At 34.0% G+C, this 44,079-nt stretch carries 34 protein-coding genes and 4 pseudogenes (1 of these 38 only partly in view); 28 read left to right on the forward strand and 10 right to left on the reverse strand.

Annotated features, from left to right (window positions below; all coding sequences use genetic code 11):
• Both MHH71_RS26790 and MHH71_RS26795 read left to right on the forward strand, forming a co-directional pair.
• On the forward strand, nt 1-537 hold the 3' portion of the coding sequence (locus MHH71_RS26790) for a GNAT family N-acetyltransferase (RefSeq protein ID WP_033799009.1). It extends 24 nt beyond the left edge of the window; 537 of the gene's 561 nt are visible here — the last part of the coding sequence; its start codon lies beyond the left edge, outside the window; its stop codon occupies nt 535-537.
• Between the two features lie 238 nt (nt 538-775).
• Nucleotides 776-1,003 (forward strand): hypothetical protein, encoded by a 228-nt coding sequence (locus MHH71_RS26795; protein WP_003198872.1) that lies wholly within the window; start codon nt 776-778, stop codon nt 1,001-1,003.
• 34 nt (nt 1,004-1,037) lie between these two features.
• Here MHH71_RS26795 and MHH71_RS26800 read toward each other — a convergent pair whose 3' ends face one another.
• Nucleotides 1,038-2,363, reverse strand: coding sequence for an ArsB/NhaD family transporter (locus tag MHH71_RS26800; protein WP_018781578.1), 1,326 nt, complete (start codon nt 2,361-2,363; stop codon nt 1,038-1,040).
• Between the two features lie 248 nt (nt 2,364-2,611).
• Between MHH71_RS26800 and MHH71_RS26805 the strand changes: the two genes are divergently transcribed.
• The 3 genes from MHH71_RS26805 to MHH71_RS26815 all read left to right on the forward strand — a co-directional run bounded on the left by MHH71_RS26805 (nt 2,612) and on the right by MHH71_RS26815 (nt 4,033).
• Complete coding sequence (locus tag MHH71_RS26805) at nt 2,612-2,962, forward strand: YojF family protein (protein ID WP_000407035.1); 351 nt, start codon at nt 2,612-2,614, stop codon at nt 2,960-2,962.
• A gap of 15 nt (nt 2,963-2,977) precedes the next feature.
• The gene (bshB2, locus tag MHH71_RS26810; RefSeq protein ID WP_003198867.1) at nt 2,978-3,640 is read left to right on the forward strand and encodes a bacillithiol biosynthesis deacetylase BshB2; all 663 of its coding nucleotides are present in this window, start codon (nt 2,978-2,980) and stop codon (nt 3,638-3,640) included.
• 135 nt (nt 3,641-3,775) lie between these two features.
• Nucleotides 3,776-4,033: a YuzF family protein gene (locus tag MHH71_RS26815; protein WP_006095483.1), complete on the forward strand. Its 258-nt coding sequence runs from the start codon at nt 3,776-3,778 to the stop codon at nt 4,031-4,033.
• Between the two features lie 477 nt (nt 4,034-4,510).
• Here the strand turns inward: MHH71_RS26815 and ltrA are convergent, their stop codons facing one another.
• The gene (ltrA, locus tag MHH71_RS26820) at nt 4,511-6,160 is read right to left on the reverse strand and encodes a group II intron reverse transcriptase/maturase (RefSeq protein ID WP_006096946.1); all 1,650 of its coding nucleotides are present in this window, start codon (nt 6,158-6,160) and stop codon (nt 4,511-4,513) included.
• A gap of 1,753 nt (nt 6,161-7,913) precedes the next feature.
• On the opposite strand from ltrA, the gene MHH71_RS26825 reads away from it, so the two are divergent.
• Nucleotides 7,914-9,305, forward strand: coding sequence for a M60 family metallopeptidase (locus tag MHH71_RS26825; protein WP_033799840.1), 1,392 nt, complete (start codon nt 7,914-7,916; stop codon nt 9,303-9,305).
• Nucleotides 9,306-9,603: 298 nt separating this feature from the next.
• Here MHH71_RS26825 and MHH71_RS26830 read toward each other — a convergent pair whose 3' ends face one another.
• Entirely contained in the window at nt 9,604-9,972 is a 369-nt protein-coding gene (locus MHH71_RS26830; RefSeq protein WP_098125710.1) for a DUF3888 domain-containing protein, read from the reverse strand.
• A gap of 451 nt (nt 9,973-10,423) precedes the next feature.
• Here MHH71_RS26830 and MHH71_RS26835 point away from each other — a divergent pair, with 451 nt between their 5' ends.
• From MHH71_RS26835 to MHH71_RS26855, 5 genes are all read left to right on the forward strand, one after another.
• Nucleotides 10,424-11,284, forward strand: a complete 861-nt coding sequence (locus MHH71_RS26835; protein WP_006097365.1) for an N-acetylmuramoyl-L-alanine amidase family protein — start codon at nt 10,424-10,426, stop codon at nt 11,282-11,284.
• Nucleotides 11,285-11,537: 253 nt separating this feature from the next.
• A complete protein-coding gene (locus MHH71_RS26840) occupies nt 11,538-12,245 on the forward strand; it encodes an IS6 family transposase (protein WP_078212090.1) in 708 nt (235 codons plus the stop codon).
• 877 nt (nt 12,246-13,122) lie between these two features.
• The gene (locus MHH71_RS26845; RefSeq protein WP_033799582.1) at nt 13,123-14,310 is read left to right on the forward strand and encodes a nucleoside triphosphate hydrolase; all 1,188 of its coding nucleotides are present in this window, start codon (nt 13,123-13,125) and stop codon (nt 14,308-14,310) included.
• Between the two features lie 639 nt (nt 14,311-14,949).
• A complete protein-coding gene (locus MHH71_RS26850) occupies nt 14,950-15,537 on the forward strand; it encodes a GNAT family N-acetyltransferase (RefSeq protein WP_018781857.1) in 588 nt (195 codons plus the stop codon).
• Nucleotides 15,538-16,152: 615 nt separating this feature from the next.
• Complete coding sequence (locus MHH71_RS26855) at nt 16,153-16,635, forward strand: NUDIX hydrolase (RefSeq protein WP_006097691.1); 483 nt, start codon at nt 16,153-16,155, stop codon at nt 16,633-16,635.
• 369 nt (nt 16,636-17,004) lie between these two features.
• Here the strand turns inward: MHH71_RS26855 and MHH71_RS26860 are convergent, their stop codons facing one another.
• On the reverse strand, nt 17,005-17,856 hold the full coding sequence (locus tag MHH71_RS26860) for a helix-turn-helix transcriptional regulator (RefSeq protein ID WP_006097690.1): 852 nt from the start codon (nt 17,854-17,856) through the stop codon (nt 17,005-17,007).
• A 122-nt stretch (nt 17,857-17,978) separates the two neighbouring features.
• Between MHH71_RS26860 and fabF the strand changes: the two genes are divergently transcribed.
• The 6 genes and pseudogenes from fabF (at nt 17,979) to bla (ending at nt 29,096) form a co-directional block, all read left to right on the forward strand.
• Nucleotides 17,979-19,214: a beta-ketoacyl-ACP synthase II gene (gene fabF, locus MHH71_RS26865; protein ID WP_006097689.1), complete on the forward strand. Its 1,236-nt coding sequence runs from the start codon at nt 17,979-17,981 to the stop codon at nt 19,212-19,214.
• A gap of 130 nt (nt 19,215-19,344) precedes the next feature.
• Nucleotides 19,345-19,665: a GNAT family N-acetyltransferase gene (locus MHH71_RS30710; RefSeq protein WP_078212092.1), complete on the forward strand. Its 321-nt coding sequence runs from the start codon at nt 19,345-19,347 to the stop codon at nt 19,663-19,665.
• Nucleotides 19,666-20,256: 591 nt separating this feature from the next.
• A complete protein-coding gene (locus MHH71_RS26870; RefSeq protein ID WP_087944653.1) occupies nt 20,257-22,719 on the forward strand; it encodes a LamG-like jellyroll fold domain-containing protein in 2,463 nt (820 codons plus the stop codon).
• 189 nt (nt 22,720-22,908) lie between these two features.
• A complete protein-coding gene (locus MHH71_RS26875; protein WP_078212088.1) occupies nt 22,909-25,239 on the forward strand; it encodes a glycoside hydrolase in 2,331 nt (776 codons plus the stop codon).
• Nucleotides 25,240-25,921: 682 nt separating this feature from the next.
• Nucleotides 25,922-27,289, forward strand: a pseudogene (locus MHH71_RS26880) (N-acetylmuramoyl-L-alanine amidase); the annotation flags it as partial.
• A gap of 874 nt (nt 27,290-28,163) precedes the next feature.
• Complete coding sequence (gene bla, locus MHH71_RS26890; RefSeq protein WP_006096820.1) at nt 28,164-29,096, forward strand: class A beta-lactamase; 933 nt, start codon at nt 28,164-28,166, stop codon at nt 29,094-29,096.
• A 163-nt stretch (nt 29,097-29,259) separates the two neighbouring features.
• On the opposite strand, the pseudogene MHH71_RS26895 reads toward bla, so the two are convergent.
• Nucleotides 29,260-29,370: pseudogene (locus tag MHH71_RS26895) on the reverse strand (helix-turn-helix domain-containing protein); the annotation flags it as partial.
• A 403-nt stretch (nt 29,371-29,773) separates the two neighbouring features.
• Between MHH71_RS26895 and MHH71_RS26900 the strand changes: the two are divergent.
• Nucleotides 29,774-30,544 carry an ABC transporter ATP-binding protein gene (locus MHH71_RS26900; protein ID WP_033799297.1) on the forward strand — a complete coding sequence of 257 codons (771 nt, stop codon included), beginning with the start codon at nt 29,774-29,776 and terminating at the stop codon, nt 30,542-30,544.
• A complete protein-coding gene (locus MHH71_RS26905; protein ID WP_033799296.1) occupies nt 30,531-32,486 on the forward strand; it encodes an ABC transporter permease in 1,956 nt (651 codons plus the stop codon). Before MHH71_RS26900 ends, MHH71_RS26905 begins: the two co-directional genes overlap by 14 nt.
• Nucleotides 32,487-32,769: 283 nt before the next feature.
• Here MHH71_RS26905 and MHH71_RS26910 read toward each other — a convergent pair whose 3' ends face one another.
• Complete coding sequence (locus tag MHH71_RS26910; protein WP_006096817.1) at nt 32,770-33,192, reverse strand: DUF1801 domain-containing protein; 423 nt, start codon at nt 33,190-33,192, stop codon at nt 32,770-32,772.
• Between the two features lie 96 nt (nt 33,193-33,288).
• Between MHH71_RS26910 and MHH71_RS26915 the strand changes: the two are divergent.
• Nucleotides 33,289-33,861: pseudogene (locus MHH71_RS26915) on the forward strand (recombinase family protein).
• Between the two features lie 42 nt (nt 33,862-33,903).
• Here the strand turns inward: MHH71_RS26915 and MHH71_RS26920 are convergent.
• Both MHH71_RS26920 and MHH71_RS26925 read right to left on the reverse strand, forming a co-directional pair.
• Nucleotides 33,904-34,368, reverse strand: coding sequence for an SRPBCC family protein (locus MHH71_RS26920; protein WP_006096815.1), 465 nt, complete (start codon nt 34,366-34,368; stop codon nt 33,904-33,906).
• A gap of 14 nt (nt 34,369-34,382) precedes the next feature.
• Nucleotides 34,383-35,261, reverse strand: a complete 879-nt coding sequence (locus tag MHH71_RS26925) for an AraC family transcriptional regulator (protein WP_033799295.1) — start codon at nt 35,259-35,261, stop codon at nt 34,383-34,385.
• A gap of 459 nt (nt 35,262-35,720) precedes the next feature.
• Between MHH71_RS26925 and MHH71_RS26930 the strand changes: the two are divergent.
• The 6 genes and pseudogenes from MHH71_RS26930 to MHH71_RS26955 all read left to right on the forward strand — a co-directional run.
• Nucleotides 35,721-35,888, forward strand: a pseudogene (locus tag MHH71_RS26930) (Tn3 family transposase); the annotation flags it as partial.
• A 582-nt stretch (nt 35,889-36,470) separates the two neighbouring features.
• Nucleotides 36,471-37,238, forward strand: a complete 768-nt coding sequence (locus tag MHH71_RS26935; RefSeq protein WP_033799293.1) for an ABC transporter ATP-binding protein — start codon at nt 36,471-36,473, stop codon at nt 37,236-37,238.
• The gene (locus MHH71_RS26940) at nt 37,228-39,210 is read left to right on the forward strand and encodes an ABC transporter permease (RefSeq protein WP_033799292.1); all 1,983 of its coding nucleotides are present in this window, start codon (nt 37,228-37,230) and stop codon (nt 39,208-39,210) included. The genes MHH71_RS26935 and MHH71_RS26940 overlap by 11 nt, the downstream gene beginning before the upstream one ends.
• A 61-nt stretch (nt 39,211-39,271) precedes the next feature.
• Nucleotides 39,272-39,643, forward strand: a complete 372-nt coding sequence (locus MHH71_RS26945; protein WP_006096810.1) for a YxeA family protein — start codon at nt 39,272-39,274, stop codon at nt 39,641-39,643.
• Between the two features lie 195 nt (nt 39,644-39,838).
• Nucleotides 39,839-40,510: a response regulator transcription factor gene (locus MHH71_RS26950; protein ID WP_006096809.1), complete on the forward strand. Its 672-nt coding sequence runs from the start codon at nt 39,839-39,841 to the stop codon at nt 40,508-40,510.
• A complete protein-coding gene (locus MHH71_RS26955; protein WP_033799290.1) occupies nt 40,507-41,529 on the forward strand; it encodes a sensor histidine kinase in 1,023 nt (340 codons plus the stop codon). The genes MHH71_RS26950 and MHH71_RS26955 overlap by 4 nt, the downstream gene beginning before the upstream one ends.
• Nucleotides 41,530-41,932: 403 nt before the next feature.
• Here MHH71_RS26955 and MHH71_RS26960 read toward each other — a convergent pair whose 3' ends face one another.
• Complete coding sequence (locus MHH71_RS26960) at nt 41,933-42,097, reverse strand: DUF2197 domain-containing protein (protein ID WP_078211803.1); 165 nt, start codon at nt 42,095-42,097, stop codon at nt 41,933-41,935.
• A gap of 28 nt (nt 42,098-42,125) precedes the next feature.
• Complete coding sequence (locus MHH71_RS26965; RefSeq protein ID WP_078211802.1) at nt 42,126-42,755, reverse strand: TetR/AcrR family transcriptional regulator; 630 nt, start codon at nt 42,753-42,755, stop codon at nt 42,126-42,128.
• A 168-nt stretch (nt 42,756-42,923) separates the two neighbouring features.
• Here MHH71_RS26965 and MHH71_RS26970 point away from each other — a divergent pair, with 168 nt between their 5' ends.
• Both MHH71_RS26970 and MHH71_RS26975 read left to right on the forward strand, forming a co-directional pair.
• Entirely contained in the window at nt 42,924-43,424 is a 501-nt protein-coding gene (locus MHH71_RS26970) for a nucleoside deaminase (protein ID WP_371391988.1), read from the forward strand.
• Nucleotides 43,421-43,879 (forward strand): NUDIX hydrolase, encoded by a 459-nt coding sequence (locus tag MHH71_RS26975; protein ID WP_033799289.1) that lies wholly within the window; start codon nt 43,421-43,423, stop codon nt 43,877-43,879. Before MHH71_RS26970 ends, MHH71_RS26975 begins: the two co-directional genes overlap by 4 nt.
• The last annotated feature ends 200 nt before the right edge of the window (nt 43,880-44,079 follow it).

The following is a 44,079-nucleotide window of genomic DNA, read 5'->3' on the forward strand; positions in this document are numbered from 1 at the left end:
TTTCTAGGTGAAAATATTAAGTTATCAGCAATCAGAGCTGAAGATATTGAACAAATGGCTATTTGGCAAGAGGATAGTGAGTATTTAAGAAATGTAGATACGGATATAGCGATTCTACAATCTTTACATGAAATAAAGGAAAATGAGCTATTAATAGGGAAAAAGTCAAATAGTGTTTCTTTTATGCTAAGAACGATTCAAGATGATAGTTTAATTGGCTTTGTGGCACTTCATAGCATAGAGTGGAATAATAGAGCTGGCTTGCTAGCAATTGGTATAGGTGATAAAAATTATAGAGGTAAGGGATATGGTACGGAAGGATTACGCCTTATTCTGAAATATGCTTTTTACGAATTAAACTTACATCGTGTAGGTCTCGATGTTATTTCATATAATAAATCGGCAATTGAAGTATATAAAAAGGTTGGATTTAAGGTGGAGGGAAGTATGAGAGAAGCTGTTCAGCGAGATGGGAAGAGCTTTGATCGCATCATAATGGGTATATTGCGAAATGAATGGATAGCCATGCTAGAATAATTTATCCCGCTATTTGCGGGATAGTAATTAGTGGGGGAAGAAAGAAACCTTACTGATTAAAGTTTCAATTTTTTCATAGCATATGGTGTTGTAACATATAAAATTAACCAATTGATGTTTATTATGAATGAAAATATTGCTATAAATACATTCAATAACATGCATGTGTTTTGCAGGATAAAGAATAATTCGTGTCGAAATTTTACAGTATATGGATTGGAATAAGGAGTCGTGTCAGATGAATTTAGAAAAACCAAAACCAGTAAATGAAGAGATAGCCGAATTAAAAGAACTTGTAAAAGAATTACATGGTAGTGTACATCAGCTACAAAGTGAAGTTCAGCAGCTTAGGCATGAAAAGCCGGTTGTTGAAGTAAGAAAAGGGGTTCAATTATCACCAACAATCGTTGGACAAATTGGTGGTATGATTTTAGGTGCATTGGCAATCATTGGGATATTTTGGTGATAAAAAGGTTTGCAGCAAATTGCTGCAAACCTTTTTACATTAAATAACGTAAATATATATAAGCATGTGATAATAATAATGCAATGATTGTTAAGGGTAAGCCAATTTTTAAGAAATCAAGGTAAGAAAATCCGTGTCCTTCGCGGTTAGCAATACCGGCAACAACTACGTTTGCAGAAGCACCAATTAATGTTCCATTTCCTCCTAAGCAAGCACCAAGTGATAATGCCCACCATAGTACTTCAATTTGAGGAGAATCAACAGAAAGTCCAAGTCCTGATGCTAAATCTTGAATCAGTGGAATCATCGTTGCGACAAATGGAATATTATCAATAGTAGCTGATGCTGCCCCTGATACCCATAAGATAAGAATCGCTGCAAAACCGATATCACCATTTGTTATATCAATCACTTCTTTTGCCAGAGATGAAATAAGTCCGATATCAATTAAACCACCAACAAGAATAAATAATCCAGCGAAGAAGAAAATTGTTACCCATTCTACATGAGCAAATACATCTTCTAATTCATGTTGTTTCACACCAATTAGCATGAGGAGCGTTGCACCGGTCATCGCGATAACTGCCGCATCTACATGAATAATTGAATGAAGAACAAACCCGAGAATTGTCAAACCTAAAATGGAAAGCGATTTTAGGAGTAAGCTTCGGTCACGAATATAGTCTTTTTCATTTAGTGCCATAAGCTTGGCAATTTGTTCAGATGTTGTTTTTAATTTGTTACGATACATAAGATAAATAATGCCTAATGTAACAATAGAAATGATAAGTACAATTGGCGTTAAATTAAGTAAAAAGGCATTGAAATCTAGGTGTTTATTAGCAGATCCAATCATTATGTTTGGAGGATCACCAATTAATGTCGCAGTACCACCAATATTTGAAAATAATACTTCAGAAATCAAATAAGGAACAGGTTGTACCTTTAAAATGCGTGTGATAGATAGTGTAACAGGAACGATTAATAAAACGGTTGTTACGTTATCTAAAAATGCAGAGCCGACTGCGGTTAATAGGGATAAAAATAATAAAATTCGAATGGGCTTTCCGCCCGCTGCTTTTGCTGCTTTAATGGCTACATATTCAAATACACCAGATTGACTCGTAATATGTACGAGAATCATCATTCCAATTAAAAGGGTAATGGTCTCCCATTGGATATGCGATGTAAAGGCAGTATGTAAGTCTACAATGCCAAAAATAATCATTATGGCAGCACCGAACAGTGCAATTACAGCACGGTTCAATTTCTCAGAAATAATAAATCCGTATGTTACTAAAAATACGGCGATTGCAAAATAATATTGCCAATTTGCTACTTCATGTGCTGAATGTTCCAACATGTCACCTTCTTTAAAATATGTATTAAATTGTCGAAATATATCCCTCCGCATAAACTCTATTGTAGCAAATTCAAAAAAGAAAGAAAACTATTTATGGATAGTGAGGGAATAGTAAAATTTCATATCTCGTATTAAAAATTAAAAAATAAAATACAAATTATTATGCAAAGTAAGTAATGTCCTCTATTATAGAGATAGCAATTTACATTGTTTTTGCGTAAAATGGTTTAAAGAGGTGAAATCCGATGGAAATAGTAAAAGATAGTGCTGTTATTCAACATGAAATCGAACGTTTTGTAAATAAAGATGTATATATTCATTTAGAAACGACAAATGGAGCATACGCTTCACATTTTAATGAAAAAATGATGACAGTCGGAGCGTTCATTCGAAATGCGATTATTCGTTTTGAACGAGGGAAAATAACAGGAACAAATCCATACCGAGTTGGTCTCAAAATGGACCATGGCTGGGTATATGCTGAAGGTATTACGCATTGGGAAGTAGACGAGCAAGATCGTCTGTTACTAGCGGGACATGATAATAAAGGGCGCTTAGCTGTAGCACTTGAGTTAAGCTTAACACCATTTAAATAAAAAGGAGGGGAAAGTATGGAAAGACATGTGCTTGTTGTATTTCCGCATCCAGATGATGAATCATTTGCAGCAGGAGGAACAATTAGTTTATTAAGAAAGCAAGGAGTACCTGTAACATATGCGTGCGGGACGCTTGGACAAATGGGACGCAATATGGGTAAGAACGTTTTTGCCAATCGCGAAACGATTCCAAATATCCGTGAAAAGGAATTAAAAGATGCGTGCGAAGCAATGGGCATTGAAGATTTAAGAATGCTTGGTTTCCACGATAAAACATTAGAATTTGAAGATGTAGATTTTGTAGCAGATAAAATTGAAACAGTCATTCGCGATGTACAGCCATCACGAATTATTACATTCTATCCAGAGCACGGTGTTCATCCAGATCATGATGCATTCGGCCGTGCTACCGTTCGTGCAGTCTCACGTATGCCAAAAGAAACACGTCCGGTCATTCATGCAGTTGCGATTACAAAAAATCGTGAGGAAGTATTAGGTGAACCAGATGTTGTCAACAACATTAGTGAAGCCTTCGAACAAAAATTAGCAGCTTTACGTGCGCATCGTTCACAAACAGAAGCGATGTTAGAAGAAACGGAAGTAAAGCTGCAAAACAAAGATGCTGCAACATTAAAATGGTTACAAATTGAACAATTTTGGACTTATAAATGGGAATAGGCTAGAGAATTTTCTGCTAGTCTTCCATACATACAAAAGCGATGTCACATTGTGGTATCGCTTTTTCTGTTAGATAGGTACTTCTTGAATGCAGGCCACATACACTACAGCAAATCTTGAAAAGAGGAGGGCCATATGTACTATTCATACGAAGATGTGTTCGGTTATTTTCGAGATGGTTATGAGATAAGTGGTGATGTGGTTGCACTTGTTGATCCATATGTTATACAAACATTGCAATCTATCGTTGGGAAAAGAATTGTAGTGGAAACAATTCGGGGAAGTGTAAATGGAACTTTGAGAAGTGTGAAGCCAGATCATCTTGTATTAGAAGAAAAAGAAGTGCCGGTATTTGTACGAATTCAGCAGATTGTGTGGTTTACGCCAGAGTAATTAATGAATTTAAATAGTCAAAAACACCTTTCTAAGTTTAGAAGGGTGTTTTTGGCGCATATTCATAAAAAGAACGTGACCCTTTCTCATTAACATAAGAGAATAGTAACGTGCTTTTAACTTCAAAAATAGTCTAAATCCTTAAGTTGATGGATGTGGGGCGGTACCCCATCGCCATCAAGTTAAGAAAAGCAAATACCCCAAAACGAAGAAAATGAGTTGAATTCTCATAAATAACTGTAAAATAATAAAATTTTCGTTTTGGGGGCACTTCAAAATATTAGCTTGATTGGCATGGGGTACCGCCAGCGTTTTGGAAAAACCCCACGCTAAGCAAAAAATACAATAAGCCGTCCATATGGACAGCTCATTTAGTCGGATAAGCGAGGGGCATCACTGCCCCTAACTCTCCTAAGAACCGTACGTGACAGCTTTCCCGTCATACGGCTCAAGCCTTCTTTTTATCCAAACAACTTCTTACTTGATGCAAGGTACATGTACTAGCTTTGTAACCTTATTTGAGTGTATTGGTAAATCACGTATAATAACCTTTTCTCCATTTTGTAGTGGTTGTCTGCATAATGCACAACGATACCCTTGTTTTTTCGCCAGTTTAATTCTATCTAAGGTATTTGTTCCATCAAAGACCTTACGGTCTCGCTTTTCCCAGTATTCTTTAAGAGTAGGGTCATCGGGACTGTTCTTATATAAGACCATCACATGCCGTTTAATTTTAAACCAAGGCATTTGTAAGAGCTGGATATTTGTTAGAGGACAGGTCGGAGTCCAAGATTCCTTGCCTCCGTGATGAGGCTTTTTGAAGTAAGTCTTCTTTATCCATTTCCATGATTTCTTAGGGTGCAATCGGATAAGATGTTTACATATTTTCTCGAAAATATAATGACCGATTTTATCATATGTCTTTTGAGATACGACATGTCTCCAATATTGTCCATACCCTCTAATAATTGGGTTTAACACTTTAATGAGTTCCCCAATAGGCTGTCCTCTCATGATGCGGAACGTATTCCTTATCTTTTCCTTTGCCTTCTTAACGCTATCTTTGCTGGGTTTAATCAGTAATTTATTCCCTTTCCACGTTTTGTACTGACGTACGGAAAAACCTAGGAAATCAAATCCCTCTTCAATGTGAGTCACCTTTGTTTTTTCAATACTCAGCTCAAGTCCTCTTTTATTCAAGTACGGTTGTATCTTTTCATATATGGATTGAGCCTGTTGTTTCGTTTCTGTTAAGACAACGAAATCATCCGCGTATCGAACAATCGCTATTTTGCATTTAGGATGAATTGCGTAGCTTTCATTGGATTTATATGTCTTTCGATATATAACGCCAAGTTCCTCCTCCATTCCGTGTAATGCAATGTTAGCTAGAAGCGGGGATATAATTCCTCCTTGCGGAGTTCCTTCCTTTGTTTCAGAGAAAGAATGTTGATCTATATATCCAGCCTCCAACCATCGCTGAATCAGTGTTTTTCCTGGAAAACTGTAAGTTTGTTTTCGTATCCAATGATGACTTAGATGGTCAAAGCATCCTTTAAAATCGCCTTCAAATATCCACTTTTTCTTACTGTTTGTGTTAATCTTATTAAAGATATTACTAATGGCATCGTGTGTACTCCGCTTCGGTCGGAACCCGTATGAGGCGGGGTCAAATCGTGCTTCCCATTGCGGTTCTAGCGCCGTTTTCACCATATTTTGATAGACTCTGTCTTTGATAGTTGGAATACCGAGAGGTCTCAGTTTTCCGTTTTTTTTAGCGATATAGGTTCGTTTCGCTGGCTTGGGAAGATGTTGAAATATACTGAGCCTCTTTAGCTGTCGGTATAATTCGTTTCTTTTTCCAGAATGAAGTGCTGTATAACCGTCTACTCCAGAGGTACGCTTTCCGTTATTCTGTTGTGTTACTTTTCTAATGGACAACAGTAAGTTAGCTTCACTCCGTAGGAGTAATCGTTGAAGTTTCCTGACTCTTCTAAGTTTCTTTTGTTGTTCGGCACGATAAATTCTTTGTCGTAGCTTCATCACATACTTTTGGACTGTATGCCAATCTACTGAATTCCAATTTGTATATGAAGCGTGCGCCGACGCTCGTTCTGAGGTGTTCATAACTGCACGCTCCTTTTCATCAAAAGTTAACCACAAATGTATTTATGTGTTGAAGACCTATGGGAAGTGGGCCCTCTTTCAAGTCTGTCATAATGTGTTCAAAAGGACGACAGTATCCGTTCAGTTATACATTTTTGCTTTCCTGTTACCTTTCGGTATAACGGCATTTGCTTTCTCCCATATCCCATACCCTCTGTTACATCGTTTGACCTTTCGATCTCTCTACTGTTTATACAGATAACATAGGGCTTACCAAGTTCCACATTCCACAGATGCGATAGGGTTAGGCAGGTTCTTTACTCCGAGCAAGATGCGGGACGCAGCACAGTAGTATTATGACCCTACTTTTCCTCTTGCCAATACCCAAGCAAAGCCATGCATTATCTTGAGCTAACGTTTACGAAGCTTACAAACCTTCACTCTCGTTTACCATACCTATCTTCTCCTAGCAGTGTTCCGGACCATGCATTTGTCCTCTGTTTCCGCATTTCCTCATGCAACCTACATTCCCGTTACCAGAAATACAGTTTCGGATGGAGACCTTCTTTGCGTCTAGAGGGGTAGCGTAAGCTACACTGTGGGAATGCAACTTCTTGTCGCACCATAATTCTCGTTATTGGTAGTTAGGTTTCTTTAGTTGAATGGGAATGTTTTGATCCAGTAGAAGAATGCAAAACCTCCAGCTACAAATAAAGCAGCTAAAATGAATGTTATTAGAGGTATTTTATTTTTCATACTTTTTCCTCCAATGATTTAATCTTAAGCTAATTTAGTTAATATAACATGCGTTAGCGGAAGTGAAATATTCACTTAACTTTTTTAATTATATATTCGTTTTAAATGACTATATCCCCTTTTGAAAGAAAGGATTTGTTATGTCTTTCTGTCTGTATACCGTATGCGTGTTCAGTTAACATAACGTCCTATTATCGGCAGCAAGAAAAAAGGCGAAATCTTATTCTCATAAGGGATTCGCCTTTTTCTTTTTCTATAATTCTATGCATATTTTTATACATTCCTATCCTGGCGCGGTTTTAGGGTTCTCCTTTGTTACTAAATGAGCCGAAAAACTGTATAAAATCTTGCATGCTCTTAGCGTGGCTTTTTTCCAAAATGCTGACGATATCCCTTTATGTAATTATACATATTAACGAAAAATACACTAAATGAATATTAAATATAGTAAAATATAAATTCTGACACGTTCTATAAATCAGATTCTTTTGAAAGGCGTAACATAGCAACCATTATAGGGGATGTGGCGTTACTCCGATACTGATCTCAAATCTCTTGTATTTTGTGAACTAACAATCTGGTGTATATAGGCCTCACCATATCAAAAAAAGAAAATTGTACGTTATCAAGACCTAAATTGTAAAAAGTCATAAAGAATAAAGGGCGATACATATTAGTTATGTATAAATGGAAGTAATAGCCATATAAATCCATTTTAATTCTTCGACATACCTACTATGCAGAATACAACATGATCTGCCTTGCTTTCTCATTTGGATATGGTGGGAAAAGTCATGACCGTTTCTATACGCGGCCAGATGCTCCCCTTCAAAATTATATATAGGTATAATTTTGAAGTGTATGAAATAAGAGAGGGGGGATAAGTAAATTTAAAAAAGTAGCCATAGTAAGAGGGGTTTTTATTGTATTAACATAATAAGATGATATAAAGGGCTAGTGAGGAAATCGGCGTTTCGTATGAACGTTAGAACGAATTTAAATGAAAGGAATGATTGATATGAACAAAAGAAAGAATCGTAAATTACAAAAACCAATGAAAGTATTTATGGCATCTGCTGTTTTGACAACGACATTATTTACATCTATGACTGTAAATGGTTTGAACATTCATGCTGAAACTACGCAAACCCAGGTGCAATATGAAGAGAGGACGTTTGAACTTCCAAGTACAGGACATTATATGGGTGAAGCAGCAAGAGAAAGAAGAAGTGAGCAACGAAACTATACGCCAACAGGAATCTATGTAAAACCGAATGAACAAGTCACAATTGAAGTATCGGGACTATCAGGATTAGACAAGCTTGGAGCAACTATTGGGACAAATGAATATGATAAAGAGGGGGGAAAAGCATTTCGTCTTTCCCCGGGTTCTAACACCATCTCCTCTCCAAACGGTGGTTTATTAGGGTTTGATAACTGTGAAGGGAAAGGAACCGTTAAGGTCAAAGTAACACAAGGTGGAAGTCCCGTTCCATTTTTTGAATTAGGAAAGCATACGAAAGTAGACTGGATTGCCATGATGGACAAATATCCAAATGCACCTGCTGTACAATTGAAATCTAAACGAGCAGTACTTACTGTTACTCGCGATAGTGCGAAGAAATATATTACGGATCAAGATCCTGTGCCCCTATTAAAAAAATATGATGAAATGATTCTAGCACAAGATAAAATATCGGGACTATCTGAAACAAGTTCTAATCCGTTACATCGTTCAACTCGCCGTCTTTGGGCTTTTGTAGAAAATCCTAACAACCCACCGGGCATGTACATGTATGCAGGTGGAGATGGAGTCGTATTTACTACTGCTTATGATGCAATTAAAAGTGCTTTAAATGCAAATGAATTTGGATGGGGACAAATGCATGAAGCAGGGCATACAAAGCAACAATACCCTTGGACGTGGGATGGAGTAGTTGAAGTCAATGTTAATATATACTCTTTAGCTGCACAAAAACAATTATTCCCAGGTCAACCAACACGTTTAGAAAAAGAAGGGGATTATGACAGAGCCTTTCAATACTTAAAACAAACAGATAAAGAATATGAAAATATTAATGACCCGTTTGTGAAAGTTGTTATGTTTTGGCAACTTCATTTAGCATATGGGGAAGATTTCTATCCAAATCTTCACAAACTATATCGAGAGTTGCCAAAAGACAAACTTCCAGAAACGAATGAAGATAAAATACAAGCCTTTATTTACAATACATCGAAAGTAGCGAAACAAAATTTACTGCCATTTTTCGATCAATGGGGACTGAAAGCATCACAAGAAACAAGAAAAAAAGTAGAAGCTTTGAATTATCCAACATTAACTGCCCCTATATGGGAAGCGACGGATGCGAAACCTGTTAAACCAACCGCTGCGTATGGTCCGGGAAAATAATGAAAGCAAGTGTGTGATCTAGCTAGTAGGGGGCACTATATCATTCTGGGAAAATTGTACGCTAAGGACTACAAAGCCTTATCATTACAGCTTTCTTTAAAGGCGATTGAGTGTTAAGAAAGATAAAAAGCTAAGTTTAATTGAACATTGATTTGTTTACACACTTTATGAACATGTTTATAGCTATAAAATGTTGATATTATTGTGTTTTAGCCTCTGTTTATAAACATAAGATTTTCTGAACAAATATCTTTTAACGTACATAAAAAAACAGTGAGTTTATACTTCACTGTTTTTTCTATTCTTGCTGTTGTTTCACTTCTTTAACTTTTACCCCACTGGGATCAATATTAAAAGTAATTGTTACTTTGTAACTCGGAGGATTATGAGCATTTACATAAGTATGATATTCAACTGTGACAAGAAAATTAAAAGTTCCTTTTGGATATCGCTCAACTTTTATAACTTTTGTCTCTGTTAAACTATATTGATGATATGTTCCAAGTTGCTTTCTAATAACTTGACTTGCATATGGAGCCAATAAAGTATTATAAGAATCATAAAAATCCTTATTACACACATTGGTTGCTTTCCCTTTCAATGGAGATATAAAGAAAAATGTTATTATAATTCCACAAAATATTATGGATAATTTATGTTTTAGCATAAAGTCCTCTCCAACCTATGTAATAGGATAAGAGTTAGGATATGCTGAAAAATAGTAATTATTCATTTTAATTTAACGTACAGGAAACTGCTCAAATGTGTCTGAAATGTGTCTAAACGTACAAAATTCCCGAAATGATATGGTGGGGCCATGCCCATCAACTTAAGAATTCAGAATTACCCTAAAACGAAAAAATAAGCTTTTTTGTTACAAGTTAGCACAGAATTTCGTTCTGGGGGTACTATAAAATTTTAGCTTGATGGCTATGTAGTGCTCATCTTAATGTAACAAAAAGGTAATAACAATTACCTATAAATTACTTTTGTTACATTGAATTGAAAAAAATTACATTTTTGTTACGAAAACTATTGATTGTATTTAAAAGTCATAATATAATTATTTTTGTGGAAATAAAAACTAAAATTATACATTATTTTGGGGGGCGTGGAAAATGAAGAAAGTTATTTTACCAATCTTAATGTCTACTATGTTTATAGTTCCTGCAGTTTCTCATGCAGAAAAAAATGGTATTACGAAAGATCATACATATGCAAGTGAGCAAGTTAAAGCAAAAAGTGGATGGATTCAGGATAAAGGAAAATGGTATTTCTTTAATGAAGATGGGTCTATGGCTAAAGGGTGGAAAAATATAACTGGAACATGGTATTATTTTGAAAATGATGGGGCAATGGTTTCATTTTCCCTAAAGAAAATTAATGGAAAAACGTATTACTTTGATGATAACGGCGCCATGATTACAGGATGGAAACGTTTTGAAGGAATGGATAAAACAAACTGGCACTACTTTAATGAAGATGGCTCCATGGCTACTGATTGGAATTACATCAATGGAAATTGGTATTATTTTTCTCAATACGGGTATATGGCTAAAGGCTGGAAAACTATCGACGGAAATTGGTATTACTTTAACGAAGATGGCTACATGGTTAAAGGCTGGAAATCTATCAACATGATTTTGTATTACTTTAACGAAGATGGCTCTATGGCAACAGACTGGGTAAAAGTGAATGGTATATGGTACTACATGAATACAAATGGGGAGATGCAAAAAGGTTGGATACAACAAAATGGAAATTGGTACTATTTCCATTCTAATGGCTCTATGGCAACAGACTGGGTAAAAGTGAATGGTACATGGTACTACATGAATGCAAATGGGGAGATGCAAAAAGGTTGGGTACAAGTATTCGGAAAATGGTACTACTTACAATCTAATGGTGCAATGGTAGTAGGAAAACATTTCATTGATGGAAAATGGTATTCATTCAATGATGATGGCGTTATGATGTAACAAAAGGTCTTTTAGACTGAATAAATGAACACCAGATATCTATTTTAAGATATTTCTATAACAAAAAAGACACCTGTGGGGGTGTCTTTTTTGTGTGTTATCTCTTCTTATTAATCTAGAAAAAATAACGTCTTTAAGAATAATGGGTAGTAAATATTCTGGTTCTGGTGCAAAAATTCTAAAACTTTTGCAAGTAATCTTCTAAACTTGGACATACTGATAGTATTACTCTAGAAAAAGGTGTGTGATCGGTATGAAAAAGGAAAATTTGTTCAAATGGAAGCATTATCAACCTGATATGATTTTATTAACTGTGAGATGGTACCTACGGTACAACCTCAGTTTTCGTGATTTGGTAGGAATGATGGAGGAACGAGGTTTGTCTATTGCTCACACCACCATTATGCGTTGGGTGCATCAATATGGACCTGAATTAGACGAAAGAGTACGACGTCATCTTAAGACGACAAATGATTCCTGGAGAGTCGATGAAACGTATGTGAAAGTAAAAGGTCAATGGATGTATTTATATCGCGCAGTAGATTCTGAAGGAAACACCATTGATTTTTATCTAAGTGAATCAAGAGATAAACAAGCAGCCAAGCGCTTTTTCAAGAAAGCCTTGGCTACTTCTCATATTTGTAAACCTCGTGTTATAACAGTAGACAAGAACCCAGCCTATCCCGTAGCGATTCAAGAGTTAAAAGAAGAGAAACATATGCCTGAAGGCATACAAATAAGGCAAGTTAAATATCTCGATAATATAGTGGAACAGGATCACCGTTTCATTAAGAAACGTGTACGTTCTATGTTAGGATCCAAGTCGTATGAAACAGCCACTTCTATATTGAGCGGCGTTGAAGCCATGCATATGATGAAAAAAGGACAACTTAACCTACAGGTGAAGTCTGCACAAAATGAAGTTGGGTTCATACATAAGTTATTTGGATTTGCATCATAATCTGTCATTGAATAGGCCATGTAGATTCTATATCTCTATCAAATGGTTTTTGCACCAGAACCAATATTGCTACACATTTATCAACCTGTTTATGCTTCTGTCAAACCTTGAAACGGAACCGTTTTTTCTATATGAAACGAGTTTCTTCCTATTTATAATGGTACTTTTCATAATGCTTGAAAATGATAACTTATATAAGGTTTCTGATAGGGACAGGAGTCATGGCCACTACCTCTTTTTTACTCTTTATAGGAGCAGTGAATGAAGTCCTTTCTGATCCTTTGCTATGTGTATGATTTATCAAGTGATTTTTACACATTGTTTAGTATTTGTATATAGTCACTTTTAATATAAGGGATATAAGGGGAGTCTGTAAATGATTTGTAGAAAATTGTAGAAAAACTTTTAAAATTAAAAATGTAAATGTTTCCAAATGTAAATTCTATCTTGTTTTTTTTATTTTCATTCTTTAATTTATTTAGTAGGAGTGAACAGATGCTCCAATTTTTTAATGGAACAGGCTAAAGGAAATAGAAGATAAAATGGAGTGTAATGTGTGAACATCCGTACACTTTTTCGCTAATTTCCCCCTAAATCTTAAGGAAAGTGAATAAGCGGTTGTTTCATATTACGTGGTTACCACACCAATACAAGTGATACAAAACTCCTTTTCGTTTTTCAAAAGAAATATTTGTGAGTTCTATGTAAATGCCCTTTATATATATCACTAGATTGATAGAGCCTCATCCAAATTATCTTCCTTTCCCCTGTTTTGTTTTGCACCCTGAAATTTTTTATCGCTACTATTCGTAACAATAAAAAATTTCAGGGTGGAATGACAAGTCACAATTTTATGGATGCAGGAGGCTACATACATATGGGTATGATGCGAAAAATTTTGATGCAAGCGATGATGCTTGTAATCATGGTTATGATGAGCGTGGTGTTTAGTAAAGAAGTAGGTGCGGAAACAAAACATATTGATTGGATTGAAAGTGTTCATGTGACGCCAAACGAGGTGCTCTTTGGTAAAGAAATCAACGTTCAAATTCGTGTTGAGGTAAATGAAGAAATCGTAAAACCAAAAAAAGGTGAAGTACTTCAGGTAGAATATAGTCTTCCTTATTTAAATGAAGAGGAAGAAGAACAATACCAAATTATATACTTAAACTATAATGAACAAACCAAAAGATATGAGGCTATTTATAAAAGTGAATTCAATTATGAACAAATCGGTACGTGGGCAATTCATAAGATTTCTCCTTGGTATAAATCATTAGTGGCATATAATTCTAATGTATATGAAGAAATCGAGCTTGCAGATTATGAGAGTTTGGAAGATTTAAGTGATGGTGACATTACATTACAAGCTCCTCCAGTTGGTTGGAATTATATAGAGTTGAATGGGACAAGCCATTGGTATTATGTTGATGCTGAAACATTAGAACTTGCTACTGGTTGGCTGTACGAAGGCGGCAAATGGTATTACTTAGATGAATATACAGGGCAAATGCAAACTGGCTGGATGCTAGTCGATGAAAAGTGGTACTACCTTCAAGATAACGGTGAGATGTTGACCGGTTGGAAACTGATAAATGAGAAATGGTATTACTTAAAAGACAATGGAGAGATGGCATTAGGATGGACAAGGGTAGATGGAAAACGTTATTACTTTAAAGACAACGGTGAAATGGCAATAGGTTGGATAGATGATGGAATAGGTTGGAATTACCTAGAAAATAACGGAGAAGCAAAAACAGGCTGGTTATATGAAAATGGAAAGTGGTATTATCTAGATCAAAATGGATTGATGGCTACTGGCTGGCTAAAAGAAGGAAACAGTTGGTATTATCTAAATCAAAATGGATCGATGGGTACTGGCTGGCTAAAGAAAGGGAAAAGTTGGTATTATCTAAATCAAAATGGATCGATGGCTACTGGCTGGCTAAAAGAAGGAAACAGTTGGTATTATCTAAATCAAAATGGGTCTATGGCTACTGGCAAATTGTTTATTGATAAAAAATGGTATGAATTTGCAGATAATGGAGTCATGATTGCTAGTTAATAAGCCTTACCATGTTGAAAATAAATTTTAAGTTCAGAGATAAATTAGATATATTTTAACCGGTTTCTTGCATGTTGTGGAACCGGTTATTTGTTTTATTGGTTCTGTTGCAAAGTTTCTTAACAGGGGTACCGCCACATGCCCATCAACTTAAGAATTCAGAATTACCCCAAAACGAAAAAATGAGCTTTTTTGCTACAAGTTAGCACAAAATTTCGTTCTGGGGGTATTTACTTTTCTTAGCTTGATTGCGATGGGGTAGCACCAACAAAACGCGAATTTCGTACGCTAAGCGATTTTTCGCATAGAAAAAGCCGATTCTCTGTACATTAAGGGATAATTGTGGATTTAAAATAAAGTCGCGACGTTTATAAAAACGTTGCGATGCTCTACCCCTTTAGATGGTTATCTAAAGGGGTGTTTTTATAGTGAAAAGGAAAAGAACATCTGAATTGAAAGATAGATTAAGGAACTGTGGAGTGGTAATAAGTTATTCCGTTAAACGTCCATATTATGGAATATGTGATTGTATAAATAATTAAATTTTGAGATAATTGTTATTAAGGAAAAGGGAGTTAAATGGAATAAGGTTGCTCAATAAAAGAAGTAATGAAAATATGACTTACAAGGGGAAGAGTTATGAAGCATAAAACATCAGAAAGATTATTTAGAATAGATTGCGGAGATATCTATCTCCAAGAGTTTTCCATTAAAGATGCAGATAGTATATACAGAATTTCAAATCAACCCGAAATATTTAAGTTCTTGCCAGACTGGAAATCAACAAAAGAACAAAGGGTAGATTGGGTTACCAATTATGAAATACCAGCAAATAAAGCATTTCTTGATGCCGCTGTAAATACATCAAACATAGATGGTCATTTTTTAAAACTAGGGGTATTTGTTAAGGAAACGGATGAATTTATTGGTTGGTGCTGTACAGGTATTAAAGATGAGCTACCTTCACCGAATAGAGAAATTATGTATGCCATTTCAAGTGAATATCAAAAGAAAGGATACGCTACTACAGCGTCTACAGGATTGATTAACTATTTGTTTACAAATACAAATTTAGATGTCATTAACGCAGTAGCTTTAATTAACAACGTTTCATCAAATAAAGTTATTGAAAAATGTGGATTTACTTATCTGAGTCAACAGACAATAGAAAGCGAATTATACAATCACTATATATTGAATAAATCAGAGTGGATGAAAAATCATTAATAGAAAATGTTGTTGTTCCAGAAAAGAGCGCTATTATTGAACAACATAGGGGTCACCATACATGCCCATCAACTTAAGAGCGAAAACAAAATAAACTTTCGTTCATATAAGCTAAAAAACTCTTAAAATATTTTGTGTCCTTAAAAATGAGGGTTCTGGTGCAAAAACTCTAAAACTTTTGCAAGTAATCTCTTAAACTTGGACATACTGATAGCATTACTCTAGAAAAAGGTGTGTGATTGATATGGAAAAGGAAAATTTGTTCAGAACAAGTCTGTCCAAATTCAAAAACAATTTATTCATAAATTATTTGGTTTATCTTCATAAGCTAGAAATATAGAGGAAATTGTTACTCTATGTTTCTAACTAACATTTTCGCACCAGAACCAAATTAACTAAAAAAGAACTTGTAAAAAAATTAATTCATGCAGAACAGTATATTGTTGAAAATAACAAAAATTGGGTAACTAATCATTTCGAAAAATTTAAGTAGGTTACATTCTTTTCTCAGTATCATTTCTAAGATTCTTCAACTAATGGGACAGGTTAGTCGAAGAAGGATTGTAGAATTTTTCCGAGATATTGAATTGAACCACTGAATTTAGGAGCGCATTTATGGAGGTTTGGGATGTTTACGATAAAAATAGAAATAAAACAAATAAAACTCATGTACGTGGTACTCCGTTAGCAGTTGGTAATTATCATATAGTTGTCCATGTCTGGATAAGAAATAAAAAAGGTGAAATTCTTCTAACGAAAAGACATCCTGATAAACCTCATCCTAATCTATGGGAATGTCCAGGTGGCTCTATATTAGTAGGTGAAAATAGCCTTGATGGTGCTGTACGAGAGGTGAAAGAAGAAATCGGGATTAACTTGTCTCGGTCTAATGGAAAACTGATAGAGAGCGAACGCAGGGATGTTTACAATGATTTTTATGATGTATGGCTTTTTAACCAAAGCTTTGAAATTACAGAAACCATACTTCAAAAAGATGAAGTAAGCGATATTAAATGGGTAACAAAATCAGAGCTTGAAAGTATGTATAATTCTAATTGCATAGTACCAACTCTTAGTTATTTTAAATTAATCTTTTAGCAAGTCTTTCTTTAACAAATGTAGCCTTGGAATAAAGTTTGATTAAATTAACTTAATAAACCTTGATAAAAGAACAAATAGAAAAAGCGTGTTTTGAAAAAATTGATTAAAACACGCTTTTTTTATATTCAATTGAATCATCCTTTTATAAAAAAGTTTGATAATTTTTGTGATTCTTGCTCAATTAAAGCGCCCTATAATGGAATACCGAAAATAGAAATCCGAATGCAAATTAGCTTATTTTCCTTCAACTAACGCCATCCACCCATAGAACAAAAGGGCAACAGTAAAGTTAACTCTTTTCCCATAAGGAATAATGACTTTGTTCAGTAATCAGTATCATTTCGCTAATGTAATGAACTTACTTTATTAATTTTCAACGGAAACCCTCTTCATTAATCGCTTTAATTTATTCTCTGTATCTGTTTCCTCTACTGGCGTATAGATACTGCACCGTAAATCCATATCACCTTGAACTTGAAGAGAAGTTAAATTAAACAACATTTTGCCTGCTTTAGCATGTCTGAATTCAATTATCATGTCTGGAGCCTTACTCACTTGACTTTCTTGCCATAAATCCTGGAATTCTGAATGTGAATGACTCATTTCTTTAATAAACTGGCTGTACCATTCATCGTCTAAATAGCGTCCATAATAGGTACGGAAAATAGCAAGAAAACCTTTCACAAAATGTTCCCAATTGACGGCCAATGCTTTTAATTCTTTTCGAGTGAACACTAAACGAATCAAATTTCTTTGATCATTCGGTATTTGTTCAAAATCTAAAAAAACATAAGCAGCTGCAGGATTCCAGCCCACAATATGGCAATGTCGATCCGTAATGATAGTCGGACAATATGTTAATTCAGCTAGTATTCGTATTAAAGAAGGGCTAAGCTTTGAGTGATCCTTTTTTGGACTTGTAATTTCTGAATTTGTTTCTAATGCCAGGTCATATAAGTAGTCTGTTTCATCATTATTTAATTGCAAAGCATTAGAAATACAATCAAGTACGATTGTAGAAACCTTTATATCTCTTCCTTGCTCTAGCCATGTATACCAAGTGGTGCTTACACCTGCTAACTGTGCAACCTCCTCTCTTCGTAACCCAGGTGTTCTTCTCCGGGTTCCGGCAGGCAAACCAATAGACTCTGGACTAATTTGGGCGCGCTTAGCTTTTAAGAATGCCGACAGAGCTTCAAGCCTAGTTTTATTATTCATTTTTAAAATTCCTTATCATATCAATTTAACCTAGTAGTAGTTATACTAGGATAAATCCCCCCTTGTAATAGGATAAAATGACTGTAAAATACAAGTATATTATTGATTGGAGGGAATGCAAAGTGGAAAGAGTTGTGATTACTGGTATGGGAGTAGTTTCTCCTATAGGAAACGACATCGAAACATTTTGGAACAATCTAATTAAAGGGGAATCTGGTATAGTCAATATCGATACTTTCGATGTTACCAATCATAAAACAAAAATTGCGGGTATCGTCCTAGGTTTTGATGCAGATGAAGTTTTAGGAAAGAAAGAAGCAAGACGTTTAGATCGTTTTTCTCAATTTGCTTTGGCTGCAGCTGAACAAGCTTGGTCAGATTCTAAGTTAGACCTCAATCGTATAGATGTAGAAAGGTTAGGCGTATACGTAGGTTCAGGTATCGGAGGGATTGAAACCTTGATTGAAAATGTTGATGCGCTTAGGCAGAAGGGGCCAAGAAGAGTCAGCCCAACTCTAGTACCTGCCATAATGTCTAATGCTGCTGCGGCACAAATTAGTATCAAGTGGAATGCGATGGGACCTTCTATGTCACCTGTTTCTGCTTGTGCAATTGGAAATACGGCTATCGGAGAAGCCTTTAGACTAATTCGTTCTGGAGAAGCTGACGTTATATTTGCGGGTGGAACAGAGTCAGCTATTACAGACTTATCAATAGCAAGCTTTGGTAACGCTACAGCATTATCAACAAGAAACGATAATCCCACTAAAGCTAGTCGCCCATTTGATGAAAATCGAGATGGATTTGTCATGTCAGAAGGAGCTGGAATTCTAATCTTAGAATCTTTATCTCATGCTTTACGTAGAGAGGCAAAGATTTATGCAGAAGTCATTGGATATGGTGCAAGTTCAGATGCACACCATATCGTAGCTACACATCCGGAAGGTAAAGGCGCCTATCTTGCAATGAGATCAGCTTTAAAAAATGCTAATATATCGCCTGAAGAAATTGATGTTATTAGTGCCCATGCAACAAGTACAAAAGTGGGGGATATCTCTGAAACGATGGCTATTAAGCAGCTGTTTGGAAAACAAGCTTATCAGATTCCAGTAACAGCTAATAAATCTATGCTTGGACATATGTTAGGGGCAGCTGGTGGAGTTGAAGCAATTGCTTTAGCAATGAGCTTAAAGGAAGGGATAGTTCCTCCAACAATTAACTTAGAAAATCCTGATCCATTATGTGATCTGGATTATGTACCATCTGTTGCTCGCCAAGTGAAAATAAATATGGGACTATCTAACTCATTTGGTTTCGGAGGTCATAATGCAGCTATTGTTTTAAAGAAATACGAGTGAATAAACTTTCTCTCGTCAATCTGACCGTTTCCTCTAGAAACGGTTAGATTTATTCAATTAAATGGCCCGATTGCGGAACAAAAAAGTCCTGCATATCATACAGGATTTTTAATCAAACTTTACTGAGAAAATAGAAAACAAGGAATTATATGTATTAAAAAATAAAACTGAGTTAGTTGGAGTTTTTGTACTTGATGAATGGCAACCTATAGAATGGTCAAATATCCAATGGTCTTATAATGAAGGAGCTTATTTTGTTATACATTCATTTTGTATACATCCAGATCAACAAAGCAATGGCTATGGAAAAGCAGTTCTAGATTTTTGTGAAGGGTTAGCAATTCAGCGGAAATATACGGGTATCCGCTTAGATGTTTTTTCAAAAAACGATGTTTCTCAAAAGTTCTACGAAAAAAAATGGATATGTAAAAAAAGGAGAAGTTATTTTTAAGTCAAAACCTGTTAACAATCAAGTCTATTTCTGTTTTGAAAAAATAGTTACACATAATTTTCCGCTAAAAATAGGAGAGATTTAACAATTTGTTAAATAATTAAATTCGTTAATACAAAGAAAAATATAGTGTTTCAAGTACTCTTATCCAAACTCATGTCAGAAAGCAACATTCCAATCCTAATAATTGTGTTATCCAAGTTGGAGCCCTGCCAATTTTCATCCGTCGAATAAATCAAGTAGTTCACTTTGAATTGAAATGTTCAAAAACGTTATTTTTTCTAATCTAGCTTGTTTAGAAAGAATAATGTTTTTTACACTTTGGGGTATTAAAATACCTTAAGTTGATGGGCATGCGGTTGAACCCCCTTATAGCATAAAATACGATTTCACTAGGAATCTACTATTATTCGCGTTCTTCTTCATATATTTGCACCAGAACCAGGAAACCGACTTATTTTCGGGGTTTTTTACTTTGTTTTACAAATTTTTAACATTTTTTACCTTTAATTTATACTAGTTTAATAACGGTTCGCTAAAATATTCTTGTATTTTACAATATATGCGAGGAGGATTTTTGTGATCAAAAGGATGTTGTGTAAAGTGAAAGGTCTTATTGGTTTTTTAGTAGTTTTCTTTTTAGTATTTACATCTTTTTCTTGGACTAGTTTTGCGGAAACAAAAGAAGAAAAAACAGAGAAAGAATCGTCAGAGAAGAAGCTTGTTTTTCCGGTGTTAAGTGATGTACACATTAAAAATAGTGGAACGGATGATACGTTTCGTTTTCAAAGAGCGCTGCAGCAATTAAACGCAGTAGCTCCAAGACAAGATGCTTTTGTAGTTGTTGGTGATTTTACAGACAGTGGCTCGACGCAGCAGTATGATCGTTTCTTCCAAACTTATAAGCAATATGGAAATCAAAATGCAACTGCTATGTATGCTTTAGGTAACCATGATTATTGGAACGGATTATTGGCACATGATGCACAGAAACGTTTTCTTAAAAAAACAGGAATGGAATCTATCTATTATCACAAAGCTGTAAAAGGCTATCATTTTCTTGTGATGAGCCCAGAAAATGGAGTGACACATGGGTATTATTCAGATACACAAATTAATTGGTTGAAGCAGGAATTAGTAAAAGCGAAGCAAGCTGATCCAAATAAGCCAATCTTTGTCTTTTTACATCAGCAAATTAAAGGAACAGTGTACGGGAGTCATGAATGGGGGACAAATGATAGTGCCAAAATTAATGAAGTCTTAAAAGAGTATCCACAAGCTGTAACGTTTTCTGGTCATTCTCATTATCCACTTGATGATCCAAGGTCAATTCACCAAAAAGACTTTACGTCTGTTGGTACATCATCAGTTAGTTATATGGAAGTGGAAAGCGGAAAAGTACAAGGAAATATTCCTCCGGGAGCTGAAACATTAAGCCAAGGTTTATTGGTAGAAGTAGACGATCAAAAAGTGACGATTCATCGCCGTGATTTTCATACGAACTCTTGGACAGGTGAGCCGTGGGTAGTTGAACTTCCAGCAAAGAAAGAATCTTTTAAGTATACGGAAGATCGTGATAAGGAAAAGCCGGCATTTTTACAAGATGCAAAGCTGAAACTTTCGAATATAACAGAGACATCTGTGACAGCGACATTTCCGCAAGCTGTAGATAATTTACTCGTTCACTCATACCGTTTGCAAGCAAAAGAGAAAGCAACAGGAAAGGTGAAAAACCAGCTATTAGCCTTCTCCGAGTTCTACCGGGATCCGGTGCCTAAAGAGCTGACATTTACATTAGGTGGACTAGAGATTAATACGGAATATAACATAGAAGTAACAGCATTAGATTCATTTGGAAATGAAAGTAGTGCTCCTTTGCGTGAAGAATTTGAAACGAATACAGAAGTAATTGATCCGAATGCGAAAGTACCGAAAGCAGATGTATTCGATGTGAACTTTTTAGATGGTACTTTTAAAGATTATTCATCGTTTGGTGCAAATGGAAGTGTAAAAGGAAATGTAACAATTGAGTATGAGAAACAGTTAAAGAAACACGTAATGAAATTAAGTGGACGGAATAATACGTATGGATATATTCCATTTTCAAATGAGCAAAAAGAAAAGGTAAAGGATTCCTTTACACTGGAAGCAGTGTTTTCTATGAATCAAATTCGCAATCAAGCAATTATGGAAAATACCGAAAGCGGTGGAATTGGATTTGAATCAACAGGTTCTGGTTATGTAGAATTATGGGCACATATTGGTGGCAGTTATAAACGTATTGGTGTACAGCTAGAAGCTAATAACACATACCATCTAACAGGAACATATAATGGAAGTGAGCTTGCAGTATATGTAGATGGAAAAAAAGTAAATAGTCAGCGAGTAACGGGGAAAGTGTATCATCCAAACGTACCATTTGCGATTGGAGCAGATCCAACAAGCTCTGGTAATGGTAGTGTTCCATTAAATGGAAAAGTCGTGCTTGCAAGACTATATAGCAAGGCACTAACGCCTTCTGAAGTGAAAGCGGCTTATAATGAGTTTGATAATCGGATAAAAATAGAAGAGATCGATAACTTATATGAAGAAATGAATAAGGTAAAAGAAACATTGGCAGGTACTTACGAATTTGGAGAGAAGCCTGGTCAATATTCACAAAAAGCGTTTGCCGCATTACAAAAAGCGTATAACGGTGCAAAAGAAACGTTTGAAAGAATGATGGTAACAAAAGAAGAAATCGTTACAATGTATCAATCGTTACAAACGGCACATCAAACCTTTTTACATTCTAAAGTGGCAGAAGAAAAGCCACAAACGGCGAAAGAAAAACTTCAAGTAAAGATTAATAGAGCAAAAGATTTCTTAACAAAGATACAAGTAGGAACAGAGGTAGGGCAATACAAGAATGAACCAGTGAAAGCATTAGAGCAAAAAATACAAGTAGCTGAAGCAGCTGTACGTGATCAAAATATGACGGACCAACGTGCAGATAGTATGCAACGCACATTAGAGGATGCCACTGGGCTTGTTGAGAATAGTATAAACAAATAGGGCGGGGAAGAGGCTTGTCATGGACAAGTCTCTTTTGCGTGAGGATCATTCGAGACTTGAGGGGGCACGGCAAGAATTCGTTCTTTTTTGATCCACTCATCATTAAGCTAAATAATAATAAAATACATTGTCACATTCATGTCACAATGTATTTGTATGATAGAAATACAAAAAAGGAGGTTTATAAGTATGAATAAAAAAATGAACAAGCTAGTCATTCCAATTTTGATGAGTTCAATATGTCTTACATTACCATCCCTGAGTTATGCGCAACAAAAGGATATTACAACAAAGGGACAAAACGTAGTTTCTCAATACAAAAATTTTACTTTTGATGTGAATCCTGAAACCGGTGAAATTTTTGTGGAAAAAGATGGTGTGAGAGAAAATGCTTCCTTACCACTACCGAAGAAAAAAATAACAAATCTAATAAAAAAACATGATTGTATATCTTGGAATTATCCAGATGACCAAATAGATGTGAAGATTGAAAAGAAAGAATCCTATTTAAGTATTAAGTTAAAATCTACTAAGTCTGAAGGAGCTAATGAATTTACATGGCCTAAAGTAAGTGCGGACAGCTATACGTTACCATTATGGGAAGGAAAAAATATACCTAGCAATGACCCAAACTGGAAAGAATATTTAAAAGATCAAGACATGTCATTCATAGAACGTTTTTCTATGAGATTCTTTGCATTGAATAAATCTAAATATTCCATTATGTATATAGCTGACAATATGTATAATGATAATATTCATTTCACTGCTGATTCCGATATACAGTTTAGTTTTACACATCAATATCCTTCTATTAATAAGAATAAAGAATATGGATTCAGATTGTATCTAACTGATAAAAACCCTGTCTCGATGGCAAATATTTATAAAAATTATATAAAAGAACAGGGAGAATTTAAGACACTAGAAGAAAAAGCAAAAACAAATCCGAACATTAAAAAATTATATGGTGCTCCTCATATTTATTTTTGGGACCACAGTGGGATTTCAGTAGAAAATATCAAGTGGGATAAATTCACACAAAAAATGGATGAGACATTTACAAATTGGATTGCACAGTTGTTACAAGAAAATACGGAAGATGGCTCAAAAGATTTTGAAACTGTTATGCAAGATATAAAGAATCAAAAAGCTATTGATAAAAGCCAGCAAAAAGTAATAGTTAATGCGATAAATCAGGTATTAAAATTAGAACAACTTTATAATAAAGATATTTTTAACAATCCAGATACTGTAATAAATGAATTGTTGAAAAAAGGAATCCAAAACTTAAGTGAACAAGAACTGTATACACTGAACAAAGGATTAATTAAGAGTAAGTTAACAGATGCAGTGGATGAAGTAAGTAAATGGGAACAGAAAGAAACAACAGATGTTTTAGTTGATATGAAGAAATCGAATGTTAAAAAAGCATGGATAGGTTTACCTAATTGGGCTAATGGATTAATGAATCCCAAAATGGTAGAAGAAGCAAATAGAATGGGGTATTTAATCGGTCCTTATGATTCATATCACTCGATTCATGAAGTTGGAAATAGAGATTGGAATACTGCTTCTTTTAAAGATAAAACTTTATATGAAAATGCCACAATATCGAATGAAAAAGGAGTAAAAATAGGAGGATTCTTAGGAAAAGGAAGAAAGTTAAATCCAACTTTATCTTTACCTAGTGTGCAAGAACGTGTAGGTGATATTTTACAAAATAATATACCGTTTAATTCTTGGTTTGTCGATTGTGATGCTACAGGCGAAATTTACGATGATTATTCTCCAAATCACATTACTACTCAGGAACAAGATGTAAAAGCAAGACTGCAAAGAATGAAATATATTAGCGAAGAAAAACATATGGTAGTCGGATCAGAAGGTGGGAATGACTTTGCTAGTAATATAATTGCCTTTGCGCATGGAATTGAAACGCCTGGGATTTGGCCCGACTCTGATATGAAAGATAAACAGAGCCCATATTATGTAGGCGGATATAAATCCACTTCACCAGATGGCGCTATTCCAGAAACGAATGCCAAAACCATACCAATCAAACCTATTTATAAAAATATTTATAATAATCCTGTATATTCAATTCCGTTATATAAACTTGTATATAATGATTCAATTATTACTACTCACCAATGGGCATGGGGAAGTTTTAGAATTAAGGATGAGATAGGAAATAGAATGTTATCTGAAATGTTGTATAATGTACCACCTTTATATCATATTGATAAAAATGAATGGGAGAAAAGTAAATCCATCATTACCTCTTATTTGAAAGTATGGTCTCCATTTCATGAGAAAGCCGTAACAAAACCAATGACTAATTTTGAAGTATTGTCTGAAGATCGGCAAGTTCAAAGTACGACATTCGGAAAAAACATGAAAGTGATTGTGAATTTCTCAAACCAAGATTTTACATATAACAATGAGAATATAAAAGCAAAAACAGCTATAGTATATGATGGGAAGAAAAAGAGTATATTAGAAGTTCCTAAATACTAAGATACATGACATGGTTGTTTCTTTGAAATAAAGTCGTACTGTTTTGAATAAAGTTTAACTGTTTGCAAAAAGGTTGCACCGTTTTGCATCATTAGATAAAGCTGTCACGGTAAAACTCCTGAGGTTTGATCAAACTTTATTCCAAACCAACATAAAAAAGGACTTATGTGTTTTGAAGTCTCTTTTTATTTGTAATCAGGATTTTTGAAAGATTTGTGAATTTCATAGAAAACAAACGGGATATAAAGTAAAATGTTATAGTTTCGTATATTAAAGGTTATTTATGTTATTTAAATTATATTTTTCCGAAGGTACTAGAGGGAGTGCCATCATGTATAGTGTGGTTGAAACTGCAAAAGAGAACAATTTAAGTCCTTATCATTCTCTTCGATATTTGTTTGAAACGCTCCCCAATATAGATTTAAACAATTATGAAGAAAAATCTGTGTTGGATTTTCTTTTCATTGGTCTTAGTTGTGGGAGGAGCCCTAATGTTGTGTTATAACTCTGAAATATTGACATATCTAGGAGGACCTATAGATTTCAGTTAATTATATGAAATGAAAAATCAAGTCGTTATTTTTTTGATTCAGACTACCATTATTTAAACTATTATTCACACTAAAAGAAGTACAAGGAGGAAGGTATATCTATTAAAATAGTGAGATATACCAAAGTAGAAATGAATATTAAATTTAACAAAAAAGTAGTAGCATTAACAGCAGGATTAACGGTATTATCCTCACCATTAGCATCATTTGCAGAGGAACAACAATCAGTAAACAATAAGCAACCTACAAGCGTTCAAGAACAAGGTAAAACAGACCAACTTCAAGCATCAGATGAACAGGCTATAAAAAGTATTGAAGCTAGTTTTGGAGGGGTAGACGGACGTGGTGGAGGTACTGTCGATAATAAGAAAGCAGACAGTCTTCAACGTTCAGAAGGTATTCATGAAGAAACGGGTACATTAACTGTTCCTAACAATTCCAACAGAACAAAACGTAGTCTGTCTTCCGCATCACCTAGAATCTCTAGTACAATAAATGGTGTTCCATTCACTGAATGGATTGTTCCAGTAGGTAACGATAATATTCGTCCTCAAAACTACATGAGTCCAAAGTATATTACAATTCATGAGACTGATAATACAAGTGTAGGAGCAGGTGCTAGAAACCACGCTCAATATCTATATAACCAAGCAGTAGGGAACACAGACCGAACTGCATCATGGCACTTTACAGTAGACGATAAAGAGATTTATCAACACTTACCATTAAACGAGAACGGGTGGCACGCAGGAGACGGTGATGGTCCAGGTAATAGACAATCTATTGCAATTGAAATCGCAGTTAACAGAGACGGTAACTACAGTAAAGCAGTAAATAACGCTAAGAAACTTGTAGCTTATTTAATGAAAGAAACGGGTGTACCGTTAAATAATATCGTAAAACACCAAAGATGGAGTGGTAAAAACTGTCCTGCTAACATGATTAATAATGGACTATGGGATTCATTCGTAAATGGTGTTGAGGGGTATTATAATAACCTTTCTCAACCAACAGACGACATTATAACAGGCTGGCAACAAATTGATGGCAAGTGGTATTATTTCAACTCTTCTGGAGCCATGCAAACAGATTGGCAGCAAGTTAATGGTATTTGGTATTATTTCAACTCTTCTGGAGCCATGCAAACAGATTGGCAGCAAGTTAATGGTATTTGGTATTATTTCAACTCTTCTGGAGCCATGCAAACAGATTGGCAGCAAGTTAATGGTATTTGGTATTATTTCAATTCTTCTGGAGCCATGCAAACAGATTGGCAGCAAGTTAATGGTATTTGGTATTATTTAAACTCTTCTGGAGCCATGCAAACAGATTGGCAGCAAGTTAATGGTATTTGGTATTATTTCAATTCTTCTGGAGCTATGCAAACAGGCTGGCAGCAAGTTAATGGTATTTGGTATTATTTCAATTCTTCTGGAGCCATGCAAACAGGCTGGCAACAAATTAATGGCAAATGGTACTATTTTAACTCAGATGGGTCATGGGATAGTTCGAAATAATAGATTTTCATGTAATTATTTTGGGAAAATAAAAATCAATACACGCTCGTATATTTATAATTAATGAAAAAGCTCTTCAGAATGCTAAAGTGAAGAGCTCTTTCACTAAATTTACATCAATATTTACTTAATAATTTCTATTAGGGGTACAGCTGCATGCCCATCAACTTAAGAAATTTCACTCCCCCTAAGTACAAAAAAGCGTTATTCTTTCTAATGTCGCTTTTAAATAAAGTCACGGTGTTTATAAAAAAGTTGCGATATTCTATCTCCTTTAATTAAGAAATTCTAAGTGGGTTTTAATCAAACATCTTTTAAAAATGGAATGTCCATTCAAAAAAAACGAACCTATTTTGAAAAAGATTCGTTTTTTTATCGTTCAATATAAGTTTGCAAAGTATTTTTGATCGAACTTTTTTATAAAGCTTCACAAATACTCTATACAAAAATTTTAGCTACATGGTTCTTCCAGTTTTTTTAGCTTATTCTCCACTCTTATAAACATACTGATTATTAGTAATAGCATAGATCCCATAATTAAAAGTATTACAGTGGAAGGGCTATTTAAAAATAGGCTGATAATACTTCCTAGTATAATAATTATAAATCCATTTTGTGTCATGATTTCAGCACTATACCTATTTCCAGCCGATTGAAAATATTTTTAAATGTATGGAACAAACTTGTTACTTAGATTGTCTATTAAGTATACGTATAAAACAGGTGTTCATGATAGTTTGCTCATTTTATGATAAGAGAGATGCAAGAAGAGTGTTATCCTATACACTCTTTAATTGCATCGGTATTTAGAATACCTAGACAAAATCCATATATTCTTGAAAGAGGTTGAAAATTTATGATAGTCTTAAACAAGTTTTTTAACATTTCACATTACAAAAAGGTTGTACCTGTATTATTTCTTTCATGTGTAACGCTTATAGGCTGTTCCAATAGTAATACTCAATCTGAACCACCTAAACAAACCAAGCAAGAAAATACAGTTAATCATTCTTTTACTAAACTTGAAAAAGAATTTGATGCTAAACTCGGTATTTATGCATTGGACACTGGTACGAATCAAACCGTTACTTATCGATCAGATGAACGGTTTGCATACGCATCTACCCACAAAGCTCTAGCTGTGGGAGTACTTTTACAAAAAAAATCAATAGAAGATCTAGATGAAAGAATTGTGTATACTAGCGAAGATCTTGTTAATTACAATCCAATTACAGAAAAGTATGTTGATACAGGTATGACTCTGAAAGAGCTTGCAGATGCTTCCATTCGATATAGTGATAATACTGCACAAAATCTTATTCTTAAACAATTAGGTGGGCCTAGTGAATTCAAAAAATCACTGAGAGCAATAGGAGATACTGTTACAAATCCTGAACGTTTTGAACCAGAATTAAACGAAGTGCATCCAGGAGACACTCATGATACTAGTACCCCCAAGGCATTAGCTACTAGTCTTCAGGCTTTCGCCCTAGGAGATGTACTTTCAACTGAGAAACGGGAATTATTAATAGATTGGATGAAAAGGAATACTACGGGGGGCAACTTAATTCGTGCTGGAGTTCCAGGAGAGTGGGAAGTAGCCGATAAGACTGGCTCAGGATCTTATGGAACCCGAAATGATATCGCAATTATTTGGCCACCAAATAAAAAGCCAATTGTTCTTGCGATACTTTCTAATCATGATAAAGAGGATGCTAAATACGATGATAAACTTATTGCAGAAGCCACCAAAATAGTGATAGATGCTTTAAAAGCTACGAATAAATAATAATAGTAATAATTTAATAAAATTTTTCCATTTTTCCGTCACAATACTGTGACGGTCTTTTTTTGGTATTTTACGAAGAATCGACCATTTAAGGATACGGAAAAGATTCAAAGAATAACCCGTTACAACTGAAAATTTTTTCAATTTAGGCGGGTGTTTTTTCTTATATTTTATCTTGTAGTTTCCTATATAAAGAAGATCTTGAAACATTGGTAATTTCACAAATTTGTTTTACTGTCATATTTCCTTCTTCATATAGTTTAAGTGCATAATTTTTGAAATTTGGCCGATTGAGGTATATTTGGCATGTTCATTTTTAAGGGTACAAAGTATATTCTGAAGAGACTTTTTAAGTTTTTATAACAGGACCGAATCCATTATATGACCACTTTGCAAATAGAATTTCAGGAAAAAAATAGCCCCATCCGGCATGCTATGCCTAATTATATAGGGTGATTTTTTAACCTTACATAATTGTAATGTTTATGTAAGAAGAATCAATAGTTAGTACGATTTCCCAATGCTATAGTAACAAAGTACTTTCATTCGTAAAGTTAAATTTACGCTTCTTCTGTTAGTAGGCCTTATAAAACTGGCATGTTATGTAGGAAGCATTGATAGTGGCAAGAGTAGAGATTATAGAATGAAAATAGAGAATAGATGAAATGAGGATAGAAATGAAGACAGTATTAGAGGCGAAACAAATTAAAAAAGTATACGATACAGGTGGAAATAAATTTGAAGCGTTAAAAGGTATTAACTTGCAAGTAAAAGAGGGCGAGTTTGTTGGCATTATGGGACCTTCTGGGTCTGGTAAAACGACTCTTTTAAATGTTCTTTCTACGATTGATAATGCGACGAATGGTGAAATTTTAATTGAGGGAAAAGATATTGTGAAAATGAATGATGATAAGCTGGCATTATTCCGCCGTAATCATTTAGGATTCATTTTCCAAGATTATAACTTATTAGATACGTTAACGGTGAAAGAGAATATTGCTTTACCTCTTGCGTTATCAAGGGTGAAGGCAAGTGAAATTGATCGCCGCGTTCTTGAAATCGCGAAGAAATTTGGTATTGATCATATTTTAAATCAGTTCCCCTATCAAGTATCTGGTGGACAGAAACAGCGTTGCGCGGCATCACGTGCAATCGTTACGAATCCGAGTATGGTTTTTGGAGACGAGCCAACAGGAGCACTTGATTCAAAATCAGCAACAGATTTATTGGAAAGTATGAAGTTGTTAAATGAACATGATAATTCAACCATTTTAATGGTAACGCATGATGCGTTTGCAGCAAGTTACTGCAAGCGAGTTATCTTCATTAAAGATGGCGAGTTATATAAAGAATTACACCGCGGAGAATTAACTCGTAAACAATTCTTCCAACAAGTAGTCGACGTAATGTCTGCAATTTCTGGGGGTATGGCAGATGACATTATCTAGTATTGCTCTCCGCAACATACAGCGGAACTTTAAAGATTACTTTTTATACTTTGCATCTATGATCTTTAGCATCGTTATGTATTTTACATTTAAGGCACTTCAGTACAATTCACAAATGGAAAAAGCCGCGGAAGGCTCCAAGAAAATTAGTGGGGGATTCCAAGCTTCAAGTGTAATGCTTATTATTTTCGTAGCGGTATTTATTATATACTCTAACGGATTCTTTACACGAAAGCGTAAAAAAGAAGTTGGATTATATTCTTTATTAGGTATTCGTAAAAGACAAATTGGTAAAATGCTGTTTTATGAAAATATGTTAATGGGATTAATGTCATTAGTAATTGGAATTGCGATTGGGAGTGTGCTTTCAAAATTATTCCTTGAACTACTAGTAAGTATGATGGGATTAAACTTAAATGTTCACTTTGAAGTACCGATGTCCGCGATTGTTGATACAGCAATTATCTTTATGGTGATTATATTGTACACATCACTTCAAGGATATCGTTTAATTTACCGCTTTAAACTGATTGAGCTTTTCCATGCGGAACGTGAAGGAGAAGAAATGCCAAAAGGGTCAGTGATTATGGCGTTGATCTCAGTATTTTTAATTAGTTCAGGTTATTTCTTATCACTGATGTATGATAAAGCAGTTAAGTATGCGGACTTTATGATAGTTGCACTGTATATTTTACTTGCGACAGTATTAGGAACGTACTTACTATTTATGTTCTTTACTGTATTTGTGTTGAAACGTGCAAGACATAATAAATCATCTTTCTATAATAGCATGAACATAGTGACGACATCACAGTTACTATATCGTATTAAAGGAAATGCGAAGTCACTTGCGACAATTGCGATATTAAGTGCAGTCACATTAACAGCAGTTGGTACATCTGTAACGCTGTATTACAATACGTTTAAACAAGTGAGATCTTTTGCACCATACAGTTATTCTTACGAGAAAAAAGATGCGGTACTTGATCAGAAAGTAAATGCGATTTTGGATGAAGAGAAACAGAGCCATCCTGTAACGAACCAATTCGAAATAGAAATGGTTCCTGTGACAGGGAAGTTTGAAGGAAAAAAAGTAGATATGGGTAGGAATAAACTGGATTCAATTACCAAGCAATATCAGCTTATATCGCAATCAGCATTTAATCAAATAGCAAAGAAAATGGATGTAGATGCAGTAAATTTAGCTGCTGATGAAGCTTTTGTATATGATGGTTTGTATATTGAAGGTCATGAATTCAGTCCGGTATATAAAGGGAACAAAGCTGTATTCCCAATAGGAAATGAAACAAAGGCATTGACGATTAAAGGTGCTGAAGGGCGTACTCTAACGAACTTAGGTGAATTATTCGTTGTTGTACCAGATAAAGTATATAACAGTGCAAAAAAAGTATCTGAGACACGTATTGTTAAAAATATCGATGTAAAAGATGAAAAGAATGGTAAAGTACTAACGGAGAAATTAAGGAAAGCGATGCCAGTTGGAACTGGGGAAACAGAATTTAAACAACCTTTCAATGATTTCTACACTGGTTTCCACGAGATGCTGGAAGCAACAGGGTTAATGATGTTTATCGGTCTCTTCTTAGGTCTAGTGTTCTTACTAGCAACAGGTTCTATCATTTACTTCAAACAATTAACAGAAGCAAGTGCAGACCGTAATCGCTATATAGTACTCCGCAAAGTTGGAGTTACAAAACAAGAAATGAAAAGAGCGATTGCAAAACAAGTAGGCTTTATCTTCGCGATTCCATTATTAGTAGGAATCTGCCACAGCTTATTTGCATTAAAAGGATTAAAGACAGTAATGCCAAATGAAATTCTGATTCCATTACTAATGAGTATCGGTGTGTATAGCGTTATTTATATCGGATATTACTTCTTAACAGTTCGTTCTTATTATAAGATTGTGAGCGCGAAGTAATGAATAGCGCAGCTATCGCTATAGGCGGTAGCTGTTTTTTTATGGGAATCTTATAAAAGTATAATAAAAATCACCCGCTGAAATTGGAAGTTTTTTCTGATGTGGCGGGTTATTCTTTGAATCGTTTCCGTACCCCTAAAAGAGCACCTTCATAATCTTCCTAAGGCATAATCAGAATAATATGATTACCATGTTCTGAAATTCCCTTCAAATCCTATCCTAAAAACAGGTATTTTAATGTGTGTTCAAAATACCTGTTTCTTAATTTTCTCCATAAATTTCATTAATGATTTGGATACTCTTCTTTCAAAAAATTTACAGATTGTTTGATTAGCGCTTTTAGAACATTACTATCAATGTCTGCTATTTTATTAATATAAATACACGATTTTCCAGATGTGTATTTTCCGAAGCTTTTTAATAGTTCTTCTCGCCTAGGGTCACCAACTGCAAAATATAGACTAATTTTAGCTTTTCTGGGGGAAAAGCCTACTAATGGGGCATCTCCCTCATGACCGGATGCATATTTATAATGGTATGTACCAAAGCCGATAATGCTCGGTCCCCACATCTTTGCTGTATAGCCTGTTGTTTCAGTAAATATATCTAATAATTGATATGCGTTTTCTCGTTTTTTAAGACTTTCAACACTTTCAATAAATTCAATTACACTATTGTTAGTTTCTGTTGTTTTGAGTTTGTACATATTAAAAGCACTCCTTTTTATTTATAAGGGTTTCTGCATTACAAAAAATGGACCTTCGGTACAATAAAATCATATACGTTGTACAGGAGATAACATATGATTATTGGTTATGCCCAAGTATCTACTTTTGACCAAAATCTAGATCGTCAAATTCATTCACTTACTGAATAGGGATGTGAAAAAATTATTATTAAAGAAAAATTCACTGGAACAATTCGAGACAGACAGGGTCTTATAAAATTGTTTGATATGATAAGAAAAGACGACACCGTTGTAGTTGAAAGTATTTCACGTTTAGGTCGTAAAACATTAGATATTTTAAATATTATCCAACATTTCGAAGAAGTAGGGATTCAGTTCGTATCACTGAAAGAAAATATGGATACAGGAACTCCTACAGGTAAGGCTATGTTACAGAAGATGTGTGTTATCGCAGAATTAGAAAGAAATTTGATTGCGGAACGGGTAAAAGAAGGAATGGAAGCCAGTAAAAATCGTGAAAAAAAGTTAGGTAGATCCAAATTAGAAAAAGAAAAGCTCTCAATTACTTTACGTATGTATGATAGTAAAGAATACTCCATTAAAGAAATTGTAGAAGGAACTGGCATATCACAAGGTTCTCTTTATCGAGCGATCAATCAGCGGAAACTTGAAGAAACAAAGAGGTGAAAAACCTCTGTATTATTACTTTTGAAATACATTTATTGGAATCTATTCTGCACTTTCCAGCACAGTTGCTCCTTCCACACTTTGTTTTAAGAGAATCATTTGTTTCTTTATTGTCCGTTTAATAATCCCACGTAAAAGAAAATTCATGATTTTACTGAATAGAGTTTTAGCTTCTATTTTTTCAGTCAAAAATAGTCTGCAACTTTTATCAGTTAGTACTTCAAGCTGATATTTGACTTCAATTAAAAACGCTGGAAGATGCAGCTGGATTCCTAAGAGACTATTTTTTTTGTACGCAATCACTTGACCTTCGTACTCTTGAACCCGACCTCTTTCACGTAGACGCTGTTTAAATTTAGTACCTACAGGGTTAGCTGGATTAAATGTTGTAATATTTTCTGTTCCTTCCAATCCCTGAATCCACTTCATTTGTTTTTCTGGATCTTCTAAATATGAAAAAGCTTTTTCAATAGGTGCTTGAATATCCATCTGAAATGTAATTAACATCCCCTAATTCCTCCTTATTTCACTCTAATCGGTACATAAATATCCGTTTGATTTAATTTGTATGATGGGTTGATTGTTGTTGTCCTGTAAATCTCTACTACAGGGAGCCCCACAAACTCAATGTTTTTATTATGTTGAATTTCTTGATATAATTTTTGGTAAGCGTGTTTCATATTCATCCCATAAGGCCCTACATACGTAACAGTCGCAAACTGTCCACCTTCTAATTGTTGGTAACTAATTTTTCCTTCTGAATGAAAAGGTTGATCGACTTCTATGCAGCAATCAAATCGTAGTAATTCTTTTGGTGTAATAGTAGGCGCATCATGACCAACTCCTAATAAAAAACAATCATTCCGATAGATTTTTTTGTCTTTTGCCCATTGAATCAGTTTATGAAATAGTCTCGTATCCACATCTTCGTACAGACCGGTGTTTCGTATAAAAGCAACATCAATTGGACTTACATGTTTCAGTGTTACGGGTGATATTTCAAATACATTTGTCATTTGATTCAGAAAAGAATGTCTTTCTTCCAAACTCAATTCCCCTTTACGAAATTGTTGTCTATAATCTTTTGGAGTATATTGAAATTCTCTCTTAAACGCTCTTGTGAATGATTCTGGATTCTTGAATCCCAATTCATTGGATATAGAAAGAATTTTTTCGTCCCAATATTTCAAAGCAAATGCTGCTTTTTCTAACTTAATTCGAAGAACATATTGTTTTAATGTTTCTCCTACCACATTCTTAAACATTCTATGGAAATGGAATGGTGATAATCCTGCCTTTTTGGCAACAACCTTTAAATCTAAGTCCTCATGTAAATTGGCTTGAATGTAAACAAGTATTGGAATTACAATTTCTAAATTCCTATTCGATCTATTGCTCATCAACGATATTCCTTTCGCAATTAAATGTAGCACACAGCATGTTATATCTCTTGACATTTCTTGCTTTTTTTCGAGATAGAATCTTTAAATTCTTTTCAATTACAGTATTAACTCTGAGCAAGAAATTAATGTCGGTTCAATGCTCATCATAATCCGATTGAGAAAATTGATAAAGAAAATTAGATTAGAATGTGTTGTTTGCATCTATCCAAAAGAAATGTTTCATGCTCCACTTGGGACTATCCCTTTCTAAACAAGAAAACCGTTAGTTTCTAATAAAATAATGTACAAAGGAGAATAAGAATTTGAAAACGAGAGAACTTCTAACTACATCACAAAGAGAAGGTTTCTATGGAATTCCTGAATATATGGAAGAAAGAGAAATTCTACGCTACAACACAATAGCTGATGAAGAATTGCAACTTATAAATAAACAACGTGGAGCGACCAATCGATTAGGCTTTGCGTGCAAAAGGAGTGGACATTCCAGAAGAATATTTACAACATATATCTCCACTTGGTTGGGAACATATTACATTGACAGGTGATTATGTGTGGAACTTAAATCAAAAAACAAATTTCGATAATTTAAGACCATTACGAGACAAAAACTCCATAAAAAAGTAGTAAAATAAATAACCGATTCCTTAGCGTACAGGGAACCGGTTATTTTGTGTCTAAAATGTGTCTAAACGTACAATTTTCATGCCCATCAACTTAAGAAAAGTAAACACCCCCAAAACAAAAAAATGAGCTGATTTCTCAAAATAACTAACTGTAGAGAAAGAAAATTTTCATTTAGGGGGTACTTCAAAACCTTAGCTCGATAGCGATGGGGTAGCACCAACAAAACGCGAATTTCGTACGCTAAGCAAAATTTTATAAAGAAAAGGCCAATTTCCTGTACGTTAAGGGATGTAGTGCACCTCCAATAGAAGATATGGCTAAAAAATTAGCATAGATTTAACTTTTTTGTGTCTAAAATATTAACTCAAATCCAGCTTCTACTTAGGAACTGTGCCTAAAACAAAATTCTCTTTCATTATTTTTCCCTTGGCTTATTCATGAGTCGAGGGTTTCTTTTGTGAAACATTACGAAAATGTAATGTTAATGTAATGTAGTTCCATCGATACTACAAATATAACCGGATAAAATTAGTTACATAAGACGAAGTCAAAACAGGAGTGTTACCAAAAGGAGTGCTACAAATGAAAACCATATTAAGTGTTGAAAAAATTGAAAAGTATTATGGAAATAAAGATAACGTAACAAAGGCAATTGATAATATCAGCTTTAAAGTAGATGAAGGGGAATTCGTTGGAATCATGGGACCTTCAGGAAGTGGTAAAACGACACTTCTTAACTGTATTTCAACAATCGATCATATTACAACAGGAAAAATCATCATTAATAATAGTGACATTACTAGGTTAAAGTCAAAAGCATTAGATACATTTAGACGAAATGAGTTAGGCTTTATATTTCAGGATTTTAACCTATTAGATACTCTTACAGCATATGAAAATATTGCTTTAGCGTTAACAATTAAAGGTGAAAAAAGTTCAGAAATAGATGGGAAAATAAAAGCAGTAGCAAAGTATTTAGAGATTGAAGAAGTTTTAAACAAATATCCTTATCAGATGTCAGGTGGACAAAAACAAAGGGTTGCGTCAGCAAGAGCGATCGTGACAGATCCATCCTTAGTCCTTGCGGATGAACCAACCGGAGCGTTGGATTCTAAATCATCCAGATTATTACTGGAAAGATTTGGGAGTCTAAATAAAGATTTAAAGACAACAATTCTTATGGTTACGCATGATGCCTTTACAGCTAGTTATGCTCGTAGAATCCTTTTTATTAAAGATGGGAAAATCTTTAATGAGTTAGTAAGAGGAAATGATTCTCGAAAAGAATTCTTTAATAAAATTATCGAAGTAATCACATTGCTTGGAGGTGATGATAATAATGTACTCTAAGATTGCCGTAAGTAATGTAAAGAAGAGTTTTAAGGATTATGCTATATATTTCTTAACACTAACATTAGCTGTTTGTATATTTTATAGCTTTAATTCAATAGAGTCCCAAAAGGCGCTTACTGAACTGAAGTATTCAGGTTCATCATATATAAAAACGTTAACTAGTGCATTGGCTGGTATATCAGTATTTGTATCCATCATATTAGGAAGTCTTATATTATATGCGAGTAATTTTTTAATAAAGAAACGTAAAAAAGAATTAGGAATTTATATGACCTTAGGTATGGGAAAAAGAAGAATATCTAGCATATTAGTAACAGAGACCATAATAGTTGGAGCTATATCTTTAATTAGCGGACTTATACTAGGGATTGCAGCATCACAAGCCTTATCTAGCTTGACTTTAAAGCTATTCGATTTACCGATGAATGAATATAAATTCGCAGTTTCGACAGGTGCTATAGGTAAGACTATATTGTACTTTGGTATCATGTTCTTACTTGTTATAATCTTTAATGTATTTGTTATTTCTAAATACAAGATCATCGATTTGTTAACAGCAAGTAAGAAAAATGAAGAGATAAAATTTAAAAATCCTATTATACATCTAATAGTATTTATTTTATGCGTAATCTCGCTTGGCTATGCATATAAAACAATACTGAAAATAGGCTTCAGGATAGATAATCCTATGTTCCTGCTAGCAATAATCCTTGGAATTTTAGGTACAGTATTATTTTTCTTTAGTTTATCTGGATTCATCTTGTATATAGTAAAGAAAAATAAAAAGGTATATTTAAAAGAGCTAAATATTTTTATAATTAAACAAATAAATAGTAAGGTGAATACGAATTTTTTATCCATGTCTCTCATTTGTTTAATGTTATTTCTTACAATAGGGATATTGTCTACTGGAATAAGTTTTAAACAAGCTACTGAAGAAGGACTTGAACAAGTAACGCCTTTTGATGCTAGCGTAAGGTTGTACAATGTTAGTCAAAATAACCATGAAGATACGTTAAATAAGATTAAATCTAAAATAAGTAAAAATGAAAAATATATAGTTTACAATGAATATGATGCAGAGTTAAGCGTAGGAGAATTGTTGAAATCTCGAGATAAAAAGCTTCAACCATTTAACGTAAGCTTTGTTAAGGTATCTGATTATAATAAAATTCTCCAATTAAAGGGTGAAAAAGAAATAAATTTAAATAAGGATGAGGTTTTAATCTCATCAGATAAAGGTCCAGTAATTAAACCAATTAATAAAAAGTTGAAAGACAGTAATAAACTTAATATTAAGGGAAAAGAATATTCGGTAAAACAAACTAAAGTTATAGAAGAAAATCTTCATACTACTAGTGGTTTTACAGATAATGTATGTACAATCATTATAAATGATGAATTTTTATCAGGTTATAAGATTCGTATGTCAGTATTTAATGTAAATTATTTAGATAAAAACAGAGAAGAATATAATAAAAAATATGATAAAATCGACCATGACTTTTTTATGGCTGGATATCGGGATAGAGGTATGCCGCAGGGGGTATCAAAGGATCAAACATACTCAGAATCCAAGGGGTTCACAGTTATGGTGCTGTATATCGGAATATATATTGGAATCGTGTTCTTAATTACTAGCATGGCTGTATTAGCTCTTCAACAATTATCAGAGGCCAGTGATAGTATAGAAAGATATAAAGCCTTAAAGAGAATTGGTGCAAACGAAAGAATGATTAACAAAACAATTTTTATGCAAACTTGCATATATTTTAGTCTTCCGGTTATTCTTGCATTGATTCACTCAGTGGTGGGAATTAAGATGATGAGTGAAACGATAAGTAATGTGTATCAACTAGATATTACCCTTCCAGCGCTAATGACCGCTTTCATATTTATTATAGTGTATGTAGGATATTTCTTTACAACATATATAGGATATAAAAATATTGTTAAGAGTAATTTATAAAGAGATTGATTGTAGACAAGGTTTTAGTAAAATTCAGCAGTAAAAATAATAGAAGTAAAAGGTGATTATTTTGAAAAAAACGCTAATTGTTTTAAGTATTTTAAGTGGACTATTATTCGCAGCAGTTGGAGGGTGGTACGGTTATAATAAACTGAAGTATGAAAAGTGTTACGTTAAAATAACAGAAAATAGTAAATCAGGAATTGTGAACCCTTCGACGGGATTCGTTGATTATAATCTAATGGCATATGATAAAAACGGAAATGAGGTTCCTGTGAAATTTTGGGCTAAAAAAAAGCTGAAAGTAAATGCATATCTTGCTGTTGATGTATTTAAACCCTTGAATAAGGATTCAAATGATATAAACTCATATAAAGAGGTAACAGCGGAACAATTACCTGAAAAAGTGAAAGGAAAGTTAAATGTTAAATAATAAATAAGTATTCATGTAAAGAGGTATTTACTGAAAAGTAGGTACCTCTTTGACATAATCAAGAATTTAACAGGTGAAAATTCCTGATAAAACTAAATATGTACTTTCATATTTAGTAGTTAAATATAGCTGTATATTTATATAAAATATAAGGGATAATATAATGGAAGGTGAAATAGATCGAGGGGGAATTTTATGAAGAAAATTATGATTATTGAAGATGATGCAGTGATCAGAGAAGAATTGCAAAACTTTTTACAAAGATATGGATACGATGTAAAAGCTCCTATAGATTATAATAATATCATGCAGTATGTTGAAAATGAAAATGCAGACCTTATATTGCTAGACATAAATCTTCCTGTGTTCGATGGATATTATATATGTAGAGAAATACGTAAAAATTCAGATGTTCCAATTATAATAGTTACAAGTAGGGACAATGAAGTAGATGAATTAATGAGTATGAACTTAGGTGCAGATGATTTTATTACAAAGCCCTATAATACAGAAATATTATTAGCAAGGATAACAAATATCTTGAAAAGAACATATGGAAGCTCGAAGGCGAGTAATATGTTAAGTTACATGGATTTCCATTTAAATCTTTCCAATGCAAGCGTTATGTATAAAAACCAAGCGATAGAGTTAACGAAAAATGAAGTGAAAATCCTTTCCTATTTAATAAACAATAAGGGAAATATCGTAAAAAGGGAGTTCCTTATGGAACACTTGTGGAAATCAGATTATTTTGTAGATGACAGTACTTTAACTGTGAATATTACTAGATTACGAAAAAAGCTTGAGGAGATTGGCATCGAAAACCCAATCGAAACAAGAAGGGGATTGGGGTATATCATGCCATGAGTATAGGTGAATTTATTAAAGACAAAGTGGTAGTAATTATATCTAATCTGCTGCTATTTCTTATATTATTAGCTGTGATGGTTATGATGGATTTTCATGCCCTTCTCATATTCTTTGTGTTTTGTATTTGGTTTTTACCCTTATTTTCGTATATGGCTTTAGAGTGTATACAGGCTAAAGTATATTATGATGAAGTTGACAGCATATTAGAAAGTTTAGATAAGAAATACCTACTTCCAGAAGTAATAAAGGAAGCTCATTTTATCCATGGGGAAAAACTAAACCATATACTGAAGCCGGTAAGTAGAGATATGCATGAGAATGTGAAATACTACAAAGATATGCAGGCAGACTATAGGGAGTATATAGAAACATGGGTACATGAGATTAAAACCCCAATTGCTTCTACAAAGCTAATTATTGAAAATAATCAAAATGAATTAACGAATAAAATAGACCTCCAGATCGATAGGATTGAGGGGTTTGTAGAACAGGTGTTGTATTATTCCCGAAGTAACAATGTAAGCAAAGACTACATTATTAAACCCATTCATCTTAATGATGCAGTAAGGAATGTCGTGAAAAGAAATTATAGGGATTTCATTCATAAGAAAATCAAACTAGATATAAAAGATATCAATGAAATTGTATATAGTGATGGAAAATGGCTCGAGTTTATGCTCAATCAGATAATAGGGAACGCTGTAAAATATGCAAACAGTGAAACGCCCATGATTAGCATATATTCAGTTAAGAAAGCCAACTCAGTCATGTTAACTATAGAAGATAATGGAGTAGGGATCGTAGATAAAGATATAAATAGAGTGTTTGAAAAAGGATTTACAGGTGAAAATGGTAGAAGATTTAGTAAAAGTACAGGTATGGGCTTGTATCTATGTGAAAAGCTTTGTTCCAAGCTAGGCATAAAAATTACGATTGACTCTAAGGTAAATATAGGAACTAAAGTTACATTTATAATTCCTTTTTCAGATATGATAAACTATGTAGATTATTTATGAATCTTTAAAAAGGAAGGTCTTCCAAATTGAAGAGCCTTCTTTTTTTGTGCACGGATAATGTCCGCTAATACTTATTGAGTGATTTGGTTCCATTGCTACACAGACCCCAAAAATAGACTTAATAAAAACGTTGCATATATTATGTTGCAAATTAATTTTCGATAATCCTACGATATTTGTAGCAAAATAGAAAAAAGATTATTGCAACACTATTAACCCATTTCTGTACAGCGAAAATCCTTATTTAGTGAGAAACATAAAGACACCATTTTGAAAAACGATTAATTAAAATAGTGTCTTTTCTTCTTGGATGAACCTTCCGTTTTATAAAAAAGTTTAACCATTTTAGAATAGTTTATGTTGGACATTATCTACTAGCAAAAGTGAGTAGTAGATAGTACCACTATCTAAAAAAATGTTTTATTGCTTCAAGTTTTATTTTATGACCGCATTCGTCACAGCAATATTTCCTTTTCGGATTTTTCTTAAATTGCTTATATTTTTCAGTTCCTTCATATACCCGAAATCCTTTTTTACAACAAAAACAAATAACCTCATAAAATATCATGTACTTCCTCCCTCATTAGGGTGATATGTTACTTTTGAGTTGCCCGCTCAAAGATTGTGATAAGTTCTTCAGTGTAATCTTTAACGTTAAGATTGGGATTTCTCATTAGCTCTAGGCTAAATCCGTCTACGGCATGCCTGATTGTTAACGTCATCACCCTTAAAGACGTTTCAGAAAAATCTCGAAACACTCCTTCTTGTATCCCTAAACGTAGAATATTTTCAATGGGAAGAAAAATGGTTTCATCATAGTCTGCTGCAAACCGAAGTTTCCCTTCATCTGTTCTTTCATTTGAAACAATTTCTATAACAGCGAATACATGCTTACGATGTTCATCAATAAATTTCAGATTAGATTTAATATACGTTTGGAGCATTCCTTTTGGGGGCGTTTGAGCTTCAATTTGCGAACAAATAAAGGACTGGCAAGCTATATAATAATCAGCTATAACTTGCTCCAGAAGTTTCTCTTTGTTTGTAAAGTGATAAGAAATAACCCCCTTACTTATTTTTGCGCGTTTAGCGATTTGTCCTAAAGAGGCTTGTGCATAACCCACTTCAGCAAGTGTATCAATCGTACATTCCACAATCTGAGCTCTACGGGCTTTTTCAATAAATGACATTTCTTTTTGGTTGTTTGTTTTATTTTTTATACTCATGGTTATATTTTAGCACGACCGTTCAAAAAAATACAATAAAAACCATTTTTTCATTCTTACTTCAAATAATTACATTTAATGTTAATTTCGTGTATTGTTCATCATATTTTTATTACTTTTTTTTGATAGAATTGAATTTAAAAGGGGGAATTTGTTTTGGTGAGAGAAATGGATCGTTTGTTTTTAGAAATGGCTTTAGAAGAAGCGAAAAAAGCAATGAAAGAGAACACATATCCAGTAGGTGCTATTATTGTTGGGCGAAACAATGAAATATTAGGTAAGGGACGAAACAGGGTACATACTCAGGATGATGCTTCCGCTCATGCTGAAATTGATGCCATCAGAACAGCAGGAAAGAAGCTCATACTTGCTAAAGAAAACAGACTACCTATTACATTATATACAACACTAGAACCATGCCCGATGTGTACCGGAGCTATACTTTTTTCTCATTTTACAAGAGTAGTATGGATTTTAAATGATGACAAGGGATTTGGTGGGTATCTCAAGATTAATAGTACTCGTGTTTTTGAAAAACGCTTTAACAATATTGAGCACATTAGTGAACCATTTGAAGATTTAGCCGTTAAGCAAAGAGAATTAATGTTGGAATGGGCTAAAAATCCAAATAACATTCATAATAAGATTCTAGGGGGTACAGTAGAATGATTAGGCAAGTTGTAGGTGCAATCGTATTCCAACATAATGAGTTCTTATTGGTACATAAGGTGAAAATTAGCGATATAGCAGAAGAACATACTATGTCAAAGGGTGAATGGGACTTTCCAAAAGGAGGAGTAAAACATTCAGATGATGACTTAGCAAGTGCTATTTTGAGAGAACTTGAAGAGGAAACTGGTTCCAAAGAGTTTAGGGTTATTAAACAATTCAAAGACAAGATTTGTTTTGTTTTCCCTAAAGAAATCCAATCGAATCTCGGATATGAAAAACAAGAAACCACTATGTTTTATGTAGAATATATAGGTGATAGAACAGATTTACATCCAAAAGATAATGAAATAAGTCATGTGGAATTCTTTGAAACACCTAATTTATTGGGGGTTTTAAATCATGATGATACAAAGGGGTTTTTTGAAAGGATACTTTTAAAGAATTTTCAATAATCCTTAATTATTTGTGTCGCGCGTTCATCAAGTTGGAACTTTTATGCCACAGGGTAAAAGGAAATATAACTAAACTTAAAATGCCAAGAGTAACGAACGAGGTGACTGTATGAAAAAAAGAGTAAAAATGGGTTTCATAAGTGTATTACTAGGAACATGTTTAACACTTACAGGATGCAAGGTTGCGTATAAGGATATTG

Origin of the sequence: Bacillus sp. FSL H8-0534 (assembly GCF_038005885.1) — a bacterium.
GTDB lineage: Bacteria > Bacillota > Bacilli > Bacillales > Bacillaceae_G > Bacillus_A > Bacillus_A pseudomycoides.

Bases quoted from the DNA above. Each gene is read 5' to 3' on its own strand.
- MHH71_RS26920 (WP_006096815.1), bottom strand. From the start codon at position 34,368: ATGTTAATTACATTTCAGATGGATATTCAAGCACCTATTGAAAAAGCT.
- MHH71_RS26905 (WP_033799296.1), top strand. From the start codon at position 30,531: ATGACATTATCTAGTATTGCTCTCCGCAACATACAGCGGAACTTTAAA.
- MHH71_RS26845 (WP_033799582.1), top strand. From the start codon at position 13,123: ATGGGTATGATGCGAAAAATTTTGATGCAAGCGATGATGCTTGTAATC.
- MHH71_RS26975 (WP_033799289.1), top strand. From the start codon at position 43,421: ATGATTAGGCAAGTTGTAGGTGCAATCGTATTCCAACATAATGAGTTC.
- MHH71_RS26830 (WP_098125710.1), bottom strand. From the start codon at position 9,972: ATGCTAAAACATAAATTATCCATAATATTTTGTGGAATTATAATAACA.
- MHH71_RS26815 (WP_006095483.1), top strand. From the start codon at position 3,776: ATGTACTATTCATACGAAGATGTGTTCGGTTATTTTCGAGATGGTTAT.
- bshB2 (WP_003198867.1), top strand. From the start codon at position 2,978: ATGGAAAGACATGTGCTTGTTGTATTTCCGCATCCAGATGATGAATCA.
- MHH71_RS26795 (WP_003198872.1), top strand. From the start codon at position 776: ATGAATTTAGAAAAACCAAAACCAGTAAATGAAGAGATAGCCGAATTA.
- MHH71_RS26850 (WP_018781857.1), top strand. From the start codon at position 14,950: ATGAAGCATAAAACATCAGAAAGATTATTTAGAATAGATTGCGGAGAT.
- MHH71_RS26950 (WP_006096809.1), top strand. From the start codon at position 39,839: ATGAAGAAAATTATGATTATTGAAGATGATGCAGTGATCAGAGAAGAA.
- MHH71_RS26875 (WP_078212088.1), top strand. From the start codon at position 22,909: ATGAATAAAAAAATGAACAAGCTAGTCATTCCAATTTTGATGAGTTCA.
- MHH71_RS26925 (WP_033799295.1), bottom strand. From the start codon at position 35,261: ATGAGCAATAGATCGAATAGGAATTTAGAAATTGTAATTCCAATACTT.
- MHH71_RS26910 (WP_006096817.1), bottom strand. From the start codon at position 33,192: ATGTACAAACTCAAAACAACAGAAACTAACAATAGTGTAATTGAATTT.
- MHH71_RS26855 (WP_006097691.1), top strand. From the start codon at position 16,153: ATGGAGGTTTGGGATGTTTACGATAAAAATAGAAATAAAACAAATAAA.
- MHH71_RS26900 (WP_033799297.1), top strand. From the start codon at position 29,774: ATGAAGACAGTATTAGAGGCGAAACAAATTAAAAAAGTATACGATACA.
- ltrA (WP_006096946.1), bottom strand. From the start codon at position 6,160: ATGAACACCTCAGAACGAGCGTCGGCGCACGCTTCATATACAAATTGG.
- MHH71_RS26835 (WP_006097365.1), top strand. From the start codon at position 10,424: ATGAAGAAAGTTATTTTACCAATCTTAATGTCTACTATGTTTATAGTT.
- MHH71_RS26970 (WP_371391988.1), top strand. From the start codon at position 42,924: ATGGATCGTTTGTTTTTAGAAATGGCTTTAGAAGAAGCGAAAAAAGCA.
- MHH71_RS26965 (WP_078211802.1), bottom strand. From the start codon at position 42,755: ATGAGTATAAAAAATAAAACAAACAACCAAAAAGAAATGTCATTTATT.
- MHH71_RS26955 (WP_033799290.1), top strand. From the start codon at position 40,507: ATGAGTATAGGTGAATTTATTAAAGACAAAGTGGTAGTAATTATATCT.
- bla (WP_006096820.1), top strand. From the start codon at position 28,164: ATGATAGTCTTAAACAAGTTTTTTAACATTTCACATTACAAAAAGGTT.
- MHH71_RS26940 (WP_033799292.1), top strand. From the start codon at position 37,228: ATGTACTCTAAGATTGCCGTAAGTAATGTAAAGAAGAGTTTTAAGGAT.
- MHH71_RS26805 (WP_000407035.1), top strand. From the start codon at position 2,612: ATGGAAATAGTAAAAGATAGTGCTGTTATTCAACATGAAATCGAACGT.
- MHH71_RS26935 (WP_033799293.1), top strand. From the start codon at position 36,471: ATGAAAACCATATTAAGTGTTGAAAAAATTGAAAAGTATTATGGAAAT.
- MHH71_RS26960 (WP_078211803.1), bottom strand. From the start codon at position 42,097: ATGATATTTTATGAGGTTATTTGTTTTTGTTGTAAAAAAGGATTTCGG.
- MHH71_RS26825 (WP_033799840.1), top strand. From the start codon at position 7,914: ATGAACAAAAGAAAGAATCGTAAATTACAAAAACCAATGAAAGTATTT.
- MHH71_RS26860 (WP_006097690.1), bottom strand. From the start codon at position 17,856: ATGAATAATAAAACTAGGCTTGAAGCTCTGTCGGCATTCTTAAAAGCT.
- MHH71_RS26870 (WP_087944653.1), top strand. From the start codon at position 20,257: ATGTTGTGTAAAGTGAAAGGTCTTATTGGTTTTTTAGTAGTTTTCTTT.
- MHH71_RS26840 (WP_078212090.1), top strand. From the start codon at position 11,538: ATGAAAAAGGAAAATTTGTTCAAATGGAAGCATTATCAACCTGATATG.